The sequence below is a fragment of the Bradyrhizobium sp. CW1 genome (assembly GCF_023100665.1).
Classification (GTDB): Bacteria; Pseudomonadota; Alphaproteobacteria; order Rhizobiales; family Xanthobacteraceae; genus Bradyrhizobium; species Bradyrhizobium canariense_D.
Genome location: NZ_CP064684.1, coordinates 3,472,607 through 3,528,308 on the forward strand (window position 1 = coordinate 3,472,607; position 55,702 = coordinate 3,528,308).

General features: G+C 64.7%; 55 protein-coding genes, 1 tRNA gene and 1 pseudogene (2 of these 57 cut by a window edge). 31 read left to right on the forward strand and 26 right to left on the reverse strand.

The features are described from left to right. A protein-coding gene (locus IVB54_RS16990; RefSeq protein WP_204511435.1) for an outer membrane protein crosses the window boundary here: on the forward strand, nt 1–795 show its 3' portion. 27 nt of this gene lie to the left of the window's left edge; 795 of the gene's 822 nt are visible here — the last part of the coding sequence; its start codon lies beyond the left edge, outside the window; the stop codon is at nt 793–795. 70 nt (nt 796–865) lie between these two features. On the opposite strand, the gene IVB54_RS16995 is transcribed toward IVB54_RS16990, so the two are convergent. Next, on the reverse strand, nt 866–1,921 hold the full coding sequence (locus IVB54_RS16995; RefSeq protein WP_204511434.1) for a serine hydrolase: 1,056 nt from the start codon (nt 1,919–1,921) through the stop codon (nt 866–868). 370 nt (nt 1,922–2,291) lie between these two features. Here IVB54_RS16995 and IVB54_RS17000 point away from each other — a divergent pair, with 370 nt between their 5' ends. Then, the gene (locus tag IVB54_RS17000) at nt 2,292–2,708 is read left to right on the forward strand and encodes a metalloregulator ArsR/SmtB family transcription factor (RefSeq protein WP_204511433.1); all 417 of its coding nucleotides are present in this window, start codon (nt 2,292–2,294) and stop codon (nt 2,706–2,708) included. 2 nt (nt 2,709–2,710) lie between these two features. Continuing rightward, entirely contained in the window at nt 2,711–3,202 is a 492-nt protein-coding gene (locus tag IVB54_RS17005) for an SRPBCC family protein (RefSeq protein WP_247777373.1), read from the forward strand. A gap of 120 nt (nt 3,203–3,322) precedes the next feature. Here the strand turns inward: IVB54_RS17005 and IVB54_RS17010 are convergent, their stop codons facing one another. Genes IVB54_RS17010 through IVB54_RS17020 form a run of 3 tightly spaced genes read right to left on the reverse strand, consistent with a single transcriptional unit; the run spans nt 3,323 to nt 6,455 of the window. Beyond that, nucleotides 3,323–4,543 (reverse strand): ABC transporter substrate-binding protein, encoded by a 1,221-nt coding sequence (locus IVB54_RS17010; RefSeq protein ID WP_204511431.1) that lies wholly within the window; start codon nt 4,541–4,543, stop codon nt 3,323–3,325. A 22-nt stretch (nt 4,544–4,565) separates the two neighbouring features. Then, nucleotides 4,566–5,540: a tripartite tricarboxylate transporter substrate binding protein gene (locus tag IVB54_RS17015; protein WP_204511430.1), complete on the reverse strand. Its 975-nt coding sequence runs from the start codon at nt 5,538–5,540 to the stop codon at nt 4,566–4,568. A 36-nt stretch (nt 5,541–5,576) separates the two neighbouring features. After that, the gene (locus IVB54_RS17020) at nt 5,577–6,455 is read right to left on the reverse strand and encodes an IclR family transcriptional regulator (RefSeq protein WP_204511429.1); all 879 of its coding nucleotides are present in this window, start codon (nt 6,453–6,455) and stop codon (nt 5,577–5,579) included. Nucleotides 6,456–6,664: 209 nt separating this feature from the next. Between IVB54_RS17020 and IVB54_RS17025 the strand changes: the two genes are divergently transcribed. Continuing rightward, entirely contained in the window at nt 6,665–7,504 is an 840-nt protein-coding gene (locus IVB54_RS17025) for a hypothetical protein (protein ID WP_247563201.1), read from the forward strand. Nucleotides 7,505–7,508: 4 nt separating this feature from the next. Here the strand turns inward: IVB54_RS17025 and IVB54_RS17030 are convergent, their stop codons facing one another. Next, nucleotides 7,509–8,171: a response regulator transcription factor gene (locus IVB54_RS17030; protein ID WP_085384464.1), complete on the reverse strand. Its 663-nt coding sequence runs from the start codon at nt 8,169–8,171 to the stop codon at nt 7,509–7,511. Then, a complete protein-coding gene (locus IVB54_RS17035; protein WP_247777375.1) occupies nt 8,168–9,553 on the reverse strand; it encodes a HAMP domain-containing sensor histidine kinase in 1,386 nt (461 codons plus the stop codon). Before IVB54_RS17035 ends, IVB54_RS17030 begins: the two co-directional genes overlap by 4 nt. 190 nt (nt 9,554–9,743) lie before the next feature. On the opposite strand from IVB54_RS17035, the gene IVB54_RS17040 reads away from it, so the two are divergent. Then, on the forward strand, nt 9,744–10,616 hold the full coding sequence (locus IVB54_RS17040) for a DUF3280 domain-containing protein (RefSeq protein ID WP_247370547.1): 873 nt from the start codon (nt 9,744–9,746) through the stop codon (nt 10,614–10,616). Between the two features lie 13 nt (nt 10,617–10,629). Here the strand turns inward: IVB54_RS17040 and IVB54_RS17045 are convergent, their stop codons facing one another. Genes IVB54_RS17045 through IVB54_RS17055 form a run of 3 tightly spaced genes read right to left on the reverse strand, consistent with a single transcriptional unit; the run spans nt 10,630 to nt 13,666 of the window. Beyond that, nucleotides 10,630–11,661, reverse strand: coding sequence for an L-idonate 5-dehydrogenase (locus IVB54_RS17045; protein WP_247370549.1), 1,032 nt, complete (start codon nt 11,659–11,661; stop codon nt 10,630–10,632). 26 nt (nt 11,662–11,687) lie between these two features. Next, on the reverse strand, nt 11,688–12,455 hold the full coding sequence (locus tag IVB54_RS17050) for an SDR family oxidoreductase (RefSeq protein ID WP_085384460.1): 768 nt from the start codon (nt 12,453–12,455) through the stop codon (nt 11,688–11,690). A gap of 11 nt (nt 12,456–12,466) precedes the next feature. After that, complete coding sequence (locus IVB54_RS17055; protein ID WP_085351339.1) at nt 12,467–13,666, reverse strand: mandelate racemase/muconate lactonizing enzyme family protein; 1,200 nt, start codon at nt 13,664–13,666, stop codon at nt 12,467–12,469. A 179-nt stretch (nt 13,667–13,845) separates the two neighbouring features. On the opposite strand from IVB54_RS17055, the gene IVB54_RS17060 reads away from it, so the two are divergent. Both IVB54_RS17060 and IVB54_RS17065 read left to right on the forward strand, forming a co-directional pair. Further along, the gene (locus tag IVB54_RS17060) at nt 13,846–14,610 is read left to right on the forward strand and encodes a GntR family transcriptional regulator (protein WP_018455240.1); all 765 of its coding nucleotides are present in this window, start codon (nt 13,846–13,848) and stop codon (nt 14,608–14,610) included. Between the two features lie 25 nt (nt 14,611–14,635). Then, a complete protein-coding gene (locus IVB54_RS17065) occupies nt 14,636–16,000 on the forward strand; it encodes an MFS transporter (RefSeq protein WP_085351341.1) in 1,365 nt (454 codons plus the stop codon). A 9-nt stretch (nt 16,001–16,009) separates the two neighbouring features. On the opposite strand, the gene IVB54_RS17070 is transcribed toward IVB54_RS17065, so the two are convergent. Both IVB54_RS17070 and IVB54_RS17075 read right to left on the reverse strand, forming a co-directional pair. Further along, nucleotides 16,010–17,260 (reverse strand): arsenic transporter, encoded by a 1,251-nt coding sequence (locus IVB54_RS17070; RefSeq protein WP_247777376.1) that lies wholly within the window; start codon nt 17,258–17,260, stop codon nt 16,010–16,012. 286 nt (nt 17,261–17,546) lie between these two features. Then, on the reverse strand, nt 17,547–20,024 hold the full coding sequence (locus tag IVB54_RS17075) for a PAS domain S-box protein (RefSeq protein ID WP_085384459.1): 2,478 nt from the start codon (nt 20,022–20,024) through the stop codon (nt 17,547–17,549). Nucleotides 20,025–20,239: 215 nt separating this feature from the next. On the opposite strand from IVB54_RS17075, the gene IVB54_RS17080 reads away from it, so the two are divergent. From IVB54_RS17080 to IVB54_RS17095, 4 genes are all read left to right on the forward strand, one after another. Then, entirely contained in the window at nt 20,240–21,310 is a 1,071-nt protein-coding gene (locus tag IVB54_RS17080; RefSeq protein WP_085384458.1) for a putative zinc-binding peptidase, read from the forward strand. Between the two features lie 183 nt (nt 21,311–21,493). Continuing rightward, nucleotides 21,494–23,509 carry an acetyl/propionyl/methylcrotonyl-CoA carboxylase subunit alpha gene (locus tag IVB54_RS17085; protein ID WP_247777377.1) on the forward strand — a complete coding sequence of 672 codons (2,016 nt, stop codon included), beginning with the start codon at nt 21,494–21,496 and terminating at the stop codon, nt 23,507–23,509. A 163-nt stretch (nt 23,510–23,672) separates the two neighbouring features. Continuing rightward, nucleotides 23,673–24,539: an isocitrate lyase/PEP mutase family protein gene (locus tag IVB54_RS17090; protein ID WP_018455234.1), complete on the forward strand. Its 867-nt coding sequence runs from the start codon at nt 23,673–23,675 to the stop codon at nt 24,537–24,539. Beyond that, nucleotides 24,536–24,835 (forward strand): acylphosphatase, encoded by a 300-nt coding sequence (locus IVB54_RS17095; RefSeq protein ID WP_007603158.1) that lies wholly within the window; start codon nt 24,536–24,538, stop codon nt 24,833–24,835. The genes IVB54_RS17090 and IVB54_RS17095 overlap by 4 nt, the downstream gene beginning before the upstream one ends. 8 nt (nt 24,836–24,843) lie before the next feature. On the opposite strand, the gene IVB54_RS17100 is transcribed toward IVB54_RS17095, so the two are convergent. Next, nucleotides 24,844–26,364: a PAS domain-containing sensor histidine kinase gene (locus tag IVB54_RS17100; RefSeq protein WP_085351344.1), complete on the reverse strand. Its 1,521-nt coding sequence runs from the start codon at nt 26,362–26,364 to the stop codon at nt 24,844–24,846. Nucleotides 26,365–26,511: 147 nt separating this feature from the next. Continuing rightward, nucleotides 26,512–27,366: a LysR substrate-binding domain-containing protein gene (locus tag IVB54_RS17105; RefSeq protein WP_247336146.1), complete on the reverse strand. Its 855-nt coding sequence runs from the start codon at nt 27,364–27,366 to the stop codon at nt 26,512–26,514. 112 nt (nt 27,367–27,478) lie between these two features. On the opposite strand from IVB54_RS17105, the gene IVB54_RS17110 reads away from it, so the two are divergent. Further along, complete coding sequence (locus tag IVB54_RS17110) at nt 27,479–27,901, forward strand: 4-oxalocrotonate tautomerase family protein (RefSeq protein ID WP_018455230.1); 423 nt, start codon at nt 27,479–27,481, stop codon at nt 27,899–27,901. 57 nt (nt 27,902–27,958) lie between these two features. Here the strand turns inward: IVB54_RS17110 and IVB54_RS17115 are convergent. Both IVB54_RS17115 and lipB read right to left on the reverse strand, forming a co-directional pair. Then, nucleotides 27,959–28,665 (reverse strand): annotated as a pseudogene (locus IVB54_RS17115) (DNA helicase). A 184-nt stretch (nt 28,666–28,849) separates the two neighbouring features. After that, entirely contained in the window at nt 28,850–29,587 is a 738-nt protein-coding gene (gene lipB, locus IVB54_RS17120; protein ID WP_247370551.1) for a lipoyl(octanoyl) transferase LipB, read from the reverse strand. Nucleotides 29,588–29,666: 79 nt separating this feature from the next. Here lipB and IVB54_RS17125 point away from each other — a divergent pair, with 79 nt between their 5' ends. Both IVB54_RS17125 and IVB54_RS17130 read left to right on the forward strand, forming a co-directional pair. Further along, complete coding sequence (locus tag IVB54_RS17125; RefSeq protein ID WP_085351347.1) at nt 29,667–29,909, forward strand: FliM/FliN family flagellar motor switch protein; 243 nt, start codon at nt 29,667–29,669, stop codon at nt 29,907–29,909. A 219-nt stretch (nt 29,910–30,128) separates the two neighbouring features. Then, nucleotides 30,129–30,213 (forward strand) — tRNA-Leu (locus IVB54_RS17130). Nucleotides 30,214–30,399: 186 nt separating this feature from the next. Here the strand turns inward: IVB54_RS17130 and fdhD are convergent. Further along, nucleotides 30,400–31,272, reverse strand: a complete 873-nt coding sequence (fdhD, locus tag IVB54_RS17135; RefSeq protein ID WP_345956887.1) for a formate dehydrogenase accessory sulfurtransferase FdhD — start codon at nt 31,270–31,272, stop codon at nt 30,400–30,402. Nucleotides 31,273–31,389: 117 nt separating this feature from the next. On the opposite strand from fdhD, the gene IVB54_RS17140 reads away from it, so the two are divergent. Next, entirely contained in the window at nt 31,390–33,711 is a 2,322-nt protein-coding gene (locus IVB54_RS17140; RefSeq protein ID WP_247777378.1) for an FdhF/YdeP family oxidoreductase, read from the forward strand. A 34-nt stretch (nt 33,712–33,745) separates the two neighbouring features. Then, nucleotides 33,746–34,354, forward strand: coding sequence for an isochorismatase family cysteine hydrolase (locus IVB54_RS17145; protein ID WP_018455224.1), 609 nt, complete (start codon nt 33,746–33,748; stop codon nt 34,352–34,354). A 12-nt stretch (nt 34,355–34,366) separates the two neighbouring features. Here the strand turns inward: IVB54_RS17145 and IVB54_RS17150 are convergent, their stop codons facing one another. The 5 genes from IVB54_RS17150 to IVB54_RS17170 form a co-directional block, all read right to left on the reverse strand. Continuing rightward, on the reverse strand, nt 34,367–35,527 hold the full coding sequence (locus IVB54_RS17150; protein WP_247370554.1) for a DUF305 domain-containing protein: 1,161 nt from the start codon (nt 35,525–35,527) through the stop codon (nt 34,367–34,369). Next, the gene (locus tag IVB54_RS17155) at nt 35,524–35,703 is read right to left on the reverse strand and encodes a CsbD family protein (protein WP_085351350.1); all 180 of its coding nucleotides are present in this window, start codon (nt 35,701–35,703) and stop codon (nt 35,524–35,526) included. The genes IVB54_RS17150 and IVB54_RS17155 overlap by 4 nt, the downstream gene beginning before the upstream one ends. Nucleotides 35,704–35,846: 143 nt before the next feature. Continuing rightward, nucleotides 35,847–37,451 carry an alpha-amylase family glycosyl hydrolase gene (locus IVB54_RS17160; protein ID WP_247777381.1) on the reverse strand — a complete coding sequence of 535 codons (1,605 nt, stop codon included), beginning with the start codon at nt 37,449–37,451 and terminating at the stop codon, nt 35,847–35,849. A 27-nt stretch (nt 37,452–37,478) separates the two neighbouring features. Further along, nucleotides 37,479–38,021 (reverse strand): hypothetical protein, encoded by a 543-nt coding sequence (locus IVB54_RS17165; protein ID WP_018455219.1) that lies wholly within the window; start codon nt 38,019–38,021, stop codon nt 37,479–37,481. Nucleotides 38,022–38,033: 12 nt separating this feature from the next. Beyond that, nucleotides 38,034–39,209: a zinc-dependent alcohol dehydrogenase gene (locus IVB54_RS17170; RefSeq protein ID WP_085351352.1), complete on the reverse strand. Its 1,176-nt coding sequence runs from the start codon at nt 39,207–39,209 to the stop codon at nt 38,034–38,036. Between the two features lie 171 nt (nt 39,210–39,380). Here IVB54_RS17170 and IVB54_RS17175 point away from each other — a divergent pair, with 171 nt between their 5' ends. Further along, nucleotides 39,381–40,163: an SDR family NAD(P)-dependent oxidoreductase gene (locus IVB54_RS17175; RefSeq protein WP_247370556.1), complete on the forward strand. Its 783-nt coding sequence runs from the start codon at nt 39,381–39,383 to the stop codon at nt 40,161–40,163. A gap of 331 nt (nt 40,164–40,494) precedes the next feature. Here IVB54_RS17175 and IVB54_RS17180 read toward each other — a convergent pair whose 3' ends face one another. Further along, nucleotides 40,495–40,905, reverse strand: coding sequence for a response regulator (locus IVB54_RS17180; RefSeq protein WP_083926391.1), 411 nt, complete (start codon nt 40,903–40,905; stop codon nt 40,495–40,497). Nucleotides 40,906–40,994: 89 nt separating this feature from the next. On the opposite strand from IVB54_RS17180, the gene IVB54_RS17185 reads away from it, so the two are divergent. From IVB54_RS17185 to IVB54_RS17205, 5 genes are all read left to right on the forward strand, one after another. Continuing rightward, nucleotides 40,995–42,002, forward strand: a complete 1,008-nt coding sequence (locus IVB54_RS17185; protein ID WP_247777382.1) for a chemotaxis protein CheB — start codon at nt 40,995–40,997, stop codon at nt 42,000–42,002. 8 nt (nt 42,003–42,010) lie between these two features. Further along, on the forward strand, nt 42,011–42,277 hold the full coding sequence (locus IVB54_RS17190) for a hypothetical protein (protein ID WP_018455213.1): 267 nt from the start codon (nt 42,011–42,013) through the stop codon (nt 42,275–42,277). 170 nt (nt 42,278–42,447) lie between these two features. Further along, nucleotides 42,448–45,615, forward strand: coding sequence for a CheR family methyltransferase (locus IVB54_RS17195; protein ID WP_247392984.1), 3,168 nt, complete (start codon nt 42,448–42,450; stop codon nt 45,613–45,615). Then, nucleotides 45,615–46,361, forward strand: coding sequence for a Crp/Fnr family transcriptional regulator (locus IVB54_RS17200; RefSeq protein WP_018455211.1), 747 nt, complete (start codon nt 45,615–45,617; stop codon nt 46,359–46,361). Before IVB54_RS17195 ends, IVB54_RS17200 begins: the two co-directional genes overlap by 1 nt. Nucleotides 46,362–46,499: 138 nt before the next feature. Continuing rightward, a complete protein-coding gene (locus IVB54_RS17205; protein WP_018455210.1) occupies nt 46,500–46,712 on the forward strand; it encodes a hypothetical protein in 213 nt (70 codons plus the stop codon). Nucleotides 46,713–46,759: 47 nt separating this feature from the next. On the opposite strand, the gene IVB54_RS17210 is transcribed toward IVB54_RS17205, so the two are convergent. Then, nucleotides 46,760–47,044 (reverse strand): hypothetical protein, encoded by a 285-nt coding sequence (locus IVB54_RS17210; RefSeq protein ID WP_018455209.1) that lies wholly within the window; start codon nt 47,042–47,044, stop codon nt 46,760–46,762. Between the two features lie 309 nt (nt 47,045–47,353). On the opposite strand from IVB54_RS17210, the gene IVB54_RS17215 reads away from it, so the two are divergent. From IVB54_RS17215 to IVB54_RS17245, 7 genes are all read left to right on the forward strand, one after another. Further along, a complete protein-coding gene (locus tag IVB54_RS17215) occupies nt 47,354–47,560 on the forward strand; it encodes a hypothetical protein (protein ID WP_018455208.1) in 207 nt (68 codons plus the stop codon). Nucleotides 47,561–47,562: 2 nt separating this feature from the next. Further along, on the forward strand, nt 47,563–47,763 hold the full coding sequence (locus IVB54_RS17220; RefSeq protein WP_026232903.1) for a hypothetical protein: 201 nt from the start codon (nt 47,563–47,565) through the stop codon (nt 47,761–47,763). Between the two features lie 80 nt (nt 47,764–47,843). After that, nucleotides 47,844–48,920 carry a flavodoxin family protein gene (locus IVB54_RS17225; protein WP_018455206.1) on the forward strand — a complete coding sequence of 359 codons (1,077 nt, stop codon included), beginning with the start codon at nt 47,844–47,846 and terminating at the stop codon, nt 48,918–48,920. Further along, entirely contained in the window at nt 48,917–49,822 is a 906-nt protein-coding gene (locus IVB54_RS17230) for an NAD(P)/FAD-dependent oxidoreductase (RefSeq protein ID WP_247336174.1), read from the forward strand. The genes IVB54_RS17225 and IVB54_RS17230 overlap by 4 nt, the downstream gene beginning before the upstream one ends. A gap of 18 nt (nt 49,823–49,840) precedes the next feature. Continuing rightward, entirely contained in the window at nt 49,841–50,785 is a 945-nt protein-coding gene (locus IVB54_RS17235; protein ID WP_018455204.1) for a cation diffusion facilitator family transporter, read from the forward strand. Nucleotides 50,786–50,886: 101 nt separating this feature from the next. Then, entirely contained in the window at nt 50,887–51,216 is a 330-nt protein-coding gene (locus IVB54_RS17240) for a four-helix bundle copper-binding protein (protein WP_007611368.1), read from the forward strand. A 10-nt stretch (nt 51,217–51,226) separates the two neighbouring features. Then, nucleotides 51,227–51,415 (forward strand): hypothetical protein, encoded by a 189-nt coding sequence (locus IVB54_RS17245; protein WP_018455203.1) that lies wholly within the window; start codon nt 51,227–51,229, stop codon nt 51,413–51,415. Between the two features lie 21 nt (nt 51,416–51,436). On the opposite strand, the gene IVB54_RS17250 is transcribed toward IVB54_RS17245, so the two are convergent. Then, entirely contained in the window at nt 51,437–51,694 is a 258-nt protein-coding gene (locus IVB54_RS17250) for a hypothetical protein (protein ID WP_240543306.1), read from the reverse strand. A 287-nt stretch (nt 51,695–51,981) separates the two neighbouring features. Here IVB54_RS17250 and IVB54_RS17255 point away from each other — a divergent pair, with 287 nt between their 5' ends. Next, nucleotides 51,982–52,356, forward strand: a complete 375-nt coding sequence (locus IVB54_RS17255; RefSeq protein ID WP_018455201.1) for a hypothetical protein — start codon at nt 51,982–51,984, stop codon at nt 52,354–52,356. 3 nt (nt 52,357–52,359) lie between these two features. Here the strand turns inward: IVB54_RS17255 and IVB54_RS17260 are convergent, their stop codons facing one another. Together IVB54_RS17260 and IVB54_RS17265 are read right to left on the reverse strand one after the other, a co-directional pair. Beyond that, nucleotides 52,360–53,679: a polysaccharide deacetylase family protein gene (locus tag IVB54_RS17260; protein ID WP_247392995.1), complete on the reverse strand. Its 1,320-nt coding sequence runs from the start codon at nt 53,677–53,679 to the stop codon at nt 52,360–52,362. 190 nt (nt 53,680–53,869) lie between these two features. Further along, a complete protein-coding gene (locus tag IVB54_RS17265) occupies nt 53,870–54,643 on the reverse strand; it encodes a polysaccharide deacetylase family protein (protein WP_247777384.1) in 774 nt (257 codons plus the stop codon). A 116-nt stretch (nt 54,644–54,759) separates the two neighbouring features. On the opposite strand from IVB54_RS17265, the gene mgtE reads away from it, so the two are divergent. Continuing rightward, nucleotides 54,760–55,702, forward strand: partial view of a magnesium transporter gene (mgtE, locus tag IVB54_RS17270; protein ID WP_018455198.1) — the 5' portion only. The gene runs 479 nt beyond the window's last position; only the first 943 of its 1,422 coding nucleotides appear in the window; it begins with the start codon at nt 54,760–54,762; its stop codon lies beyond the right edge, outside the window.

Sequence of the window (55,702 nt, forward strand, 5' to 3'; positions counted from 1 at the left end):
GCGGTTGTTTTGGGCTCCGCATCCGTGCAGGCGGCCGACCTCGCGGCGCACTACACCAAGGCGCCAATGATGGCGACGGCCTACAACTGGACCGGCTTTTACGTCGGCGGCAATGTCGGCGGGCAATGGGGCAGCGCCGATCCGGCCACCTCGACCGCGTTCGATCCCGCCGGCTATTTCGCGGACACCAGTGTTACCGCGATTGCTGCAGTCGGCGCCCAGCGTGTCAACAGCTCCAGCGTCACCGGCGGTCTTACCGCCGGCTATAACTGGCAACTCAACAACGCCGTGCTCGGCCTGGAAGGCGATATCAACTATTTCGGCTTCAAGGGCAGTGCGACGGGTTCGGCGCTCTATCCGTGCTGCGCACCGACCGGCTTCACCGTGTCGTCGTCGGTCTCGGCCGACTGGCTCGCCACCATCCGCGGCCGCATCGGTTTCCTCGCTGCTCCGACCTGGCTGCTCTACGCCACCGGCGGTGCGGCGATCGCCGAGGTGACGGGCAATTTCAACTTCGTGGACACGTTCGCTGCGGCGACGGAGTCGGCCGCGTTCCGCGACACACGCCTCGGCTGGACCGCAGGTGTCGGCACCGAATATGCCTTCGGCGGCGGCTGGTCGCTCAAGGCGGAATATCTCTACGTCGACCTCGGACGCAGCACCGTGACCAGCACCAATCTGTTGGGCGGCGCGTTTCCGACCAACGTCTTCACCCACTCGGTCGATCTCAAATCGAACATCGTGCGCGTCGGCGTGAACTATAAGTTCGGCGGACCCGTCGTTGCCAGGTACTGAGCATTCCCGTTCCGACCTGGCGTGGAAAGCCCCGGCTTAGCCGGCGCTTTCTGTTTTTCGCTAGGCGGATTCAGTGCGATGCCGCCAGATGCGCCAATGCTGGCAGGATCCTGTAGCGCGCGATCTCGTGCGGATATTCGCCCCGATTGGCGAGCAGGACGATCCCGATCCGCTGCGCCGGCACCAGGCCGATATAGCCAGAGGCGTTGTTGAGCCCACCCGGCTTGTCGACGACGGTGACGCCCGGCAGACGCACCGTCTCCCAGGCCATTCCCTGCCCAAACTTGTCGTCGACGCGGAAGATCTCGTGCTGAGTCATCCGCAGGGCCTCGCGCAAGTGAGGCTCGGTCGACTGCCCATCGACGCAGGCCGCAACGAATGCGGCGAGATCCCGCGGCGAAGAAAACATCTGGCCGGTGCCGGGGAAATCAAAATAACTCTGCTGGTTGCCGATGGGGCCGATTGCCATGCCCTGATCCGAGTAGCCCTGGACCGCGAGCTGCATCCAGGCGTCGTGCATGACGGCACGGCTGTCCTCGCCGCGTTCGGGCACGGAGGTCGCATTCATGCCGATCGGCTTGAGGATGTGTTGTTCAAACAGGGTTGCGATCGGAGCGCCGTAACAGCGCTCGAGCACGAGTTGAAGCAGCACGTAGCCGGCGTGGCTGTAGACGCGCTGCTTGCCGGGCACTTCGCCGGCTTGCGGTCTCCAGCTGTTGAACATGTCGATGAGCTGCGCGCGGGAAAACGCGTCGCTCGGCCACGGCGGATGATCGGTCGGCAGCAGCATGCCTGAGGTGTGCGTGACGAGTTCGCCGACAGTGATGCGGCGAACATAGTCGCCGGTGAGCTCCGGGAGATATTTCGCCAGACGATCGTCGAGCCGCAGTTCGCCGCGGAGGGTACCGAGCGCAACCAGCGTCGCCTCAAACGGCTTGCGTAGGGAACCGAGGTTGAACAGCGTGTCCGGCGTGACCGGCCTTCGCGTGGCGCTGTCGGCAAAGCCGTAATTGAAGTACTCGACATGGCTGCCGGCATAAAGTGCAGCGGCGAGACCGCCCGGCTGGTCCGGCGTCGCGGTCGGCGTCAGTTCGTTCGCAACGATGTCGCGCATCTGCGCGATCATGTCGGAATCCGCGGCGGCCCCGCGCGGCCATGCAAGCGCAACGGGAACGAGCGCGGCCCGGGCGAGCGCCCGTCGGGTGAGATACGATGAGGTGACAACAGACGACACGGCTCTGGCGCAAGATTCGATGCGCCCCCAGTCTCTTGTAGTGGGAAGGGCCGATCCTCCCTATTCACGATTGCGCGTGGTGGGTTCCGCGCGAATGGTCCGTTAGCCCGGATGGAGCGAAGCGCAACCCGGAAAGTGCCGCAGCCGAGCGAGCGGCCCCGATTACGCTTCCCTTCATCCAGGCTACCAGTCGGCAAAATTAACTTAGCTAATTGGCTTACAATTGTTGACGCGAGATCATGGCAGCCCTATAGTTAGCCCCATGGCTAACCAACTATCCCGGCTCGATCAGGTTTTCGCGGCCCTTGCCGATCCCACCCGGCGGGCGATCGTGATGCGGCTCTGCGCCGGCGAGGCGTCGGTCGGCGAACTCGCCGATCCCTTCGCGATGGCGCTGCCGAGCTTCATGAAGCACATCCATGTGCTGGAGACGAGCGGTCTCGTCCTGTCGGAGAAATCCGGCCGCGTGCGCACCTGCCGCCTCAGTCCTGACGCGCTCCTCACTGCGGAGGACTGGTTCCAGCACCAGCGTGCGATCTGGGAGGCGCGGCTCGATCGCTTCGAAACCTATGTGATGAAGCTGAAGAAAGAGCGGGCGGCTGCCAAACGGGCGACCAAGTCAAGTAACAAGCCGATCGACAAGACAACCGGCAAGACAACCAGACGGAAAGGTTCCTGACGATGACGAATTCTGCCAATCCCGCGCTGTCGCAATGGTCGCTCGACCGTGAGATCGTGATGTCGCGCGTGATCGACGCGCCGCGCGATCTGGTGTTCAAAGCGTGGTCCGACCCGAAGCATCTGCCGCAATGGTTCGGCCCGAAGGGCTTCAAGGTTGAGACCTTCGAGATCGACGTGCGGGTCGGCGGCGTCTGGCGCTTCAACATGATCGGCCCGGACGGCACGGTCTACCCGAACCGCATGCGCTTTCGCCGCATCGAACGGCCGTCGCTGATGGAGATGGATCACGGTACCGACCAGGACGAGGATCCCGGAATGTTCCGTTTCACCGTCACCTTCGCCGAGCAGAGCAACGGCAAGACGGTTCTGATGATGCGGCAGCTGGCGTCGAGCGCGGCGCAGCGCGACGGCATGATCAACTTCGGTGCCGTCGAATACGGCTACCAGACACTCGACAAGCTCGCGGCCTATGTGAGTGGGATGAAGAGGTAGGGCGAGCAGCCACTTCCTCTCTCATGCGGAGGAGGCCGCGGAGCGGCCGCCTCGAAGCACGAGGACCATTGGTGAAGCCTTCATTCTTCAAGGCGCGCGCCCCTCGGGATGAGGGGCGCTTCATTCCTTCGCGTCGTCCGTGACGATGTCGCCGAGTTTCTGCCAGCGCTGGCCGTCGAACTGCACCATCTGGAACTGCTTGTTGACGCGATAGTCCGTCGGCGTCGTCGTCACCGAGATCCCCGGCAGCGTCAGGTCGAGTGCGATGTTGTTCAGGCTGGCGGCCTGGCGCATCACGTTCTCGCGCGTGAGATCGTCGCCGCATTGCTTCAGCACCTGCACCAGCAGCTGCGCGGTGATATAGCCGTAGACGTTCAGGTTCGAATCCTTGTCGCCCTCCGGGTAGTACTTGGCCATGAAGGCGAGATATCGCTTCATGCCGGGATCGTCCTTCCATTCGGGATCGGCTGAATCCTTGACATAACCGACGCTGACGACGCCCTTGGCGTTGTCGAGTCCGGCAGGTTTCAGCACCGCGCTGACCGAGGAGGCGTTGATGTCGATGATGTGCAGCGGCTTCCAGCCGATCTCGGCCACCTTCTTGATCGCCTGCGCGGCCTGTTTCGGCGTGGTGGCGCTGAACAGCACGTCGGCACCGGCATCCTTCAACCGCAGGATCTGCGAGTCGATGGTCGGCTCGGTGATCTCGTAGGACGTCTCGGCGACGATCATCTTCGCTTTGTCACCGAGACCTGCCTTGAAGCCGGCGAGGTAATCCTTGCCGAGATCGTCGTTCTGATAGAGCACGCCGATCCTGGCGTTCGGATGGTTCTTCAGAAGATATTGCGCGTAGATCCGGCCCTCGACGAGGTAGGACGGATTGAAGCCCATGGTCCAGGGGAAGTTCTTCGGATCGGTGAAACGCGCCGCGCCCGTTGCCGCGAAGAGCTGCGGGACCTTCTTGGCGTTGAGATATTTTTGCACGGCGACATTGGGCGCCGTGCCAATGATCTGGAAGGTCAGCAGCACCTCGTCGCTTTCGACAAGCTTGCGGGTCTGCTCAACCGTCTTCGGAGGCGAATAGGCATCGTCATACTGGATCAGATTGACCTTGCGGCCGTTGACGCCGCCCTGGTCGTTGATCATCTTCATGTAGGCGGCCTGGGTCTTGCCGATGACGGCATAGGCCGAGGCCGGCCCGCTGAGCGGGACGGTCTGGCCGACCTTGATCTCGGTGTCGGATGCGCCGGGATCGTATTTCTTCTGGGCCTGTGCCGCCGGGATCGATAGCGCGAGAACGATCGCGACTGCCGGGACACGGTTGAGAAGTACGTTTTTCATTTCCATTCCCTGTTCGTGACTGTCACTCGCCCTTGAGACCGGCCTCGCGGATCAGCCCGGTCCACTTTTTTGTTTCGTTGTCGATGAACTGACCGAACTCGGCCGCGGTGCCGGCGCGCACTTCGAGGCCCTGGGCGGTCAGCTTGTCCATGACCACCGGCTCGGCCAGCGCGCGCAAGACTTCGGCCTGCAGCTTGTCGACGATGGCCCGCGGCGTCGTCGAAGGCGCCATGAAACCGTACCAGCCGGCCGCGGCCACGTTGGGAAAACCCTGCTCGCGCAGGGTCGGCGCTTGCGGATAGAGCGCGCTGCGTTCGGCCGAGGCGACGCCGAGCACGATGAACTTGCCGCTCTGGATGTAGGGCAGTGCGGTCGGCAGCGCCGTCAGCGTGGCATCGACGCGGCCGGCGAGCAGTTCGGTGTAGGACGCGGCATCGCCACGGAAGGGAATGTTGAGACCCTTGACGCCGGCATCCTTGAACAGGAGTTCGCCGGCAAGATGCGGCTGCGAGCCGGCGCCGGGCGAGGCGAAGGTCAGGCCATCCGGCTTCGATTTGCCGTAGGCGATCAATTCGGGAAGCGTCTTGAACGGCGCATCCGCGCTGATGATCAGGAACAGCGGCGCGATCACAGCCATCGCGACGGGCTGCAGATCCTTGCGCTCATAGGTCAGCTTGCCGAACAGCGCTTCGGCGGTCGCGTAGGGCGCCGCGACATAGAGGAGGGTATAGCCGTCGCCCGGCGCATGCGCGACCGTGTCGTTGGCGATGCGGGTGCCGGCGCCCGGCTTGTTCTCTACGATGAACTGCTGGTGCAGGTTGCGGCCGAACTCTTCGGCCAGCAGCCGCAGCGAGATGTCGTTGGAGCCGCCGGGCCCGTAAGGCGAGATCAGCCGCACCATACGCGACGGCCAGGCGTCCTCAGCGCGTGCGGCGAATGGAAGTCCGGATATCGAAAGAGCGAGGGTGCCCAAAAATGTTCGCCGTGTGATGGTCATGGTGGCCTCCCGATGGCGGAGCGCCGATTGTCTTGTTCATCGCCTGGCGCTCTTCTTGTTCTGCTTTTGTGTTTCGGTCGCCGGTGCCGCCCCAATCATGGTGCGGATGCTGTCGGCAAGAGCGGCAATGCGCGGGCCGATCTCGCCCTCCAGCTGGCCGGGCTGGAGCCGGAATGCGGGGATGCCGCAATTGATCGAAAAGGCCTGCTTCGCCTCACGCGCATGAAACAGCGGCGCGGCGACGGCATGGATCGAGGCGATGTACTCGCCGAAGCAGGTGCAGAAGCCACGGCTGATGCATTGTGCGAGGCCGGCGCGGTATGTCTCGCGGAAGGCCGACCACAGCTCGGTGTCCTCGCTTGCAATGCGCTCTTCGAGCAGCGCGGCATCGGCCTGCGGCAAGGTCGCCGCCGCGGCACGGCCCATCGCCGTCATCACCACGGAAATGGGCATGCCGATGTCGGGGACGTGCGGGCCGACGTCGCCGGAGCGCGCGGTCTCGACATAGATCATGGAGGTCGCATCGAGCAGGCCGATCGAGACCGTGCCGCGCACGCTTTGCGCGAGCTCCTGCATCATGGGCCGCGCGACCTGGCGGAACTGCATGTCGGCGAGCAGCGGATGCGCCATGCGAAGGGCGCGCGCGCCGACGCGATATTTGGCGCGTTCGGAATCGTAGCGGAGGTAGCCGAGCTCGGCGAGCGTATGCGTCAGCCGCGCCACCGTTGGACGCGGAATCCCGGTCAGCGTCGACAGCTCCATGTTGCCGAGCTGCGTCGCTCCCGCCTTGAACGCTTCGAGCACCACGAGACCCTTTGCCAGCGTCGTCGCGAACGCGGCGTCGTCGATGCTGTCCGCCAGCACGGCGGCAGCGGACGAGGAGGCGCGGATCGGTTTGGACGCGGTTTTGGCCATCGAGGATTAAATGAACCCGGTCGGGGCGGTTGTCCAATAGATTCATAAAATAGTATTTTGTGTCCACTATCCGGACACGCCGGCGTTGCCCGTGCGGATAAAATGTGCGCGACGAGCTCCGCCGCACACAGATTCTAGTCGTGATTCCGTGGGTTGGTGTGACAGGATTATTACGACTGAATGTCATATCGATTACAGCGGAGCGATTCATGTTGCAGCAGGCGCGGACAAATCCCCTCGCGTGGTGGTGGGGGTCCCTGACGCTGGTCAGTGCTGCCAACATTCTCGCCTGGTTCATGCTGTACCGCGCGTTCGATCCCACGTCCGCCGGCCGCATCAGTGGCGGCTCCGACATCGGAGTGATGTTCCTGCTCTGCGCCGGCTATGTCTTCGGCTGCGCCTTCCGCTCGTTCCTGCCGCGCGCCGACGTGCAGCGAATCTGTCTGTTCGACACCTGGCTCTCCAGCGTCTTCGTCGGCCGCACGGTCGCGACCGTGGCCGAACTGTGCTTCGCGGCGCAATGGGCGGTCATCCTGCATCAACTCGGGACCATGACGGGCGCCGAGACGGTTGTGAACATCGCGTGGGTGATCGTGCCCATCATCATCATCGCGGAGTGCTTCTCCTGGTATGCGGTGGTGACGACAAACTTCCTTTTCAACGCGATCGAGAACTCGCTGTGGGCGGTGACATTCTTCCTCGCGGGCATCGCGCTGTGCCGGCTGATGCCGGAATTCCAGGGGCCGGTGCGCTGGGCGCTGATTGCCGGCATCGTCGGCATCGCCTGCTTTCTGGCCTTCCTCGTCACCGTCGACGTGCCGATGTATCTCAGCCGCTGGCGGGCAGGGTATGAAGAGGGCAACCGGTTGCTCGGCTTCCTCGAAGGCCTGCATGACGTCTCGACGCGCTGGGTCGTGACCCACGACATCGCGCACTGGAAGGGCGAGCTGACCTGGATGTTCCTGTATTTCACCGCCGCCGTGTGGTCGAGCCTTGCGCTTTGTGCGCTCTACGCGATGGAAGGCTATCTCACGCGCTATCTGGCTTGAGCAATCAGGCCTCGCCGAGATCGACCTCCGTCAAGATGCCCTGGCGCAGCGCCAGCCGGACCAGCTCGATGTCGGATCCGACGCCGAGCTTGTCCTTGATCAGGGAATGCAGGTTCGCCACCGTCTTCGGGCTGACATGGAGCGTCTCGGCGATCTCCTCTGTCGTATTCTCGGCGAGCAGCAGCCGCAGCACTTCGAATTCGCGCGGCGTGAGGACGTCGGCGGCAGAGCTTTCCCCGGCCAGCCGGCTCAGCGCGAGCTCATGGTCGATGTCGGGGCTGATTGCGATCCTGCCGGCGAGCACGTCCATCACGGCGCGCACCAGCGTCTCCGGCGGACTGGTCTTGGTGACGTAGCCCCTGGCGCCGGCGCGGATCGCCTGCACGGCAAAGCCGGCATTCTCGTGCATGGTGAAGACGAGGATCCTCGCGCCCTTGTCCCACTGCCTGATGCGCCTGACCGCCTCGATGCCGCCGATGCCGGGCATGCTCAGATCCATGATGACGAGGTCGGGCGCCTCCGATTTGTAGAGACGATAGGCCTCGGCGCCGTCGGCGGCTTCGGCGATGACGCGAAGTCCCGGCTGCTTCTGGAGCACGGAGCGATAGCCCTCGCGGACGACGGAATGGTCGTCGACCAGCAGAATGGTCGCGCCGGCCGCGCTCATGCGGCGTGCTCCAGCGGCGGCCGATCGGCGGCTGCGAGCGGAATGACGACGCGCAGTGCGGAGCCGCCGTTCGGCTTGGCCTCGAAGCTCAATTGGCCGCGCAAGGCCGCGACGCGCTCGCGCATGCCGAGCAGGCCCATTCCGGATTTCGCGACGGGATCGGTCGCGCGTCCGTCATCGTCGATCGCAAGCGCGATCTCGCTCGCCCCCATCGTCAATTCCAGGCTGACCCGCGTGGCGACGGCATGCTTGGCGGCATTGGTGAGCGCCTCCTGCACGATCCGGTAGAGGCTGGCGCTGATCGTGGCCGGCAGGGTCTCGAATGCGCCGTCGAACCGGATCGAGAAGCGCGTCTCGCCGCGGCTGCGCCCGTTCCAGCCCGCGACCAGGCCTTCGAGGCTGGCGACGAGCCCGAGCTCCTCGACATCCGGCGGCCGCAGCCGGAACAGTGTGCCGCGCAACGTCTCCATCATGCCGGTTGCGGTCCGCGCGATGCCGTCGCATTCGCCAAGCAAGGAAGGGCAGTCCTGCGCGGCGGTCTGGCGGGCGGAGGAGGCGAGCGCCCGGATGGCGGCGAGCGACTGGCCGAACTCGTCATGCAGCTCGCGCGCGAGATGGCGGCGCTCCTCGTCCTGGAGCGCGATCAGCTTCCGCGTCAGCTCGCTGCGTTCGGCAAGTGCGGTCTCGAGGCTTTCGGCGAGATGGTTGAAGCCGTCGCGGATCGGGGAGAGCTCGGCAAGGTCGAACGGCGGCAGCCGCGTGGTGAGGTCGTTGGCGGCAATCCGCTCCAGGCCGGTGCGGATCATGCGGGTGGGGCGCAGCGCGCGTGCCAGCGCGGCGTAGACCAGGGCGCAGAGCAGCGGCAGCGCGATCGCCAGCGCCAGCATCAGGCGGCCGGCCTCGTGCCAGGCCTCCGCCGTCTGCACGGCCGGCTCGACCGAGACCACGGCGTCGCCAAGCTTCGCTCCGCGCACGATCACAGGCCGTGCCGCTTCGCGGCCGGGGTCGAACAGGCTGCGATAGAAGGCCGTGAAGGCTTGCGGCGGCGGGTTTGCCGGGGCGGGCGCGCCGCTGCAGAAGCGCTGGAGGATGTCGCCGCTCGTGCCGCGGAATGCCAGGCACAGGCCGGGCGTCATCACATAGGCCGAAACGGGGTCGAGGTTGGGAAAGTCCGAGCGCGGGCTGGCGACCCACTGGATCTTGCCCTGCTGTAGCTCCAGCGTCTTGGCGACGATGGCGGCGATGTCGTCGAGGCGCGCATGCGCCGCGCGGTCGGCCGTAATCAGGAAATAGGCGGAGATAACGGCGAAGCAGGCGGCCGATATCGCGGCCACGCGCAACGTCAGACGGACTTTGAGATCGAACCTCGGGCGGTTCCACATCGGCGGGCACCTGGTGCGAACGGGTTGTCGCGCCCGCATTAAACGGCAGAACGCACCTAGCGCAAAGCCGTCAGGTGTGAGTGCGGTGCACCGTCGTGAAATTTTCCCGGTCATCGCCGGGACCGGCGCTGCTGCGAGCCCTGATTACGCCGTCCAGATTGTGCGCCGCTCCGTCATACGAGGCACATTTATGCACCTGCGCCGGTTGATCCTCTCAGTCTGTCTCCTTGTCGTCCTTCCGCCGGCTTATGCGCTTGGTGCCGAGACTGCCGTCGGCGTCGCCATGGACGATTTCAGTTATACCGATACGTCAGCGGAGCCTGCCAACCAGACCGCCGCCCACGAGCGACGGCTGGCGGCCTTCATGGCTGCGCTCCGGCAAGATATCGGCGGAGACCGGCGCTACCGGCTGGTGCCCTCGGCCCAGGACGGCGCGGCGTTCAAGGTGATCGGCGGCATCCAGAAGACGAGCACACTGGTGCTATGGGCCAAGGTCGCCGTGATCGACGTTGGCGCCAGGAAGGTCGTGATGGACAAGCTCTACACCTTCCGCGGCGACAATGATGAATCATGGGAGCGTGCCGAGATCTTCGTCTCCCGCGAGATCATGGCCGCGCTCGGCGCACCCGCGCCGATCGCGCTGGCGGTGTTCGAATTCGAGCTCGAGGACAACACCGCGGCGCCGGCCGCCGGTCTCGCGGCCGCAGATGCATCCAATCTGGCCGAAGTGACCGGCAGTGTGCGCGATGCCCTTGGCCAATCCGGCCGCTACCGCCTCGTCGATGTCGGCAGCGCGAACGAGGAGGCGGTAAAGGCACGCGCTTTACGCGACTGCGGCGGCTGCGAAGCGGCGATGGCGCAAGGGCTCGGTGCGGATCAGTCTCTGATCGGGGTGGTGCGGCGGGTCAGCCGCACCGAATACACGCTCGGCTTCCAGGTGCGCGATGCCAGGACCGGCGCGGTGCTGGCACGCGGCGACAGCGGCCTGCGCCTGGGCGCGGACTATTCCTGGAAACGGGGCGCCGTGCGGCTGGTCAGCGACCGGCTGATCGAGAACCAATAGCAGCGCTCATCGATCAGAACGTCAATTGCACCTTCATCGACTGCGAGCGGTCGCTGGCGAGCTCGAACGCTGCGACCGCGTTCTCGAACGGCATGGTCGCCGTGATCAGCGGCTTGACGTCGATCAGGCCTTCGCCCATCAGCCGCACCGCCAGCTCGAATTCGGGATCGAAGCGGAAGGTGCCGCGCAGCTGCAATTCCTTGGCGACGATGGAGTTGATCGGCAGCGTCATTTCGCCGCCCAGGCCGAGCTGCACCAACGTGGCACCCGGCCTGAGCACGTCGAGCGCGGTGCGGAGTGCGGCCTGGTTGCCCGAGGCTTCGAACAGCGTGTCGAACACACCCTTGCCGGTGCGCCACGGATCGAGCGCCGCGGCGTCGGCCGCGACATTGATGGCATGACTGGCCCCGAGCTTCCTGGCGACCGCTAGCGGCGCCTCCGCGACGTCGGTGACCACGATCTCGGCCGCGCCGCCGAAGCGCGAGACCAGGATCATCAGCGCGCCGATCGGGCCGCAGCCGGTGATCAGCACGCGCTTGCCGAGCAGGGGCCCGGCCTGCTTGCCGGCATGCAGGCACACCGCGAGCGGCTCGGCGACCGCGGCTTCCGCCAGCGACAGCTTGTCGGCGATCGCAACGGCCTGCGCCGCATCGACCGTGATGAATTCGCGAAAGCCGCCCTGCACATGGGGAAAGCGCATCGCGCTGCCGAGAAAGCGCATGTCGAGGCACTGGTTGCGCATACCCTCCTGGCAATGCAGGCACCGGCCGCACGGCTTGCTCGGATTGACCGCGACCCGAGTGCCCGGCTTCACGTTCGTGACGCCGTCACCGACGGCTGCGACCACGCCCGCGATCTCGTGCCCCAGCGCCATCGGCTGCTGGATGCGCACGACACCGAAGCCACCGTGATGATAGTAGTGCAGATCGGAGCCGCAGATGCCGCCGTTCGCGATCTTGACGCGGACTTCGCCCGGACCGGGCGCTGCATCTGGATAGCTATCGATCCGCAGATCTTTCGGTGCGTGAATGACGACGGCGTGCATGGTTGGCTCCCTCAGCGTTTCGCGGCTCACATCGCAGCGATCATGCCGCCATCGACATAGATGATCTGGCCGTTGACATAGGTCGAGGCATCCGAGGCCAGGAAGATCGCAGCGCCCACCAGCTCGTCCGGTCGGCCCCAGCGCTTGGAGGGAACGCGGCCCATCAGCCAGTTGTTGAAGTCGGTGTTGTTGACCAGCGCCTCGTTCATGTCGGTCAGCATGTAGCCGGGGCCGATCGCGTTGGCCTGGATGCCGTGCTGGGCCCATTCCACCGCCATCGAGCGGGTCAGGTTCTTGATGCCGCCCTTGGCAGCGGTGTAGGGCGCAATCGTGGGACGCGCGAGCTCGCTGCCGAGCGAGCCGATATTGATGATTTTGCCGTACTTGCGCGGGATCATGCGCTTGGCCGCCTCGCGGCCGATCACGAAGGCGCTGGTGAGGTTGGTCTCGATCACCTTGCGCCACTCGTCGGTGGTGAACTCCACCAGCGGCTTGCGGTGCTGGATGCCGGCATTGTTGACGAGGATGTCGACCGCGATGCCCCTCTTGTCGAAGTCGTTGAAGGCGGCGACGATCGCAGGCTCGTCGGTGACATTGAAAGCGGCGCCTTCGGCCTGGTGGCCGGCGGCGCGAAACTCGGCGACGGCCTGCTCGACACGCTTGGGATCGACGCCGTTGATGATCAGCTTGGCGCCGGCCTTGGCCATGCCCTCGGCAATGGCGCGGCCGAGGCCGCGGGAGGAGCCGGTCACGAGCGCGGTGCGGCCGGAAAGATCGAAGAGGGCGGTGCTCATCTCAAGAATCCTCAGACGTTGGAACGGCGCACGGTCAGATCGGAGCGGTCGAAGACGGCAGGCAGAAGGTCGACGCCGAGGCCGGGGCCTTCCATTGGATAGACAAAACCATCCTTGATCGTGGGCATGGTGGTCACGAGCTCATTGTACCAGCCCTTGTAGAAGGCGCGCACGGATTCCTGGATCAATGTGTTGGGCTGGCTGAACGACATGTGGATGGCAGCGATGAAGCCGATCGGGCCGATGCAGTCGTGCGGTGCGAAGGGCCGGTGATAGGTCTCGGCCATCGCCGCGATCTTGCGGCCCTCGGTGAGGCCGCCGGTCCAGCACAGATCCGCCATCACCACATGCATAGCGTCGCGGTCGAGCATGTCCTTGTAGGGGAAGCGCGAGCCCAGCGTCTCGCTGGCGCAGACCCAGACGTCGGTGCAGCGGGCATATTCGGCCAGCGCCTGCGGCGAGTTCATACGGATCGGGTCTTCGTACCAGGTCGGCTTGTAGGGCTCGAGCGCGCGCGCGATCTGTTTTGCGGTTGGCAGGTTCCACAGCGAGTGAAGCTCGACCATGATCTCCATCTTGTCGCCGACCGTCTTTCGGATCTTCTCGAACGGCTCGATCGCCTGCTTCATCTGCGCGGCGGAGATGTAGAGACCCTTGTTCTCCTGCGCCGCCGGATCGAACGGCCAGATCTTCATCGCGGAGATGCCGCTCTCCAGCAGGTTTTCGGCAAGCGCGTCGGCGCGGTGCATGAAGCCGTCGAGGTCTTCGTAGGGACTTTTGGCAGCGCCAAGATTCCAGTTCGCGACCGGGCTGATATTGGTGGAGCGGACATATTGGGTGCCGGCGCAGGTGTTGTAGATGCGCTGCTTGTCGCGGCAGAGGCCGCCGAGCATCTGGTGGACCGGCTGATTGCAGACCTTGCCGAACAGGTCCCACAGCGCAATGTCGATTGCCGAAGCCGCGCGATATTCGACGCCGGTGGACGACTGCGCCATCGGCAGGTTCAGCATGTCGCGATGGATCGCCTCGATGTGCAGCGGATTGCGGCCGAGCAGGCGGCCGGCAAAGGTGTCGTGGATCTGCGCCTCGACTGCGCCGGCGCCATAAAAGGTTTCACCGAGGCCGATCATGCCCGTGTCGGTGTGGACGCGCACCCAGATGACGTTGGAGAATTCTTCGGTGCGCAGCGTCTCTATCGACGTGATCTTCACGGCAATACTCCTCCCGTCGCAGGCGCGCGCAGCGCCGTCTTGTTGTCATTCCGCACCGCAACATGGTGCGGGCGCATGCGAAGTCTTACGCTCGCTTGTAATATATCACAACATGTTTTAGGGATATCACCAACAAGGCGCCATCCAGCAACGACGGCGCGGGCTGAGGGAGAGACGGCATGGCAACGCGCAAGCGCGCGCTCGAGGTGGTGAGGAACGACGACGGCGAGGGCAAGCCCTTCCGACGCAACCGTCTCAACTTCTTCGAGCTCGCCTACCAGAGGATCGAAGAGCTGCTCGTCCATTGCGAGCTCAAGCCAGGCCAGTTCATGACGATGCTGGAATTGCAGCACATCACCGGCTTCGGCCGTACGCCGGTTCATCACGCCGTCAATCGTCTCTCCGCCGATACGTTGATCATCATCCGACCGCGCCACGGTCTGCGCATTGCGCCGATCGATCTGGCACGCGAGCGCATGCTGCTGGCCTTGCGCCGCGACATGGAGCGCTTCGTGATCCGGCTTGCGGCCGATCGCGCCAGCCTCTCGCACCGCAATCAGGCGCTGCATATCGAGCGCCTTTTGCGCGAGCGCCGCGCCACTCTGACCCTCGACGAGTTCAACAGTATTGACCGCCGCATCGACGCGCTGGTGCTGGAGGCGGCAGGCGAGCCGTTTCTGGTGCACACGCTACGGCCGTTACACACGCTGTACCGGCGCATCGGCTACATCCACCACCGGTTCATGCCGGGACAGGCCGAACTGTCAGGCACGATCGATCGTCACCTCGCCATTCTCGCCGCGGTCGCCGGCCGCCGCGTCGAGGACGCGGTGAAGGCGAGCGATGCACTGATCGACTACATGGGCGAGATGTTCACCGGCATGGAGGTCGGGATCGACCCGCGCCTGCTCGATTGCAGCATCGAGCCGCTGCTTGGCACGTAAGAAAGTTTTGAAGAGAGGACCAAAGATGTCGACGATGGCGATGCCACAACCGACCGCGAGCGAAGCCGCGGTCCGCTACCTCATCACGAACTACAGTCCCAAGGGCAACAAGGTCGGCTGGCTGATGATGGCCTCGATCCTGGTCGAAGCCTGGGATCTCTATTCGATCGCCTTCGTGCTGATCTTCATCAAGGAGCAGTTCAATCCCGATCCGCTGATGCTGGGCCTGGCCGCGGCCGGTACGCAAGGCGGCGCCCTGATCGGTGCGCTGCTCGGCGGCTGGCTCTCCGACAAGATCGGCCGCCGCGTCATGTTCCTGGTGACGATGGTGCTGTTCATCGTGCTGGCGCTGGCGCAGGCCTTCGTGCCCAATGTGTTCTGGCTCGTCGTGATCCGCTTCTTGCTCGGCGTTCCGCTCGGTTCGGACATCTCGACCGGCTACACCTACATCATGGAATCCATGGCCAAGGGTGAGCGCGAAGTCATGGGCAACCGCTGGCAATTCATGTTCGCGGTCGGTGAGGTCCTGACGATCGGCGTCATCGTGATCTTCCTGCTGCTCGACATCAACCACGAAACGCTATGGCGGGTGACGCTCGGCCTCGGCGCGCTGCCGGCGCTGATCATCCTGATCATGCGGCACGACGTGCCGGAGACGGCGGTCTGGCTGGTGCAGAAGGGACGCTACCGCGAGGCCAAGCAGGTCGCGCGCGAGATGTTCAACGACGACCTCGCCATGCTGCCGGACCATGACGTGGAGGTGCCCAAGGTGTCCACCCGCGACTTCCTCGCCGACCTCAAGAAGGATCCGATCCGCTGGCGCGCCACGATCTACGGCTGGATCGCCTGCTTCGCGCAGGCCAGCGAGTTCTCGACCTTCGCGTTCTACCTGCCGGTGCTCTTCGTGATGGTCGGCGTGTCGAGCGTGCTCGGCATCAATCTGGTGACGATGGCGCTGTTCTCCTTCGCTGCCGTGTCGGGCTGGGTCGGTCCGCTGCTGACCCCGAAAATCGGCCACCGCGGCATCTCGATCGCGGGCTTCTCGATCGTGCTGGTCTCGCTGCTGGTCGCGGCCTTCGCGCTCTACACCGACAACAAGATCCTGCTGCCGTTCGCGGCTGCCGCGATGCTGTGGGGCCATTATTGGGATGCCTCCAACTGCATGACGATCCCGACCATGGTCGCCAAGCCGAAATATCGCGGCACCGCCAGCGGCTTCGCCTACATGTTCGTGAAGCTGCCGTCGTTCCTCGCGATCTTCCTGTTCCCGTCGTTGTTCGCGGCGATTGGGCAGGCGAATGCCACGCTGTTCGTCGCGATCTTCCCGCTGATCGGATTGCTTGCCGCAATCTTCATCCTGCCGGAAGTCTACGGCTACGAGAACGACTGATCTCGCAAGTTACCTGATCGCGGCCGCCAGGGCCGCGATCAGGGCCGGCGGCGTCACGAGCAGTCCGAGCTTGAGGAACGGCCAGGCGCCGACTTCGATCTTCTCCCGCCGCAGCGCCACCAGCCACAGGATGGTGGCGAGCGAACCGGTCACCGACAGATTGGGACCGAGATCGACGCCGATCAGGATGGCGCTCACGACCGCCGCGGGCAAGTGATCGCTGGCGGCGACCGAGCCGGCAACGAGACCGACGGGAAGATTATTGGCGATGTTGTCGGCGACCGCGGTGGCGATGCCGACGCTCCAGGCCGCCTTCGTCACGGATTGTCCGACAGCTTCATGCAGCAGCGCGCTGAGCTGCCCGATCACGCCGGTCTTGATCAGCGCTTCCACCATCACGAACAATCCGCCGACCAGCGGCAGCACGCTCCAGGAGACGCCGCGCAGCACGGGGAGCGGCGATTGCCGGTTGAGCAGCAGCACGATTGCGGCTGTCACCACGCCGCAAACGAAGGTCGGCAGGCCCAATTGCTTGTCCAACGCGGAGGCCGTGACCAGCACGACGCCGATCGCCACGATGCCGATCGCCGTCAGCTTGCCGCCGCGGCCGAGCTTGGGATGCGGCACTCTGCGCGCGATCGTCTCTTCCTTCAGGGCGCGGTGCTGGGTCAGGCGCAGCACGACATAAGTCAGCAGGATCGAGGCCGCCGAGGGCAGGGCGAACAGCTGCAGCCATTCGGTGAGCGCAGGCATGTGGGCGCCGAACACGACGAGATTGGCGGGGTTGGAGATCGGCAGCACGAAGCTCGCGGCATTGGCGATGAAGGCGCAGACGAAGAGATAAGGCAGCGGCTTGGCGCCGGCCGCACGCGTCGCGGCATAGACGGCGGGGGTCAGCACGATCGCGGTGGCGTCGTTCGAGAGCAGGACGGTGACGAGCGTGCCGACAATGTAGATCAGCAGGAACAGCCGCTGCGGCGAGCCGCCGGCATGTTCCACGGCGAGCGCTGCGAGATAGTCGAACAGGCCTTCGAGCCGCGCCAGCTCGGCGATCAGCATCATGCCGATCAGGAAAAGATAGACATCCACGCCTTTCTCGATGCCGGTGAGCGCATCCCGCCAGGGCAGCAGACCGAACAGCACGAGCGCACTGGCGCCGATGATGGCCCAGATCGCCTCCGGCAGGCGAAAGGGCCGGATGATGACGCCTCCGGTCGCGACGACGATGATGCTCCAGGCCCAGATGGCGTTAGACGGCACGTTCGATCCTTGAGATGTGTCGGTTCATTCGGCAGCGATAGCGGAAGCCGATGTCGATGTCTTCCCCCCGCGAGCGCGGACGGCTATCTGCGATTGCCGCGTCTCGGCCCGAGTTTCAGTCCACAATGTTGTTCAAAAGCCCGTTGGGTTGGAGCGGCGCGATAGCGCCGTCATTGCGAGGAGCGCAGCGACGAAGCAATCCAGACTGTTTCCGCGGAAAGATTTTGGATTGTTTCGCTGCGCTCGCAACTACGGAGTTTGTGGCAGCTTCGTGCGACCATAACACTCATCGCGCCATCGACGGCTTTGCCGTGATTGCCTTGCGCAAGATGCGCGACAGCGCTTCGACCGAATACGGCTTCTGGATCAGCTCGAAACCGCGATCGGCGTTCTCGGCGAGAACGTTGCTGTAACCAGAGGTGAGCACGACGGGCAGGCCCGGATAGCGTTCGCGGATGATGCCGGCGAGCTCGACGCCGTTCATGCCGGGCATGATGACGTCGGAGAAAACGAGATCGACGGCGAACTCGTTCTCGCCGAGAATGGCGAGCGCCGCATTGGCGTTGGCGGCGCGGCGGACGACATAGCCGAGGTCTTCCAGCAGCTCGGTGGAGAACCGGCCGACCTCGTCGTCGTCTTCCACCACGAGCACGCGATAGCCGCGCCCGGTGGCCGCGGCCTCATAGGTCAGCGCCGCGGCTTCCTGATCTGTCGCGGGGCTGTGCGCCCGCGGCAGATAGATGGTGAAGGTCGCGCCTTCACCATGGGTGCTCGTCACGGCAATGTCGCCCTCGGACTGCTTTGCGAAGCCGAAGGCCTGGCTCAGGCCGAGGCCGGTGCCCTTGCCGACCTCCTTGGTGGTGAAGAACGGCTCGAAGATGGCTTCGATGTTTTCGGGCGCGATGCCGCTGCCGGTGTCGGCAACGGAGATCGCGACATAGTCGCCGCCGCGCGCCGGTTGCGTGCGGAGGTCGGGGATTCCCTGAACTTTCCGGACCGCTATGGTGAGACGGCCTTCGCCGTCCATGGCGTCGCGGGCGTTGATGGCGAGGTTGATTAGCGCGGTCTCGAATTGCGCGATATCGGCGACCGTGAAGCAGTCGCCATCGTGAACCTCCACCGCAATTTCGATGCGGCCGCCGACCAGCGGCCGGACCAGTTGCGCCACGCCTTCAACCTGGCTGCCGACGTTGAAGATCTGCGGTTTCAGCGGCTGCCGGCGCGCAAACGCCAGCAGCTGGGCGGTCAGCTTGGAGGCACGCTCGACGGTGTCCGAGATAGCATCGACATAGCGGCGACGGCGCTCCTCCGGCAGCTCGCGGCGGCGCAGGAAATCGGTGGCCGAGCGGATGATGGTGAGCAGATTGTTGAAGTCGTGCGCGACGCCGCCAGTGAGCTGGCCGATCGCCTCCATCTTCTGCGATTGCCGCAACGCTTCCTCGCCGCGGCGGCGCTCGGTGATGTCGACAGCCTCGGGCACCGCGCCGGTGATGTTGCCGTGGCGGTCGAGCACCGGGCGCATGCCGAACTCGAAATCGCGCTCGCCGATGGGAAGGCGCAGGCGCATCTCCAGCCGCACGGCTTCGCCCTTGAGCACGGTGTCGAAGGCCTCGCGCACCCGCACGCTCATGCCGTCCGTCGTGCTGAACCAGGGCGTCTGCCACAAGGGCTTTCCGATCACGTCCGCAGGGCTCGCCTTGATGGCGTCGAGCACGGTCGTGTTGGCGTAAAGCAGCTCGCCCCTGAGATTGACGAGGCCCTGATATTGGTTGCTGGTCTCCAGGATCGCGCGCAGCCGCGCCTCGTTGGATTCGAGCTCGGCGGTGCGCTCGGCGATGCGTTCTTCCAGCGTCTCGTTGAGCTGCCGGAGCTCGATCTCGGCCTGCTTGGCCACGGTGATGTCATGGGCAACGCCGATAAAGCCGATATGCCTGCCGGTCGGGTCCCAGCGCGGCTGCGATTCCGAACGCAGCCAGCGCCATTCGCCGGCGGCGTTCTTGTAGCGGGCTTCCAGCACGAACGGTTTGAGTGATGCTTCGCCCTGAACGGATTGCTGTAGCACGTGGGGCAGGTCGTCCGGATGCAGCACCTTGCGCCAGTCGAAGGCAATGGCCTGGTCGTAGGGCAGGCCGACGAAATCGACATAGGCCTGGTTGGCGAAGGACCGTGTGCGGTCGAGTTTGGTGACCCAGATCGGCACCGGGGCGCTGTCGGCGATCAGCCGGAAGCGCTCTTCGCTCTCGCGCAGGGTCTCACGCACCAGCATCTGGTCGGTGACGTCGATATGGGCGCCGACGAGGCGAAGGGCGCGGCCGCCACCGTCCCGCTCGATCTTGGCGACGACGCGGATCCAGCGGGTCTCGCCGTCGCTGGGGCGGATGATGCGGTATTCTGCGGTATAGTCCTCACTGGTGCCGGACAGCGCTTCGATGAAGTGCTTCACCGTAGCGTCCCGGTCGCCGGGATGAATGCGATTGATCCAGTCCTCGTGCGACTCGTCGGCAGCTTCCGGCGGCAGGCCGTGAAGCATCAGATATTCCGGCGAACGGCGGTTCTTGAAGCCTTCGCGGAAATCGACTTCGAGACCGCCGACCTTGCCGATGCGCTGGATGCGCGCAAGTTCGGCTTCGCGCTCCTGGAGCGCGCGATAGGCGTTGTCGCGCTCGCGCGCAACATCTTCCAGGTGCTGGCGCAGCTTTTCGGCGGCGATGGTCTCGGGCAAAGGATCGTTCAAGGCGTTGGCCGTTGTGATGCGAGAGCGCACGTGGCGGACCGATATTCACACAGACGTAGCGCGATGGCCATTGCTCAGAGGGAATATGGAAAGAAAGGCGTCGCCGGATGCAGTATGGTGGGCATGAGCGAACGCCAAGTCTGGCTATTTGTTCCGAACATTGGAACGATGAGCCCGCCGCGCGCGTATCCGCGAGGCGCCACAACTGTCATTCCCAAAAGCTCCCTTTCCGAAGAGGCTAAATCTTGAAGCTTTTTGTCTGCCAGGCCTGCGGCAACGTCCTCTATTTCGAGAACCGCACCTGTGAACGCTGCGGCCATCGGGTCGCGTTCCTGCCGGAGAAGGAGACGATGTCGGCGATCGAGCCCGACGGAGAGGTCTGGGCCACGCTCGCCGACAAGGGCAGCGGACGCATGCCGTGCCGTAATGCCGAATATGATTCCTGCAACTGGCTGACGGATGCAGGTGATACCACCGGCTATTGCCGCGCCTGCCGGCATAACGGCGTCGTGCCGGATCTGTCGGATCAGGCGCAACTCGCCGGCTGGCGCGAGCTGGAGATGGCGAAGCACCGGCTGTTCTATTCCCTGATCCGCTGGAAGCTGCCGCTCCAGACCCGGCAGGACAATCCCGAACATGGCCTGATCTTCAATTTCCTCGCCGACGATCCGCAGAGCGGGCAGAAGGTCCTGACCGGCCACGACAACGGCCTGATCACGATCGCGCTGACCGAGGCCGACGACATCGAGCGCGAGCGGCGCAGGCTGGAGATGGGCGAGCCCTACCGGACGCTGCTCGGGCATTTCCGCCACGAGGTCGGGCACTATTTCTGGGACGTGCTGGTGCGCGACGGCGGCATGCTGGACGAATGCCGCGCCGTGTTCGGCGACGATTCCGCCGATTACGGTCAGGCCTTGCAGCGCCACTATGCCGAAGGCGCCCCGCCGGACTGGCAGCAGAACTACGTTTCTGCCTACGCGACCACGCATCCCTGGGAAGATTTCGCCGAGACCTGGGCGCACTATCTTCACATCGTCGACACTCTGGAGATGGCTAGCGAGTTCGGCATGGAGGTGCGGCCCAAGGTGGACCGCGACGGGGAGTTGACGGCGCGCATCCGCTTCAACCCGTACGAAGCGAGGGACGTCGAGGCCATCGTCAACGCATGGCTGCCCTTCACCTTCGCCATGAACAGCGTCAACCGCGCCATGGGCATGCGCGATCTCTATCCGTTCATCCTCTCGCCGGTCGTTGTCGACAAGCTCGGCTTCATTCACGGCGTGGTCCGGAACGTGGGCAAGGCCGGGAAGCCGTAGGCCGTCCGGGGCCTGTCAGGCCCGTTTCGGTCTTGCTTCGGTCTTGCGCTGGTACGCCAGAGGGGCCGGATTTTGACCGTTGCCTCCAGCCTATTTTGATGTACCACGGGAGCCACACGGCCCCTCCCATAGGCTCCAACGGCCAGGGAAGGGTCCCGCCCAAGGTCGAGACTCAAGAAAAGCATGTTCAAACGCATTCTGATCGCCAATCGCGGCGAAATCGCCTGCCGGGTCATCAAGACCGCTCGCCGCATGGGAGTTCAGACGGTCGCGGTCTATTCCGAGGCCGACCGCGACGCTCTCCATGTCGAGATGGCCGACGAGGCCGTGCTGATCGGCCCGCCGGCTGCGGCCGAGAGTTATCTGGTGATCGAGAAGATCGTGGAGGCCTGCCGCAAGACCGGCGCCGAGGCCGTGCATCCCGGTTACGGCTTCCTGTCCGAGCGCGAGGCGTTTCCGCGCGCGCTGGAGGCGGCCGGCATCGTCTTCATCGGCCCCAACCCGGGCGCGATCGCGGCGATGGGCGACAAGATCGAATCCAAAAGGGCTGCCGCGAAGGCAAAAGTCTCGACCGTGCCCGGCTATCTCGGCGTCATCGAGGACGCTACGCACGCGGTCAAGATCGCTGACGAGATCGGCTATCCCGTGATGATCAAGGCCTCCGCCGGCGGCGGCGGCAAGGGCATGCGCATCGCGCATTCGACCTCCGAGGTCGCCGAAGGGTTCAACCTCGCCAAGGCGGAGGCCAAGGCCTCGTTCGGTGACGACCGGGTCTTCATCGAGAAGTTTATCGTAGATCCCCGCCATATCGAGATCCAGCTGCTCGGCGACAAGCACGGCAACGTGATCTATCTCGGCGAGCGCGAATGCTCGATCCAGCGCCGCAACCAGAAGGTCATCGAGGAAGCGCCGTCGCCGCTGCTCGACGAAGCCACCCGCCGCAAGATGGGCGAGCAGGCGGTCGCACTCGCCAAGGCGGTGAATTACGACTCCGCCGGCACCGTCGAGTTCGTCGCGGGGCAGGACAAGAGCTTCTACTTCCTGGAGATGAACACGCGCCTCCAGGTCGAGCATCCTGTCACCGAGCTCGTCACGGGCGTCGACCTCGTCGAGCAGATGCTCCGCGTCGCCGCCGGCGAGAAGCTCGCCATTGCGCAGAAGGACGTCACGCTGACCGGCTGGGCAGTGGAGTCGCGCCTCTACGCGGAGGACCCGTTCCGCAACTTCCTGCCCTCGATCGGGCGTCTGGTGAAATACCGTCCGCCGGCGGAAGCGAGCCAGGACGGTATCACCGTGCGCAACGACACCGGCGTGCAGGAGGGCGGCGAGATCTCGATCCATTACGATCCGATGATCGCCAAGCTCGTCACCCACGCGCCGTCGCGCGCCGCCGCGATCGAGGCGCAGGCCACTGCGCTGGACTCGTTCTATGTGGACGGTATCCGCCACAACATCCCGTTCCTGTCGGCGCTGATGCATCATCCGCGCTGGCGCGAAGGCCGGCTCTCCACCGGCTTCATCGCCGAGGAATTCCCCAAGGGCTTTGCCGTGCGCGTGCCTGAAGGCGAGGTCGCACGGCGGCTCGCTGCGGTCGGCGCCGCCATCGATCACGTGCTCGGCGAGCGCAAGCGGCAGATCTCGGGGCAGATGGGCGGCCGCATCGTGCAGCGCGAGCGTCGCCGTGCGGTCTGGCTCGACCGCCAGGAGATCCTGCTGGAGATCGCGCGCGAGGGCGAGGCGGTCGCGGTGCGTTTCGTCAATGCTGACGGCAAGACCGGCAATGCGCATCTGTTGCTGTCGCCGTGGAAGCCGAGCGATCCTGTCTGGCAGGGCAGCATCGACGGGCATGTCGTCGCGGTGCAGGTGCGCCCGATCGCGAACGGTATCCGCCTCGCGCATCAGGGCGTCGAGGTGCCGGTCTATGTCTGGACCGAAGCGGAAGCTGCCTCGGCGCGGCTGATGCCGGTGACCACGGCTGCCGACACCGGCAAGAAGCTGCTTTGTCCGATGCCCGGTCTCGTGGTCTCGATCGCGGTGACCGAAGGGCAGGAGGTCAAGGCCGGCGAGACGCTCGCGGTGGTCGAAGCCATGAAGATGCAGAACGTTCTGCGCGCCGAGCAGGACGGCACGGTGAAGAAGATCCACGCCAGCGCCGGCGCGACGCTCGCGGTGGATGCGCTGATTTTGGAGTTTGCGTAACGTCATTGCGAGGAGCCACCGGGTCCGCGCGAAGCGCGGCCCGATGACAGGCTCCGCGACGAAGCAATCCAGTCTGTCTCTGCGGATGCATTTCTGGATTGCTTCGCTTCGCTCGCAATGACGGAGTATGCTGCGGCCTCCGTGACCTAACCGAGACATCACCATGGCCTTTCGTTCCCGCCGCGAAAAACTGCGATCGATCCTGTCGGGCGGGACGTGCGTCCATCCCGGCTCGGTCTACGACGCTATCTCGATCCGCATCGCCGAGGATCTCGGTTTCCCGCTCGGCATGTTCGGCGGCTCGGTGGCTTCGCTCGCGGTGCTCGGCGACCCCGACATCACGCTGATCACGCTCACGGAACTTGCCGAGCAGATGCGGCGGATGTCGCGTGCTGCAGCGCTTCCGGTGTTGGTCGATGCCGATCACGGCTATGGCAACGCGCTCAACGTGCGTCGCACGGTGCAGGAGCTGGAAACGGCGGGCGCCGCCGGCCTCACCATCGAGGACACGCTGCTGCCGGCTGGCTTCGGCGAAGCGAAGACGCAGCTGATCTCGCTCGAGGAGGGCGTCGGCAAGATGAAGGCGGCACTCGACGGCCGCGGCGACCCCTCGCTCGTCATCATGGGCCGCACCGGTGCGGCCTCGATCACCTCGATCGAGGATGCGATCCGCCGCGCCAGAGCTTATGAGGCTACCGGCGTCGACGCGCTGTTCTTCACCGGCATCAAGTCGCGCGCCGAGCTCGAGGCCATCGTGTCTGCGACGCGCCTGCCGATCGTGCTCGGCGGCGCGCCGGAGGAGTTGAACGTGCTCGAATACCTCGCTGGCCAGCGCGTGCGCATCGCGCTTCAGGGCCACGCGCCGATCGCGGCCGCAACGCAGGCCGTCTACGAGACGCAGAAGGCGCTACGCGACGGCACTGCGCCGAAGAATCTCAAAGGTCTCCCATCGTCGGACTTGACCAGCCGCGTCACGCGGGAGGCCGACGTCAAGGCGCGGAGCGCCGATGTCCTCGGACTGAAACAATGAGCCGGGCGATCCTCCAGGTCATGATCCGCGGCCGCGTGCAGGGGGTAGGCTACCGGGCCTGGCTCGAGTATCAGGCGACGACGTGCGGTCTCGAAGGCTGGGTCCGCAACCGCCGTGACGGCAGCGTCGAAGCGCTGTTCGCGGGGCCGCCGAAGCACGTCGCGGACATGGTTGCGCTGTGCCGCCACGGCCCGCCGTCCTCGCGCGTCGACAGCGTCACCAGCGAGACGGCCGACGTCGATGAACTGAACTTGCGCCGAGCAGGCGAGGCGTTTTCGGTGTTGCCGACGGTGTAGCTAAAGAATCACCGCGGCAGCTTGGCGATCGCTTCGCTCAATTCGTGGATCTCGTAGGGCTTGCGCAGGATCGGGAAATCGCCGCGCACGCCTGCGGCGACTTCGCTGTAGCCGGTGGCGAGCAGAATCGGCAGGCCGGGGCGGATCTGGCGGAGGTGATGGGCGAGGCTGAGCCCGTCCATCTTGCCGGGCATGACGATATCCGAGAACACGAAGTCGACGCCGTTCTTCTCGATCTCGCTCAAGGCGGCTTCGGCGTCCGCGACCCGGCGCACCTGATAGCCGAGCTGCTCCAGAAGGCCGATGCTGACGGCGGCGACGTCCGGATTGTCCTCGACCAGCAGCACCGTGCCGCTGCCTTGGAACGCCGGTTCTCCCGCCGCCTCACGCGATGGCTCGTCTTCTCCGCGCGGCAGCAGGATGGTGAAGGTCGTGCCCTTGCCGAGCGCGCTCGCGACCCGGACCGTGCCGCCGGCCTGATGGGCGAAGCCGTGCACCTGGGAGAGACCGAGGCCAGTGCCTTTTCCGATCGCCTTGGTCGTGAAGAACGGCTCGAAGATCTTGTCGAGAACGTCGGAGGGAATGCCGAGGCCGGTATCGGTGACGTCGATCGCGATGAATTCGCCCACGAGGGGGTCCTCGTCGAGCACGAGATTGCGCGCTGCGATCGTCACCGTGCCTCCGTCGGGCATCGCGTCGCGGGCATTGATGACAAGGTTGAGCAGCGCGGTCTCGAGCTCGGAAACGTCGGTCCTGATCGGCCAGACGTCGTCGCTGACGTCGAAAGCCAGGCGCACGGAGCTGCCGACGCCGGCATCGAGTACCTCGCGGATCGCCGCGATGCGGTCGGCGAAGTCGATCGCCTGCGGATTGACGCTCTGCCGCCGCGCGAAGGTGAGGAGCTGGTTGGTTAGCGCGGCGCCGCGCCTGGTAGCGGTTTCGATGGCCGAGATCGCGCGCTGAAGCTTGGCTTCGTCGTCGGCCCCTCGTTTCAGCATGTGGAGGCTGCCGCTGATGATCATCAGGAGGTTGTTGAAATCGTGGGCGACCCCGCCGGTGAGCTGGCCGAGCGCGTCGAATTTCTGGGATTCGGCGAGCTGCTTCTGCATCGCCTCGAGCTTGAGCTGGGTATTGCGCCGCTCGGTGATGTCGCGCGTGATCTTGGCGAAGCCGACCAGCTCGCCGGCCTCGTAGATCGGATCGATCACGACGCTGGCCCAGAAGAAGGTGCCGTCCTTGCGGACGCGCCAGCCTTCCTCCTCGTAGCGGCCCTTTTCCCGCGCGATGCCGAGCGCACGGGCGGGCTTGCCGTTGGCGCGGTCGGTCTCGGTGTAGAACCGGGAAAAGTGTTGGCCGAGGATCTCCCCGGGTGAATAGCCCTTGATGCGCTCGCCGCCAATGTTCCAGCTGGTGATTCTCCCGGTGGGATCCAGCATGTAGAGTGCGTAGTCCGCAACTCCTTCAACTAACAGGCGGAAACTGCGTTCGCTTTCGAACAAATCCCTCTGCTGACTAGACTTCTCGACCATTCCCGGACCCTGCCTCAACGGGGGCAAACGCAGTAGGTGGCGGATTGTTCCCGGAGGTTGGAACATTTTTAGGCAACATTGCGCGTCCGTATGCAGGACGCAAGCCAGCAGACGCTCGCCCGCATTCGAGCCGGAAAGCCGTGCGCGTCAGACCGCCGCCACGCTACGGAACGTCGCCGCCACCGCACGCAGCGCCGCCAGCTTTGCGGGATCGCTGACCTTCGAATGGAGCATCACCTTTGAGCTGCCGAGTTTCGGCAGCTTGTGGGCGGGGCCGACGTCGACCAGGCCTGCCGGCGCGATCCGTCGCGCCAGCGGCGCGATTGCAAGTCCGGCGAGCGCGGCTGCAACCACGGCGGTGACGCCTCCGCCGACGAAGCGCTCACGCCATTTCAGGCCGGCCTTGTCGAGCGCGCGCACAGCGATGGCGCGGACGCCGCAGGGCGGGGCGAGCGTCGCGAGCGGCAAAGGCTGCCCCTTTGGCACGGTGAAGCGTCGTGACGCGAACCAGCCGAATTCGTCCTCGGCCAGCGTCTCTCCGCCGCGCCGGCTGCCTTCCTGGCGCACGATCACCGCATCCAGTCGGCCCGCATCATAGGCCTCCTGCATCTCGCGCGAGAAGCCGATGATGACGGCAAGCGTGAGGTTCGACGACATCGCATGCAGGCGTTCGAGCAGGGGTACCAGCTCCGGCCCCGCAGCATGGTCGGAGATGCCGAGCGAGAGCGACTGCGCGACCGAGGCCTCGCCCGATAGCGCGCGGTCATGCGCCGCGATCAGCGCGCGGGCGCGCTCCAGGAACGTCGCGCCGTCTGCCGTGAGCCGGACCGCGCGCGGCGAGCGCTCGACGAGACGTTTTCCCAGCAGCGTCTCCAGCCGTTGCAGCTTGAGGCTGACAGCCGCCTGGGTCGTGCCGAGCGCTTCGGCGGTCCGCGTGAAACTCTGGAGGTCGGCGACCAGCAGGAAGGCCTGGACGGTGGCGATGTCGAGCGTTGCTATCATTACGATTTCTTATCACTGGTATCAACAGAGATAAGATACCAAGATGTCGAGGGCGGGTCTAGCTTCTCACCAACGCCGCGCAACATCTGCGCGACATCCGAGGAGAACGACCATGCCGCTGATCACCGTGTCCTACACCACCCCACGCCAGTCGCCGCCGCTGAAGGCCGACATCGCGAGCGCCGTATCCGAGCTCACCGCAAAAATCCTGCACAAGGACCCTGAGGTCACGGCCATTATCGTGAAGTCGGTGGAGGCGAGCGACTGGTTCGCTGGCGGCAAGTCGCTCGCAGAGCAAAAGCTCGCGAGCTACTGGATCGACATTCACGTCAGCGAAGGCACCAACACCAAGGACGAGAAGGCCGCCTATCTCGCCGCGATGTTCCAGCGCATGGCCGGGATCCTGGGCCCGCTGCATCACGAGACCTATCTGCATGTCGACGAGGTCAAGGGCGACGCCTATGGCTTTGGCGGCCTGACCCAGGAGCGGCGCTACATCGCCGGCAAGCTCGAGGTTTCGCCGGAGAAGGCGTGAGGAGGGAGGCCGCGGGTGAATAACCGCACCCGCGGCCTGAACCGTTGCCAGGGATCGTCAGCTCGCTATGCGAAACTGAACTTCGTCCTTGTTCAGGAAACAGGTCTTGTCGAACAGCTTCAGGTCGAGCGGGTTCGGCAGCCTGACATCGTCCAGGTCAGGGCAGGGTTTGAGCGAGGAATCATAGGAACGGTCGATCTGCGAGATGAAGACGACGATCAATCCCTTGTCGTGCGCGAATGATTTCAACGCGCGCACCTGAACGGTGAGGTCGGGATTTTCCCGCCGCTGGTCCAGCAACTGCAGATAGTCGATCACCACGACCGTGCCGCGCGGTGCTGCGGCATGACGACGTAGTCGGCACTGATGGCGTCGGAGCAATCGACCTCGAAGAGTTTTTCGAACCCCGCCAGATCCACGCCGATCGCCCGAAAGCGATCCAGAACGTCTTTCTCGGTGTATTCGAGCGAGAAGAACGCGGCGCGGTGGCCCGACCGCATCGCCTCTACGGCAAGCCCGAGGCTCATCAGGGTCTTGCCCTGGCCGGGACGCGCGCCCACCAGCACCAGGTCACCCGGTTGGAATTGCGGGAAAAGCCGGTTGGCCGGCGTCGCCGTGGCCGCTTTCGCCGCGAGCAGGCTCCATGCGGAAAAGCCTTGCGTCGCAGCGACGCGGTCGAGCGCATCGTGCAGCGGGATGCCTACCTCGCGGGACAAGCGCTTCGCTTTTCGTTTCAGATGATAAATGGGTGCAGACAGTCTCATCGCAAAAACCTCCCATTGCGAGCTGAAGCGCAACCCCTCCTTATGCCTTGGCGCTCGAACAGTCGGTCCGATGATCAATTCGCCCGGCATGACATCTGCTTTCCCGGCGGAGGGGGGAGGCGTGGGCGACACCGGAATCGAGGGTAGCTGATTCCGGGTTTGCCGAGAATGAGGGAGACCGAAGTTAGGCCGCTGCTTCCGGCATCAGCGCCTGGGTCGGCCCGAACAGCCCCTCGAAGGCTTGCCGAAGCGCCACGTCGACATCGCTCATCGTCAGGAGCTGGCCGAGATCGACCAGCGAGGTGACGCCGTAGCGGGGATCGGCGACGCCGCAGGGCACGATGCCGGCGAAATGTGACAGCTCCGGCTCGACATTGATGGCAATGCCGTGAAACGAGACCCAGCGCTTCAGCCGGACGCCGATCGCGGCGATCTTGTCCTCGTGCTCGGGTCCCTTGTCGGGCCGCTTGACCCAGACGCCGACCCGGTCCTCGCGCCGCTCGCCACGGATGTTGAAGGCGGCGAGCGTCTGCACAATCAGCTCCTCCAGGCTCGCGACATAGGCCCGGACATCCGGCCGGCGGCGCTTCAGGTCAAGCATGACATAGGCCACGCGCTGGCCGGGCCCGTGATAGGTGAGCTGGCCGCCGCGCCCGGTGGCAAAGGTCGGGAATCGGGCATCGAGCAGGTCGGTGGTCTTGCCCGAGGTGCCGGACGTGTAGAGCGGGGGGTGCTCCAGCAGCCAGACCAGCTCCGGGGCTGCACCGGCCGCGATCGCCGCGACGCGCGCCTCCATTTCGGCGACCGCCTCCGGATAGGGCACCGGCGCGTCCGAAATCCGCCATTCCACCGGCTCGCCGGTGGAAGCGGAAAACGGCGTCAAATCGAGCTCTTGGCGGGGGTGTTGGGGCGAATTAACCATTGGCTAACCATAACCGGGTGATGATCCCAGGAGCAAATACCAGTCCCTAGTCCTAGTCCCAAGTTGCGGTGGTGCTGAAGTGCCTACTCTCGACAAAGTCACCGTGGACCTCATGGTCGTCCTCGGGACGACGACCATGCCGATCCATCAGGTATTGCGTCTTTCCCGCGGCGCCATCATCGAGCTGGACGCAACCGAGGCCGACGAGGTCAAGGTTCTGGCCAATAATTTGCCGGTCGCCTCCGGGGTCGTGCTGGTCGACCGCAACCGCATCGCGGTCGAGGTCAAGCAGATGCTGCCACGTGTCCCGGGCACACGGTAGCGGCCCGGGCAGGCGTCGCGGCCCGGGCACGCGTCGCGGCCTGGGCACGCAGTAGCGGCCGGGCAGGCGGAAAAGGCCGATCCCGGCGCAAGGAGCCGGAACTTTCCTGCCAAGCTTGTGGAATTCAGGGCCTTTGGAGGCTTGTACCCCTCTGACGGATTTGTTAGATCGGCGCCGTTGATCCGGTTGGCCTTCAAGCCTCAAGCCGGCATCCCCAAAGCGCTCGTGGCGGAATTGGTAGACGCGCTGCCTTGAGGTGGCAGTGAGTAAAATCGTGGGGGTTCGAGTCCCTCCGAGCGCACCAAGCAAACAGACACGCGAAAGATTGTTTCGCGATTTTCGGTGCCCGCCCTGTTCGCGCTGCGGACCCTGGAACGGGGCCTCCCCAAGTCTTCGATGTTCGATCTCGCGGCCGAGGGTTCGCTCCCTCGGCGCGATCGGGCATGAAGTTGCCTGGCGAAGTTCGCTATGCCCTCACGTCCGGGTTCCCTTAGTTTGCCTGCGGTCGAGACTCCGGCTCGATCTGCGTGGCGGCGGGCTTAAACACCCTCGCCGGATGGCTGAAGATCTCGAATTCGTCGCCCCGCGCTATGCCGACAAGCGTGATCCCGCTGGCTTCGGCCGTTCGGACTGCGAGCGCGGTCGGTGCAGACATGGCAACGACGACGCCGGCGCCGATCGCGGCGGTTTTTTGCACCATCTCGACCGAAATCCGGCTGGTGAGAATGACGGCGCCAGCGCGGCCGGATGCTCCTTCCGTCGCGAGAGCGCCGGCAAGCTTGTCGAGGGCGTTGTGGCGCCCCACGTCCTCGCGCACCGTCATGGTCTTGCCGACTGGCTCGAAAAAACCCGCGGCGTGAGCGGCGCGTGTCTTGTGGTTGAGGATCTGTGACTCGCTGAGGGTTGCGACGGCCGTGCTGATCTGCTCCGCCGTGAGGTTCGCTGGCTGCTCGACGCACTGAACGATCCGCCCGGCTTCCCGCAAGCTGTCGATGCCGCACAGGCCGCAACCCGTCGGCCCGACCAGATGTCGCCGGCGCTCCTTCAGGCGGCGCCCGGCGTTCGTTCGCAGCCATAGCCGCAGTTCGATGCCGTCGCGACCGGGAACGACCGTGAGCTCCTCGATCTCGCCGATGTCCCCGATGATCCCTTCGGTCAGGCTGAATCCCACAGCAAGATCGGTCAGATCGGCGGGAGTTGCCATCACAACGGCGACGGTCGTTCCGTCGTAGACGAGTGCCACGGGACATTCCTCCGCCAGCATCCGCTCATCCCGCGTTCCGCTCGACGTCAGCCGGGGCATTCTCACGGATGCCGTGGGCATGGATGCGCGATCGTGTGCGCCGGATCGAGAGCCGTGCATGGGTGTTCGTCCTACGTCGATTCATCGACGCACGAACCGGAGCAAGGTTCCGAACGCTTGGAACTTGCCATCCCATCTCGGGTTTTGCGTGCAGGGCTTGCGATTGAAGGAAACGCCATGCGGCAAAAGGCAAAGGTCGAGAACTATGATGCGCCGGCAGGCGGCTGGGGCTCGCTCAAAGCCGTTGCCAGTATCCTGACACAGGAAGAGGTCGCCATTCTCGGCAGCGAGATCCTGCTCAAGCAGAACAAGCCGGACGGATTCATGTGCGTGAGCTGCTCCTGGGCCAAGCCGGCCAAGCCGCGTCCGTTCGAGTTCTGCGAAAACGGCGCCAAGGCGACCGCCTGGGAGATTACGCGCAAGACCGTGACACCGGAGTTCTTTGCGCAACATACGCTGGCTGAACTACGAACCTGGTCCGATCATCAGTTGGAGGAGCAGGGGCGCCTGACGACGCCGATGCGTTACGACAGGGCAAGCGACAAATATCTGCCGGTCGACTGGGAGGAGGCCTTTGCGGCTATCGGCGCCGAGCTGAACCGGCTCGATCCCCGTTCGGTCGTGATGTACACGTCTGGACGTGCCTCGCTCGAAACCAGCTACATGTACCAATTATTCGGCCGCATGTACGGCACCAACAATTTCCCCGACAGCTCGAACATGTGCCACGAAACCACGTCGGTGGCGCTGCCGGAGGTGATCGGAGTTCCGGTCGGGACCGTTCTGCTGGAGGATTTCGAGACTACCGGTTGCATCTTCTTCTTCGGCCACAACACGACCACCAATGCGCCGCGCATGCTGCATCCGCTCCAGGAGGCGGCGCAGCGCGGCGTGCCGATCATATCTTTCAATCCGCTGCGCGAGCGCGGCCTGGAGCGTTTCGTCAATCCGCAAAATCCGGTCCAGATGATCGCCGGCGGCACGCGCATCAGCTCGCAATATTATCAGGTGCGGGTCGGCGGTGATGCTGCGGCGATCGTCGGGATTTGCAAATGGGTGATCGAGGCGGACGACCTCGCGCGCAAGAATGAAGCTGCGCGCGTGGTGGATGTCGAATTCATCCAGCAGCACACGGCCGGCTTCGAGGAGTTCGCCGCATTCTGCCGTACACAGGATTGGGACGAGATCGAACGGGCCTCGGGGCTTTCGCGCGGTGCGCTGCGCGAAGCCGCGAACACCTATATGGAAGCCAAGGCTGTGATCGCCAATTACGGCATGGGCATCACCCAGCACAAGCACGGCGTCGAGACGAACAAGATGATCGTCAACCTGCTGCTGCTTCGCGGCAATATCGGCAAGCCGGGCGCGGGCATTTTGCCGATCCGGGGCCACTCCAACGTGCAGGGCCAGCGCACCGTCGGCATCTCCGAGAAGACCAAGCTGGTGCCGCTCGACAAGCTTGCGGAGCTTTACGGTTTCGAGCCGCCGCGATGGGAGGGACTGTCCACCGTCGACGCCTGCCAGGGTATTCTGAAAGGCGACGTTCGCGGCTTCGTCGGCCTCGGCGGCAATTTCCTGCGCGCCGTTCCGGAGCGGTCCCTGATGGAGCCCGCCTGGTCCTGCCTGCGCCTGTCGGTGCAGATCGCGACCAAGCTCAACCGGACCCACCTCGTGCCGGGCGAGGTCACTTATCTGCTGCCGTGCCTCGGCCGGATCGAGATCGACCGGCAGGCCAGCGGCGCACAAGCGGTGTCGATGGAGGATTCCACCACCTGCATTCACGGATCGCGCGGCCAGCGCAAGCCGGTGGCCGACCATCTCCTGTCGGAGCCGGCGATCGTCGCCGCCCTGGCAAAGGCAACGTTGAAGCCCAACCCCAAGATCGATTGGGACGCCTGGGTCGCCGACTATTCGCGGGTTCGGGACGCCATCGAGCGCACCTATCCCGACCAGTTCAAGGACTTCAATGCGCGCATGTTCGAACCCGGCGGTTTTGCGCGGCCGCTCGCGGCGCGCGAGCGGAAGTGGAAGACCCCGAACGGCAAGGCCAACTTCACCGTTCCGAAGTCGGCCTTCGCGCCGCCGCGCGAGACCGACGGCGTCTATGAGCTGATGACACTGCGCGCGGACGGGCAGTTCAATACGACGATCTACGCCGAAGGCGATCGCTTTCGCGGCATCGAGGGCGGCCGCTACGTCGTGTTCATGAATCCCGCCGACATGGAGGGAGACGGGTTGAAAGCAGGAGATACCGTCACGCTGGTGACGGAGGCGGGCGACGGTGTCGAACGCAGCCTGAGCGAACTCCAAATCGTCCCCTATGGCATCCCGCGCAGGAGCATTGCGGCTTATTATCCGGAGTGCAACGTGCTCATTCCGCTCTGGCATTACGTGGAGGGCAGCAAGGTCCCTGCGGCAAAATCCATTCCGGTGCGTCTGTTCAAGGACATCCTTCCAGAGATCGTCGAGGCCGGAGAGGCTCCGATCTCGGCGTCGTGAACGCCGTGGATCACGCCCACAGGAGTGAAGGACGATGAGAGACAGCGCGTCGGACGTGACCGACATCAGCGACGCCGTTCACTTGTGCATCGACATGCAGAACATCTTCGCTCCGGGTGGCCTTTGGGAGACGCCATGGATGGCGCGAGTGTTGCCGACGATCGCCTCGATCGTTTCGCGCCATCAGGCCAGAACGATCTTCACGCGATTCATCACGCCGGAAGATCCGGAAGATCGTCCCGGACAGTGGCAGCGCTATTTTCGTCGCTGGCGCGAAGCGACCCGCAAACATCTGCCGCCATCCGGCCTCGAACTCGTGCCGGCTCTGAGCCGCTTCGTTCCGCCGGCTGCCGTCATCGACAAGCCGGCCTATTCCGCGTTCAGCAATCCTGGCCTCGCGAGCCTGCTGATCGACAAGAACGTCGGCACGGTCGTCATCACCGGGGCGGAGACGGACGTCTGCGTGCTCTCGACGGTCCTGAGCGCCGTCGATCTCGGCTTCAGGGTCGTCATCGTCGAGGATGCGCTGTGCAGCTCGTCCGACGTCGGCCATGATGCGCTGATGACGATGTATCGCACCCGCTTTCACGGCCAGGTCGATCTGATGACCGCCGAGGAATTGGCGGAGTTCTGGCGCGAGTAGGGCACGACCCGCTCAATTGACATTGTCGCCGAGCATGTTGCGGAAGGCGGCGGCGACGGCGGCAATGCCGCTGGCGCCGTGCATCAGCGCGATCTCGCCCTGTTGCTCATGGCGGATGGCGTGGGCCATCACACGCAGGCGCAGATCGCCGCGGCTAAGCCACATCTGGTCGGCCATCCTGACCGCGCCTGCGTGATGCTTGCTCATCGTCTCGACGAACACCGTGTCGAATTGGTCCGCCGGCGCGGCCTTGACCTGTCGCATCTCGGCCTGTGTCAGGAAGCCCGGCATGGCGGCACGTTCGTCCGAGCTGCAATCGGGCATCTCGGTGTCGAACCAGCTCAGCCACCACGTCTCGAAAATCCGGTTCTCGCCGGTCTGGCTTGCGACCATCAGCATCGCCAGCTTTCGCAGATGCGGGTCCTGCGCGCGCTCGGTGGCGATCCGGGCCAGCGCGATGCCCTGGGCGTGATGCGCAGTCATGTGACGGATGTAAGTCTGGTCCGCGTCCCTGTCGCGGCCCGCCCACTGCGGCTCGTAACCATGGCTGCCGAACAAGGCAGCCGCGCCGAGCAGTGCGATCAAAGCCAGCGCGCCGGTGATCCAGGCATTGGTGAAGCGAACGTCGCGCGCGGGTGCTGCTCCCCCCGTCCAGCGCAGCCGGGCAAACAGGGGGTACATCACGGCCGAGGAGCCGTGGACGAGCAGGCCGATCCAGTAGGGCTGCTGCAGCGTGAACAGCGGTTGCCAAAACGGAAACAGGGGCACCAGCACGAACCATTCCATGCTTGACGAGAACACGGCCCAGGGCAGCGCGAGCAGCAGGATCGTGAGCGGCCGCAGGTCAGCGGTCCAGCGCCCGAGCACACCGAAGAACACCAGCGCCCAGGAGAAGTCCGCCCATTGGTGGAAGGCGATCCCGGCAAGGATCGCGCTCCACGACGGCTCTGCGCTGATCGCCCAATCGCGCGCGGGAATGGCGGCGACCGTCATCCAGTCGACCGCGGCATCGCGTCCGATGCGCGCGGCGAAGAGCTGGCTGACGATGGTCGAGAAGGTGCTGCTGATCAGGCCGAGTTCGGCAGCGGCGACCCAGCGCGAGCGTCGCCGTGAGGCGCCTTCATCACCGGTGCGAATTGACTTGGAAATGGCTGACGGCGCGGCAGCGTTCACGTCAGCTGATTGAGTTTCTTCAACGGATTGAGCTCGCTCGGCTTGCTCTGTTCGTCCCGGCCGCGCTCCGCTTGCTCCTTGCCTTCCTCATGGAGATTCTGATCGCCGACGATCTCGCCGACGGCCTGTTTCGCCTTGCCGGCGATCCGCTGACCGAGGCCCTTGGTCTTGCTCATGATCCGCCTCCTGGCTCACGCCGCCACCCCGGCGCTTGAAGGGGGTGAGCGCCGGGGCTGCGGTTTCGTCTATTCAGCCTCCGGCAGGGGGGACGTCGGAGGCGTTGATGAGACTCTCTGACGCGCGGATGGTTCCTCGGCCGTCACCGTGGCTCGAGTTCGATGATCACGCCTTCATTGCCGCGGAGCAGGATGGAGGCGTCCGGCAGCGGCTCGGACGGCAGGTCGAGATGCGTCGACATCAGCAGGCGGCCGCGACCTTGCCAATGCAATTTCCGCGGCTCGGCGGCAATGTTGAGCGCGACCAGAATTTCCTTGCCGCCATCCGTCCGCCTGTAGGCAAGAACGTCGTTCTGCGCGCGTAGGGGCTCGTAGCCGCCGTGGCGCAGGCACGCGCGCTCGCGCCGCAGTCGCATCAGCGCGCGAAACAGCGCCAGGATCGAACGTGGGTCGCGCTGCTGCGCGGCCACGTTGGCCGCGCCGTCGCGCGGCTCGAGCGGCAGCCATGGATCGCCGGTTGTAAAGCCGCCGTTGCTGCTGTCATCCCATCGCATCGGCGCGCGTTCGGGATCGCGGCAAAGGCCATACCCCGGCACGAGCTTCTCGAAGGGATCGTCGACGCGGTCGGGCGGAATGGGAACGCGCTTGCGGCCGATCTCGTCGCCCATGAAGAAGAAGGGCGTTCCCCGCAGCGTCATCAGCAGCATCGCCAGCACGCGCATTTGCGGCTCGCCGATTTGGCTCGCGATCCGTTGCTTGTCGTGACCACCGATCACCCAGACCGGCCATGCATGATCCGGGATGGCGTTGAAATACGCGTCGATCGTTGCTTGCAGGGACAGCGCGTCCCATTGCGAGTCCAGCAGTGCGAAATTGAGGGGCAGATGCAGGCGCGGTCGGTCGTTGCCGTAGAAGTGGCCGATGCGGTCGGTCTTGCCTTGGACTTCACCGCACAACATCCGCCCTGGATAGCCGTCGATCACCTCGCGAATGAATTCGATGCAATCCATCGTCTCCGGCCGGTCGTCGGTAAAGACGGGCGTTTGGCGCTGCGGCGGCGGCTTGCCTTTCGCTTGCGGGTTATGCGGATTGTCGCGCAGCAGCGCGTCCTTGATCAGGACCGCGCTGGCATCGACGCGAAAGCCGTCGACGCCGCGATCGAGCCAGAAGCGCATGACGTCGGCGATCGCGGCGCGCAGTTGCGGGTTGCGCCAGTTCAGATCGGGCTGCTCGACCAGGAAGGAGTGATAGTAATATTGCCGCCGCGCCTCGCACCATTCCCAGCCGCTGCCGCCGAAGCGGCTCAGCCAGTTGTTGGGCGGGCCGCCGTTCTCGGCTGCGTCGGCCCAGATGTACCAATCGGCCTTCGCGCTGTTCCGTGAGCTGCTGCTCTCGATGAACCATGCGTGATCGTTCGCGGTATGATTGGGCACGAGATCGAGGATCACGCGGATATCCGCCGCGTGCAGGGCCTTGAGCAGGCGGTCGAACGCCTCGAGGCTGCCGAACGCAGGATCGATCGAGCAGTAGTCGGAGATGTCGTAGCCGAGGTCGCGAAACGGGCTCTTGTAGACCGGCGTCAGCCACACCGCGTCGACGCCGAGCCATTTCAGATAGTCGATGCGGGATGTCAGGCCGGCGAGATCACCCTTGCCGTCGCCGTCCGAGTCCTGGAACGAGATCAGTGCGATTTCGTAGATGACGGCGGATTCCCACCACGCACCTTCGTTACGGGACGCTTCGCTCATTGTCTTGCATCACCTCGTCGCGCGTTCTCAGGTCCGTTCCGTCGCGGCGTGCGCTGCGATCTGCTTGGCCGCGGTTCGGGCGCTCTCGATGCCCTTGGGAAAGCCGCTGCGGTTCGGATACAGCTTGCGCCGTGCGTCGCGCTGCGGCCGCTGCGGCTTGGTGTCCTGCGCGGCGCGGTAATCGAGCATCGCGATGCCGCCGACCATCAGCAGCGCCAGCGCGATATTGCCCTTTTTGGGATTGTCCGCGGTCAGCCCCGAGAGCAGCGCGGCGGCATCGAGGCCGTCGCCGCCGACGCGGGCCCACAGGCCGGCGTTCTTCTCGACCGAGAGCGTCATGACCCCGGCCAGGATCTCGCGCAGGCCGAAGGTGCGGACCAGCGTCTCATGGCCCTCCATGCCCAGCGTTTCCGTGACGCGCCGCGGCGCGAAGAATTCCACGACGCCGAGACCGATGCTGAACCAGCCGAGCGCACGGGCGAGCTGGTCTTCGGGCCGCTTCAGGCTCGGGCCGCCCTCGACGATTTTCGGGTCGCCCTTGGTGCGAACGATGTTGGAGAAATGAAACATGGGTCTTGCTCCTCAGGGCTTCAGCACGACCTTGACGCAGGAGTCGCGCTTGTCGCGAAACACCTGGTACATCTCGGGGCCTTGGCTAAGCGGGACGGTGTGGGTGATGACGAAGGACGGATCGATCTGACCTTCCTCGATGCGATGGAGCAGGTCGTCGGTCCAGCGGTTGACGTGGGTCTGGCCGGTGCGCATCGTCAGGCCCTTGTTCATGAAGGCGCCCATCGGCAGCATGTCGGAGAATCCGCTGTACACGCCTGCCACCGAAATGATGCCGCCGGGCCGGCAGACATAGATCATCTCGCGCAGCACATGGGGCCGGTCGCTCTCCACCATGACCATCTGCTTGGCGCGGTCGAGCAGCGTGTCGGGCAGGGAAGCCATCACATGCGACTCCATCCCGACGCAATCGATACATTTTTCGGGGCCTCTGCCGTCGGTGAGCTCCTCGAGCCGCTCCAGGACGCTTTCTTTTTCGAAGTTGATGGTGGTGGCGCCGCCGGCTTCGGCCATGCTGAGCCGTTCGGGCAGGCAATCGATCGCGATCACCTGGTTGGCGCCGAGCAGGATGGCGCTGCGGATCGCCATCTGCCCCACGGGACCGCAGCCCCAGATCGCGACCGTGTCGGTCGGCTCGATGTCGCATTGCACGGCGGCCTGCCAGCCGGTCGGGAAGATGTCGCTGAGAAACAGCAACTGCTCGTCGGGAATGCCCGCGGGCACCTTGATGTGCGTGGCGTCAGCGAACGGCACGCGCAAATATTCGGCCTGGCCGCCGGGATAGCCGCCGGTCAGGTGCGTATAGCCGAACAGGCCGGCGCCCGAATGACCAAACGCTTTTTCAGCGAGATGACTCTTGCGATTGGTGGTTTCGCAAACCGAGAAATTGCCACGCTTGCACTGGTCGCATTCGCCGCAAATGATTGTGAAGGGCACGACGATGCGGTCGCCCTTCTTCAGCTTGCCGTCGACGCCCGAGCCGACCTCGACCACTTCGCCCATGGTCTCGTGGCCCATGATGTCCCCGGGCAGCATGCCCGGAATGTAATTGTGAAAGAGGTGCAGGTCCGAGCCGCAGATGGCGCAGCTCGTGACTTTGATGATGGCATCCCGCGCGTCCTGAATTTCCGGATCGGTAACGGTGTCGCAGCGTATGTCTTCCTTGCCGTGCCAAACCAGCGCCTTCATCTCTTTTCTCCCGAGCTACGAGGCAACCAAGTCGAACAACGAACGATGGTTGCTATTCCACAGTGCAAAATCTTTGCGCCGCACCAGCGTGCGTCCCCGATAGGAACGAGCGCGCATTGCGGTGATTGGAGCGTCATCAATCCCCCTCGAGGATTAGCGAAGGATACGCTCATGCCCGCCAATCAACTCGCCGTCGTCACCGGCGCCTCCACCGGCATCGGGCTGGAACTCGCCAGATGCTGTGCCCAAGCAGGTTTCAACCTTGTCATTGCGGCGGACGAGCCCGAGATCGAGAGGGTGGCCGTCGATCTGCGCAGGCTCGGCAGCAGCGTCGAACCGGTGCAGGCCGATCTCGCCACCACCGAAGGCGTCGACAAGCTCTGCGCCGCGGTCGGCGACCGGCCGATCGACGCGCTGCTGGCCAATGCCGGCGTTGGTCTTGGCAAGGCCTTTCTCGACCAGGATTTTGCCAGGATCAAGCACCTCGTCGACACCAACATCACCGGCATGCTGTATCTCATCCATCGCGCCGGCAACGCGATGCTTCGCCGCAATTCGGGGCGCATCCTGATCACGGGCTCGATCGCGGGATTCACGCCGGGCAGTTTTCAGGCGGTCTACAACGCCAGCAAGGCGTTTCTTGATTCATTCTCATTCGCGCTCCGCGAGGAGTTGCGCGACAGCGGCGTCACCGTCACCTGCCTGATGCCTGGCGCCACGGAAACGGAGTTCTTCCGCCGCGCCGACATGATGGATACCAAGGTCGGCACCGAGCCGAAGGACAGTGCCTACGACGTGGCGAAGGCCGGCTTCGACGCCATGTTGCGCGGGGAGTCCGACATCGTGACCGGAATGAAGAACAAGATCCAGACCACGATCGCCAACGTCACGCCGAACGAGATGCTGGCCAAGCAGCATCGCAAGATGGCGGAGCCGGGCACGGCGAAGTCCTAGAACGATACCGTCGCAATCTAAGCTAACCAGTGCGGCGCGGACCGATAAGGAGGACGCCGATTCACATAGCCTAATGCGCAAAGCTCCCCGCGCCGTCAGACTGGTTCGGCTGGAAAAAGGGGGCTGTGATGCCGATGGATCGCGTCGAACAGGCCTTTGTCGCAACGGCAATCACGGGTTTTCTCGTCATGATGGCGGCGATCGTCTGGATGATGATGGGTTGATGACCGGGAGGGCTGCTGATTTGCGGATCGCGTTGCCCTATGCTGCGGTGCTTCTGTGTCTGGCGGTGACCGCCTGGCTCGCTTTCGCGCATCTGTTCTGATCGCCGTCAGGCTCGGCCGTGCGGATCGGCGATCAGCGCCGCCAGCCTCTGTGCCATCGCAGGCATATCGATCGGTTTCTCCAGGATCGGCACGTCGTGGAATTCCGGACTGATCGTGACCTTGTCGTATCCGGTCGTGAAGAGGAAGGGGACGTTCCGTGCCTTCAGTTCGCGCGCGACCGGAAAGATCATCTCGCTGCGGATGTTCACGTCGAGCACGGCGGCATCCAGAACACTGCCGTCGTGCAGGATACGGAGTGCGTCGTTGAGATCGCCCACCGGGCCCGCGATGTCTGCGCCGAGCGCGCGACATGCTCTGCCAATGTCGTCGGCGAGAAAATATTCGTCCTCGACAATGAAGATGCGTCGCCCGCTGAGCGCCGACTCTGGACCTGACGATCGAGGCGACATCGCCATGGTGCCTTCCACCCCTTCGTTGCCGGTTCATAGGAACATAGGGCGGTGACCCGCCTTGGTACAAACGAATACAACCGATAGTGGGTTCCATGAGCAACCGCGACATCATCGTCATAGGTGGCTCGGCCGGCGCGACCGCGCCGCTGAAGCAGATCCTGGGCCGGCTGCCGCCGGATCTGCCCGCGGCGGTGTTCATCGTGCTGCACATCCCGGCGCAGGGCATCGGCATTCTCTCGACGGTGGCCAGCAGCGCCGGTCCGCTCCCGGTCCGGCAGGCCGAAAACGGCATGAAGATCGAGCCAGGCCGGGTTTATCTGGCCGCACCGGACCACCATCTGCTGCTGTCCGAGGATCGCGTATTCCTCGGGCGCGGCCCGCGCGAGAACATGGTCCGGCCGGCCATCGATGCCTTGTTTCGCTCGGCCGCCATCAATTACGGCCCACGTGTGATCGGTGTGCTGCTCAGCGGCCTGTTGTCGGACGGTTCGGCCGGTCTCAACGCCATCAAGCGTTGCGGCGGGATTTCGGTGGTTCAGGACCCCTCGGATGCCATCGCCGATGAAATGCCAAGGAGCGCCCTCGAGGCGACCATCATCGATCTTTGCGTTCCCGGCGCCGGAATGGGCGACGTGCTGTCTGATCTCGCCAGGGAGGCTGCCGGCACCGCACTGCCGATCCCGCCGGAGATCCGGCTCGAGGTCGAGATCGCGGCCGGCGAACGGATCGGCAGTGACCGTCTCGTCTCGATGGCCGATCCGGTTGCGCTGACCTGTCCGGCCTGCGGGGGCGTCCTGTCCGAGATGAAGGAATCGCACCCGATGCGCTTCCGTTGCCAGGTCGGTCACGCCTTCGCCGCCGACGTCCTCGCAAAAGAGCAGGAGGGGCAAGTGGATGAAGCCCTGCGGGTCGCACTGCGCATCATCGAGGAGCGGGCCGAGCTGGTGCAGCGCATGGCCGCCGACGGACGGCGCAACGGCCGGCCGGCGGTGGCCGAGATGTACCAGGCGCGCGCTGCCGAATATCGCGAATATGCCGACATGATCCGGCGCGTTGTGCTAAAGTCGCTCGATCCTCCCATTCGCAAGCGGGAGGCTTGAGGGTCGCGATGGCCATTTCCCTCGCCGAATGGACCGAGCAGCTCGATACCGAGCGCCGCCATCTGATCAAGGCCGATCGGGATATCGAGGAGGGTTCGCGGCGCATCCTCGATCAGGAGGCGCGCATCCGCGAGCTCAGTGCCGGCGGCCACGACGCGGGCCAGGCGGAACGGTTGGTCGAGGCGCTGAAGCAGACCCTCACGGAATGGCTGCGCCATCGCGTCCTGATCGAGCAGCGGATCGCCTATCTTCGGCAGCAAGTCGGTCCGGAGTGATCTGGGGGCGTTGGCAGGCCACCCAAGCTCAATGCCTAATGCCCAATGCTCGCTGTACGGAACGCAGCGTGACGTTTCCGCCTTGCACCTGTTGGGATAATATCAATTCTGCTATTTGCGGCGAGCGGGCGTCCTCTGGTTCCCGTCAATGAATGAGAGCTACCGAGACCATGCATGAAATCGGCGACCAGTCGGTCGAAAGAGAGCGCCAGACCAGGTCTCCGCTGATCATCGGGGTGGGCGCCGCGCCGACAGCTCTGGATAGCGTCGAGCGGTTCTTTTCCAGGCTGACCGTAAGCGCCGACCAGGCCGTCGTGCTCGCATTCCAGCATCATGAGGCCCTCGACGAGCCGCGGCTGCGCCAGATCGTGCGAAATTCCCACGGTGGCAAGATTTCCGACGTCGGCAACGGCCAGACCATCGAGGGTGGCACGATTTATCTGTGCCCGCCGGCGATGATCACGACGATCCAGGACGGTCGCTTCGGCGTCCGCCCGGCCGAGCAGGCGCCCGGCGAGCGGGCGACGATCGACAGCTTCCTGGTGTCGCTGGCGGAAGAACGCGCCGAGCAATCGATCGGCGTGATCCTGTCCGGCATCGGCGGCGATGGCACGTTGGGTACCGCGACACTGAAGGACCACGGCGGCCTTGCCATCGCCGAAAAAGGCGCGAGCGACGACGCGGATCATCTGAAGGACGCCGATACGCCGGCGGCGATCGCCGACTACGTGCTGACCGCCGAAGACATCGCCGAGCACATCCAGGTCTATGCCCGTCATCTGCGGCGGCTGGAGGAGAAGCAGGGGTTCGATGAGGTGCTGGCCGCTGCAGCGACCTCGCTGTCGCGCATCGCCGACATCCTGCGCAGCAAGACCGGCAATGATTTCCACGGCTACAAGCAGAACACCTTCCTGCGTCGCGTGCAGCGGCGGATGCAGGTGGTCCAGATCGGCGACATTTCCGCTTACGTCGATTTCCTGCGCAACGACCAGGACGAGGCGCAGCACCTCTTCAACGACCTCTTGATCGGCGTCACCGAATTCTTCCGCGACAAGCGTGAATTCGAGGTGCTGGAGAACCAGATCGTCCCGAAGCTCTTCGAAGGCAAGGACGCGAGCCAGCAGGTTCGCGTCTGGGTGCTCGGCTGCGCAACCGGCGAGGAGGCCTATTCGATCGCTATCCTCCTGCGCGAGTACATGGCCAAAATGGACTCGCCACCGCAGGTTCAGATCTTCGCGACCGACATCGACGGACGGGCGCTGGCGGCTGCGCGCGTCGGCCGCTATCGCACCAAGATCGAAGCGGAGATGACCGGCGAGCGCCTGGCGCGCTGGTTCGTGCGCGAAGGTGACACCTATTGCGTGGTCAAGGAGCTGCGCGAGATGTGCATCTTCTCGCAGCACAACGTGATCAAGGACGCACCGTTCTCCAAGCTCGATCTCGTCTCCTGCCGCAACCTGCTGATCTACCTCAATGCCGAATTGCAGAACCGGGTGATCCCGTTATTCCACTTCGCCCTTCTGCCGGATCGGTTCCTGTTCCTCGGCAATTCCGAGAACGTCACGCGGCATCCAAAACTGTTCGTACCGGTCGACCGCCGCGCCCGCATCTTCAAGAAGCTCGAGACCGGAACCCGGCTGCCGCCGGAATTTCCGATCACGACCGCCGCGGGGAGGGCAAACCTCGAGATAGCGCCGGCGCGCTCCTTCCGCCCTGATATCGGGCTGGAGCGTCGCGCGCAGCGGATCGCGGAGCGCTATGCGCCCGCCTATGTCATCGCCGACAGCAACTTTCAGGTCCTGCACTTTTCCGGGCGCACCGGACGCTACATCGAGCCGACGGCAGGCGCCGCCACGCTCGATCTGCTCCAACTCGTCCACCGCGATCTCCGCCTGGACCTGCGGGCGGTGCTCAGCCGCGCGGCGGAGACCAACGAGCCCGCCCATGCCGAACAGGTGCAGCTCGGCGCCAACGGCCAGCACATTCCCGTCGACATCACGGTGGAGCCGATCCAGGAGAGCGGCAGCGGCGATCGCAATTTTGTCGTCCTGTTCAAGGACGGCCCGGTGCGCGCCATCGATGCCGGCGCAGGCAAGCCCAATGCGTTGGTGCAGACCGAGCATGTCGAGCGTATCGAAGGCGAGCTGCGGGCGACGCGGGAGCGCCTTCAGGCGACCATCGAAGAGCTCGAAAGCACCAATGAGGAGCTGAAGTCCTCGAACGAGGAATACCAGTCCCTCAACGAGGAGCTCCAGTCCGCGAACGAAGAACTCGAAACCTCGCGCGAGGAATTGCAGTCGGTCAACGAGGAGCTGACCACCGTCAACGGCGAGCTTGCTCACCGCGTCCAGGAATTGACGCGCGCCACCAGTGACCTCCGGAATTTCCTGGAGAGCACGCAGATCGCGACCGTATTCCTCGACAACGAGTTGCGCGTGATGAACTTCACGCCGGCGATCACGCAAATTCTGCATCTCGTAGAAACCGACATTAGCCGGCCCATCGCGCACATCAAGGCGCGCGTCCCGATCGAGGACCTCTATGACGACGTTCGCAGCGTGCTGCGGACGCTTGCCAGCGCCGAGCGCGAGCTGAGGGCGCCGGACAGCGGCACGCGCTACATCGTGCGAATCCTGCCCTATCGCAGCATCGAAAACTTCATCGCCGGGGTCGTGATCACCTTCGTTGACATCACCGCCATGACCCGCGCCGAGGAGCGGCAGCGCCTGCTGCTGGCCGAGCTCCAGCATCGGGTCCGCAACACGCTCGGCGTGGTGCGCTCGATCGCCCGTCGCACGGCCGATACGAGCTCGACGGTCGAGGAGTTTGCCTCTCATCTCGACGGCCGGCTCAACGCTTTCGCCCGTACCCAGGCGCTGGTGACCCGCGATCCCGAGGGCGGCGTCGATCTCGAATACCTCGCCGTCGAGGAGATGCTGGCCTATAATGCCAGGGAGGGCGAGCAGGTACGTGTCAGCGGTCCCCCGGTGCGTTTTCAGTCGAAGGCAGCGGAAACCTTTGCCCTTGCCATTCACGAGCTCGCGACCAACGCACTCAAATACGGCGCCCTGAGCCGGCCGACCGGTCGCATCGAGATTTCCTGGCGCCTCGAGCAGGGCACCGACCCGGCGGAGCTGGTGTTCGAGTGGCGGGAGCGCGGTGGGCCGCCGGTTGCGCCGCCGCCGCACAAAGGATTTGGGACCGAGCTTCTGGAGCGCACACTCGCGTTCGAGTTCAAGGGGCAGACCAGGTTGGCATTCAGTCCCAAGGGATTGGAATGCACGATCACCATTCCCCTCAGCAAGCGGGCGTTTCATACACCGGCGGTGGCCAGCTGATGCCCTTGTCGACGCTAGATCGCAGCCAGGTGGACCCGGTCATTCGCCGGCTGAACGTGCTGAGGCCGCTGTCGACGGAGGCCCGCACCTCGCTCGAATATGCAATGCTCGAGGGAATCCAGCGCGCAGGAGCGGGCGAGGATCTGATCTCGGAGGGCGATCCGGTCGACAGCGTGCGCCTCGTGCTGTCGGGCTGGCTCTGCCGCTACAAGACGCTCGAGGACGGGCGGCGCCAGATCGTCAATTTTCTCTTTCCCGGCGAAAGTTGCGACGCGCACGCGTTCCTGTTGTCGGTGATGGATCATTCCATCGCGGCGATGACGCCGGTCGTCTACACCGAAATCAAGCGCGCGCGGTTCGAGAGTCTGGTGGCGAGCGACCGCGCGCTGGCGGAAGCGTTCTGGTGCGAGACGCTTGTCAACAACGCGATCCAGCGCGAATGGGCCATCAATCTCGGCCGCCGGGTGGCCTTCGAACGCGTGGCCCATCTGTTCTGCGAAATCATCGAGCGGCTGCGTCCTGTCGGCATGGTCGAGGGCAATTCCTGCGTGATGCCGGTGACGCAAATGGATCTTGCGGACGCCACCGGCCTGTCGGTGGTCCATCTCAACCGCACGGTTCAGGAGTTGCGTGCTTCCGGTCTGATCGTGCTGCGCGATCGCACGCTGACCATCACCGATCTCGATGCGCTCAAGGACGCGGCGCTGTTCTCGCCGAGCTATCTGCAACTCTATCGACGGAGCTAAGCGTTTGCTCGGTTGGGGAACGGTCGTACTTGATCCAGGTTAGCGTTCGCGAATGTTTTTTGAGCGGATGGCTGGTTTTGAGTAATTGACGTAACTTACGTAAAGGCAGTTTCGTCCCGAATCCTGTATTGTCGTTCCATGAACGACGTCCTGCTTGCCCGCGCTGAGCGCGCGATCGAAGCAAGCCGCGCCCTCCGGGCGCAGCGCAGAGCGGTCGCGGACCAGCTTGATCACGCCACGCGCCAGGTGCGCCGGGTGGTGATGGAAAGCGCGATGTTGCGCTCGGAGCTCAAGGCCCTCCGCGACGACCGGGAAGGACAGGATCTCCGGCACCGCGCGCCGTCGGAATAGGAGCCGACGACACTAAACGTCTAGCTGCGCCGGGATGGGTGCCTCGCTCAGCGCCGCTTCGCTGCTTTGGATCGCCTGTTGTAAGGCGAGCGGTTGACGGGCTTGAGCGAAATGCCTTCGCGCTGCGCCTTGCTGCGAATGGCCGCGACCGGACGCTGCAGCTTGATGCTCATGACGCCCGTGGGCGTGTTTCCTTTTGCGAGCTGCTTCAGCTTGCTCACGTCCGCAGGTGTCCATCGTTCGCGCGCCCGCCGCTTGTACGCGGGGTTTGCCTTGCGCGGGCCCTTGCGGCCGATCGGTGAACCCGGTTGTTTCCATGCTGCTTTCACCATGATGATCCTCCTTCAAGTCCCTCATCAATAAGCGAATCAGCATTTCGGTTCCGGCGCACTCGAGGCAGTGCCGGCGCGCGAAGGGAATGCGCGCATCCGTCGCTGCTCGGCCGTTTCGTTTCGCACCAGCAAAATCACGCACCGTTAACTTATTGAAATGCCGGAACCTGCGGTTGCGGCCGAAGCTGCCAACACTGCCGGGCTGGGCCGCCCCAACCGGCACGAAACTCTGGCCCCGGCGCCGACCTCCCGCCGGGGCCAATTCCTCCCATCCCAATCCTTCCATCTGAAGGGCTTTGTGAAAGTACAATGACCGCGAAACGCAACCGCAGGAAACAGACCCAATCGCTCCAGGAGCGGTTGGCGGCATTCGCCCAAACCGCTCGCGAGCGTGCGCGCAGCCTGCCGCCCGGCAAGGAGCGCGACATGCTGCTTCAGCGCGCCAAGCAGAACGAGGTGACCTCGAACCTGACGGACTGGCTGAGCGAACCTGTCTACCCGAGACGGGGAGGGTGACGATGCGGAGCATCAAGCACTACCGCGCGTTCCAGATCGATCCGGACGGGCATGTGTTTGGATGCATCAACCTGGTCTGCGACGATGATGAGCAGGCCAAGCGCGAGGCCGCATCGCTCGTGCTGGTGCACCGCATCGAACTGTGGCGGCTGGACCAGCGCATCGCGCAGTTCGATGTGCCGCCGGAAGTTGTCCGCCAGTAGGGCGACGAGAGGAGAGCGAGAAGGAACCGCGCGCTGCGCCCCGGGTTGGTCGAACTGTACCGACCTCGCGAGGAGCCAGCATGACGGAAGCCGACATTCGCAAGGGGATGCCGCCCGTCAAGCTCTCGCGCGAGGCCTTCGAGCGCCGCTACAGGAGCCGGTTCGTCGATCCCGCCTTTGCACCGCTCCAGCGCGAGCTCGACGCCATCGTCGGCGCGGCCTGGGACGCCTACAGCGATTCACGCAAGGCCCCGCTGACGCGAAAGGCGGGCGCGGGATTCTCCGATCCCGATTACGACATCGCCATCGACTGGCTCGATGCGCGCGCGAAGATCCTGGCGGCGCAGCGACGCCATGACGATGCGGACGAGACGCCGCGCATCCTCATCATCAACGGCTCGGCCCGCAGCGAGCACACCTGTCCCGGCGAGATGTCCAAGACCTGGCGTCTGGTCGAACTCGCCGAGCCGGTCTTTGCCGAGCTTGGGTTTGCCGTCGACATCCTGGACCTGTCGCGCCTGGCCTCGGAGTTCGGCAAGACGATCCATCCCTGCAAATCCTGCGTCGGAACCGCGATGCCGCTCTGCCACTGGCCGTGCAGCTGCTATCCAAACTATTCGCTGGGGCAGACCGACGACTGGATGAACGATATCTATCCGCTGTGGGTCGCGGCCCACGGCATCCTGATCGTGACGCCGGTGAACTGGTATCACGTACCCGCCGGACTGAAGGCGATGATGGACCGCATGGTCTGCGCCGACGGCGGCAATCCCGATCCGACCTCGACCCACGGCAAGAAGGCGGCCGAGGCGAAGGCGCTGGAGCTGAAGGGCTGGCCTTATCCGCGCCATCTCGCCGGCCGTCATTTCGGCCTCGTCGTTCACGGCGATGCGGTCGGTGCCGAGGGCGTGCGCCGGGCCTTGTCGGATTGGTTGACCGATATGCAGTTGATCTCGGCGGGCCGCTTCGCCGAGCTCGATGGCTATGTCGGCTACATGGAGCCATACGCCACCTCGCACCGCGACCTCGATGACGACAGGGCATTCCAGACGGAGGTGCAGAACGTCGCGCGCGCACTCGGCAACGCGGTCCGCCTGGCGCGGAGCGGACAGCTTCGCGAGCCCGGTGCGGGCCTGTCGGATCCAAACCCCAAATGATGGCGAATGATCAGCCGTATGATTGCCTGATCGTCGGCGGCGGCCCGGCCGGGCTGATGGCTGCGATCTACCTCGCGCGATTTCGGCGCCGCGTCTGTGTCGTGGACGCAGGCGCGAGCCGGGCGGCGCTGATCCCGCGCAGTCACAATGTGCCGGGCTTCGTCCACGGCCTCTCCGGCACTGACCTGCTCGCGCGCATGTCCGCGCAACTGGGCGAGCTCGCGGTCACGCGCGTTGATGCCGAGGTCACCAGCTTGCGACGACACGATCACGGTTTTCAGGCGATCTGGAACGGCGGCGCGCATACGGCCGCCACCGTCATCCTTGCCTGCGGCATCGTCGACGCCCATCCGCCGTTCGACGAATGGCGCGCGGCCGTCGCGGACGGGCTGTTGCGCTACTGTCCCGTTTGCGACGCCTTCGAGGCGATCGACCGTCGCATCGGCATCGTCGGTCCGCTTCACCGCGCCGCCGGCAAGGCGCTCTTCATGCGCGGCTACTCGCGCGACGTGACGCTGCTGGCAACGGGCGAGGATGACGGGAAGCCCGCGGCAGCGGAGCTCAATGAAGCCGGTGTCGAGATCGTCGTCGCGCCCGGCCTGCGCCTGAGGCGGCGAGACGACGGCGTTGAAGCCGTCTTCGCCGATGGCCGGACGGCGCAATTCGAGATGGTCTACCCGGTGATGGGTGCGGAAGTGCGCTCGCATCTCGCGATGACGCTTGGGGCCGAACACACCGCAGACGGCCATCTGAAAGTCGACGACCATCAGCGCAGCTCGGTCGACGGGCTCTACGGCATCGGCGACGTCGTCACCGACCTGCACCAGATATCGGTCGCGTTCGGCCACGCCGCGCTCGCCGCCTGCACGATCCACAACAGCCTGCCGCGGCGGCTGGCATGAGGAACGGGGTATCGGACATTGGCAACAGAATCATCCTCGAAGACCGCGGTCTATGCGGCGCTCTTCGGCAATGTCCTGGTCGCGGTCACGAAGATCGGCGCCGCCGCGTGGACGGGAAGTTCGGCCATGACGAGCGAAGCGGTGCATTCGCTCGTCGATACGACCAATGAGATCCTGCTGCTCTACGGCTACCGGCGCGCGAGCCGCTCGCCCGACGAATCCCATCCGCTCGGCTATGGGCGCGAGCTGTATTTCTGGAGCTTCATCGTTGCGCTGCTGATCTTCGCCCTGGGCGCCGGTGTCTCGCTGTATCAGGGCATTCTGCATGTCGCCGCACCCGAGCCGATCGAAAGTCCGATCGTCAGCTTCGTGGTGCTCGGGCTGTCGTTCCTGTTTGAAGGCGGTTCCTGGCTGGTTGCCCTGCGGCGCTTCAGCTCCGACGGCCAGCGGTTCGGGTATTACCAGGCTTTCGTTCGCAGCAAGGATCCTCCGGCATTCATGGTGCTGCTCGAGGACAGCGCGGCGCTGGTCGGCATCGCCATTGCCGCGGCGGCCACTGCCGCGGCCGTATGGCTGCGCCAGCCGGTCTGGGACGGGATCGGTTCGATCATGATCGGGATATTGCTGGCGATCGTGTCGATCGGTCTCGCGCGCGAGAGCAAGAGCCTGCTGATCGGCGAGCCCGCCGATCCGGAACTTGCGCGATCGGTCCTCGACATCGCAAGGCGGTCGCCCGGCGTGCTCAGGGCCAACGGCCTGCTGACGGTGCAGCTGTCGCCGGCCGAAATCGTTGCGGCCCTCAGCATCGAATTTGCGGACGACAAGCGCGCCGACGATATCGAGCGATGCGTCGTTTCGATCGAGACCGAGATACGCAAACGCCATCCAAGCGTGGCCGCCTTGTTCATCAAGCCGCAGACCGATGCTCGCTACCGGGCGGTGCGCGCCAGGCGTTACGGCTAGCTTTGCGAGGTTCCCTGGACGTCACAATCGGCACGACGGCAGGAACGATCACAACATCCCCCTGGTTGACCGGTGCAGGGGGCGAGCAATGGAGACACCGGATGGCTCAATCCGAAGACATGACGCGCTGCATCGCGCTCTGCATGAGCTGCTATCAGACCTGCCTCGGCACCGCGATGAACCATTGCCTCGAGACCGGCGGCAAGCACGTCGAGCCCAAGCATTTCCGCCTGATGATGGCGTGCGCCGAAATGTGCCGGACGGCGGCGCATTTCATGCTGATCAATACGCCGCATCACCGGCACACATGCGGCGAATGCGCCGAAATTTGCAGCGAATGCGCCGAGGATTGCGAACGGGTCGGCGGCATGGACGAGTGCGTCGCCATGTGCCGCTCCTGCGCGCAATCCTGCCGTGCGATGGCGGCCTGAGGACAAGCCCATGCTGGAAGAGAAACTCACGGAAGCCATCGTCGAGGAGCTGAAGCGGCAGGCGGCGAACCGGCCGCAATCGCTGAAGGTCGAACGGGCGCACGACGCGAAAGCCTCGGAGGAGCTGATCGTCAACGGCAAGATCGACTTGGCCGCGCTGGTCATGGTGATCGCCGGATCGGTCGCCGGCGGGCCTTAGGTCCGGCCGTCAACGGCGCCCTCAGCCATATTCCTCGCCGATGCCGTATTCCCGGTAGATCTCCAGCGGATCGAGGTCGGGAAAAAGCCGGCATTTGGCCTGGGCGAGATGCAGGGTCACCGCCGCCGGCTCCTTGCCGTTCGCGAGCATCTTGCGGATGTCGTCCATATGCGCGCTCGGCTGGTGCTTGGTGTCGAGCTGCTCCAGCGCGACCAGCGCAGTCGCCAGCGCCTCGGTCAGAACCCAGTCGTCGTGGCCGGTGATTCCCTTCTTCGGCATCGGCAGACCCCACATGTGGCGACCCCAGTCTATCGGGACTTCCGCCAAATCTCCAAGGAGCCGTTGCAGCCAACAGGCGCGCGGACGGCTCGACGGCCGGGGCTCCGGCTTGCATTATGGCCGGGCGTGGCTAAAAGGCGGCATCGCCGGGGCAATAGTATCTTTGTTGAAACAAAGTTGGCGTAGACGGGGCTGCATGGCATTCAGGCCGGCTGTTCCGGTCTGGGCTCCTGATCCCCGCATTTGCAACACGGTCGGTTGCGCCACCCTTCAAGGCTTAAGCCCGCATGGTCTTTTTAAGCTTCGTCTATCGCTTCGTGACCAACTTCGCATTCATGGCGATGGTCTATTTCAGCCTGAATTTCATGGAGAAGTACCAGAACCGGGCGATTATCGCGATCCTGGTGCTGGTCTATACCGGCATGCGCGCAGCTTCGACGCTGCGGGCGTTCTACTTTTACCAGAAGATCGAGAAGCTGGAAGCCGAGACCAAGCGCCTTCAGGCTCCGCTCAATGACGGCACTGGCGGAACGAGTGTGCGCAAGCAGGTCGTGGTTGACGTCGCCCGGCTGCGGCGCGACGGCGAGGTCAAGTCCTATATGGACCTGTTCTTCCTGGCGCTGATCGTATTGCTCTGCGTCGCCAACATCATGCGACAGTAAGCTCTACTGCGCGCGCTTCTTCAGGCTTGCCACACGGGTCGGGCGCGGCGCTGTGCTCTTGGGCGCGGCGCTCTTGGGGGCAGTGCTCTTGGCTGCAGTGCCCTCGGTCTCTGCGGCGTGGTTCGGTGTGCCATGAGCAGCGCGCGCGGTGCGGCGAGCGTGCCACTTGCCGGCTTTGACCTTGGCCGCAGGAGGCGTCTCGGCCGCCATTGCCAGGCGCGTCGCGGCGCGCCGCGACAAGGTCGTCGACAGCAGCACCTCGACCGAGCCTTCCGGGATCGCAAAGAGATCGCGGCCAGGCGCGGGCAGGGTGGCCGCGACATTGGCGAGCGCCATGGTCTTGCGCGGCAGCAGCGGTTGGTGCGCGGCCTGTGCGTTGAGGTCGGCCAGCGAGGGTGCCGGAAGCGTCTTGGTCTGCGCGAACACGAAGTTCGGCACGGCCGGCCAGCGCGCGATCGGTGTGGTCTCGGTCGGCGGATGCAGCAGCCATTCCACCGGCGTTGTCGGCGTCGCCAGCTGCTCGGCGGTCGCGGGCACCACGTGCACGATGCGATAGCCGCGCGCCTTGAGGTCGCGGATGATCTTCGGCAGCGCCGCCACCGTGCGGGCCTGGATGTCGTGCAGCAGCAGGATGCCCTTGCCCTTGGCCTCAAGCCGCTGGATTGCGAGCTGATAGACGCGATCGGGCGACACATGGCGCCAGTCGTCCGCCGGGAAATCGGCGCTCCAGACCTGGATGCCGCGCGAGATCAGAACGTTCTCGACGCCGTCGGCGCGCATCAGGCCGGGAATGCGGAAGAACGGCGCGAGCTTGGACGGATCGGTCATTGCGGCCGATGTCCACTCGATGCCGCCATTGATCTGCGCCTCGGCCTTGTCGAGCGGCATCCGGTCCATTGTGAGCGGATGCGTCATGCTGTGGGTGCCGACGGTATGGCCCGCTGCGACCAGCTTGCGCACGCCTTCCGGGTTCGCCTTGGCCTGTTCGCCAATGATGAAGAAGGTCGCCTTGATGCACTCGTCGGCGAGGATCTGCAGCACCTGGTTGGAATATTTCGGCAACGGACCGTCGTCGAAGGTCAGGACGACTTCATGGTCCTTCAGCGGCAGCGTCTCGCGGTACTGCATGGTGCCGATGCGGGGATGCTCGTGCGGATCGACCACGAGCGTGCGGGAGGTCCCGAGCGCGTCCGGATGGCCGGGGCAGTCGGCCGCAATGGCCGGCGAGCCGATGGTCAGGACACCAAGGAATCCGCCAAGAAAGCTGCCAAGGCAAAGGACGATCCACGATCGCGTCCGAGCAACAACGCTACTTCCGATCATGAACCCGGTCTGCCCTCTTACGCGATTGCCGCCATAGTAGGTCGGAGACATCAGCAAACGGTTCAGGCGCAAGAACCCCGACCCAGAACCCTGCCGCGACAAGTCCCCTTGATACTTGCATGGCGTAGCATGAACGGACTGTTAATAGGGCCCAAATCACCCCATTTTGCACCGGCGTGACATTCCGGCATCAATGCGCGTCGGCACTCTTCTGTGATGCACCCGCCGGCACGACGTGAACCACCCGATAGCGGTTCTCCCCCAGATACCGCAGGAAGGCCGGCATGATCGCAGCCGTACGCGCCTTGGGATCGTGGAACAGGATGATACCCTTGCCGGCGGCGGCGAGCCGCTCGGTGACGAGCTTCATTTCCTGCTCCGGCGTCATCTCGTTCCAGTCGCTGGCCCACAGGTCGGCCCCGAACACCACGATGCCGCGGGACTGGAGCAGGTCAAGCTCGGCTGGCGTCGCCTCGAAATAGGGGAAGCGGAAGAACGGGGTCGCGGGCGTCGTTGTCGAGGTGCCGTGCAGAGCCAGCTCGACGGCCGCGATGCCGCGGTCGATTTCGCTCTTCGCTTTGTCGAACGGAATGCGCGCCATGAACGGGTGCGAGAAGGTGTGGTGACCGATGCTGTGGCCCTCGCGCGCGATGCGCTTGACCATGTCAGGGTGTTCGGAGGCGTGCAGGCCGATCAGGAAGAAGGTCGCGCGCACGCATTCCTGCGCCAGTGCCACCAATACCTTCGACGTCGTCGGCGGATGCGGCCCGTCGTCGAAGGTCAGCACGACCTCGTGATCGGCAAGCTCCAGCGTCTGCGGAAAGCTCTTCAGGCCCACGCGCGGCGCGGTCTTGGCGTCGACGCTCAGAATGCGGGAGGTGCCGAGCGCGTCCTTGCGCGGGCACTCGGCGGCTTCACTCGAGGCGATGCCGGTGAGGGCGGCGAGGGCTGCGCCTGCCGACATCGAGGTCCACCTCAGTCGAAGCATCTTTGTCATTGCGCTCAGAGTTGCCTTGTGGGTATTGCCTGAACCGTCAGCTCAGACCACTCGTTCCAACCTGTCGAACGGCGAGGCGCGCCATGGATGAACATCTGGACGGTGCCGCATCTGCCGCGGAATCGGTACTCGACCACGTGCCGATGCGCAATGAAGACGGCGAAATTCGTCACGAATTCGTCGCGGAAATTACCCATGCGATCGAGGCCGGCGACAGCGCCGCGCTGCGCGCCTGCGTTGCCGAGCTGCACGAGGCCGATCTGGGCGATCTCATTGGGGCTCTCGAGCCCGACGATCGGGTCCGCCTGGTTGAGCTGACGGGGCGCGATTTCGACTTCTCCGCGCTGAACGAGCTCGACGAGGGCGTGCGCGAGGAGATCCTCGAGGAACTGCCGCCGCAGACGGTCGCGGAAGGTGTGCGCGAGCTCGAATCCGATGACGCGGTCGAGCTGCTGGAAACGCTCGATCAGGCCGATCAGGAGGAGATCCTCGAGAAGCTGCCGCTCAAGGAGCGCGTCGTGCTCGAGCGCAGCCTGCTTTATCCGGAGAACTCCGCCGGCCGCCGGATGCAGACCGAGTTCATCGCCGTGCCGCAGGATTTCACCGTGGGGCAGGCGATCGACTACATGCGCGAGACGCCGGATCTGCCAGACCGCTTCTACGAGATCTACGTCGTCGACAAGGAGCAGCACTGGCAGGGCGCGGTCTCGCTCGACGTGCTGCTGCGCGCCCGCCGCCCGGTGGCGCTTGCCGAACTGACCGACGAGGATCGCCGCCGCGTCTCCGTCCTGGAGGACCAGGAGGAGGTGGCGCGCATGTTCGGCAAGTACAATCTCGTCGCAGCCCCGGTGCTCGACACCCAGGACCGCCTCGTCGGCGTCATCACCGTCGACGACGTCGTCGACGTCATCGAGGAAGAGGCGGACGAGGACCTCAAGGCGCTCGGCGGCGTCAACAGCGACGAAGAGCTGTCCGACACCGTGTTCACCATTGCACGCGCGCGGTTCAACTGGCTGCTGGTCAATC

Coding starts and splice junctions, on each gene's coding strand:
- IVB54_RS16995 (WP_204511434.1), bottom strand. CDS start 1,921: ATGATCGCGCAGATGCGCGACATCGTTGCGAACGAACTGACGCCGACC.
- IVB54_RS17000 (WP_204511433.1), top strand. CDS start 2,292: ATGGCTAACCAACTATCCCGGCTCGATCAGGTTTTCGCGGCCCTTGCC.
- IVB54_RS17005 (WP_247777373.1), top strand. CDS start 2,711: ATGACGAATTCTGCCAATCCCGCGCTGTCGCAATGGTCGCTCGACCGT.
- IVB54_RS17010 (WP_204511431.1), bottom strand. CDS start 4,543: ATGAAAAACGTACTTCTCAACCGTGTCCCGGCAGTCGCGATCGTTCTC.
- IVB54_RS17015 (WP_204511430.1), bottom strand. CDS start 5,540: ATGACCATCACACGGCGAACATTTTTGGGCACCCTCGCTCTTTCGATA.
- IVB54_RS17020 (WP_204511429.1), bottom strand. CDS start 6,455: ATGGCCAAAACCGCGTCCAAACCGATCCGCGCCTCCTCGTCCGCTGCC.
- IVB54_RS17025 (WP_247563201.1), top strand. CDS start 6,665: ATGTTGCAGCAGGCGCGGACAAATCCCCTCGCGTGGTGGTGGGGGTCC.
- IVB54_RS17030 (WP_085384464.1), bottom strand. CDS start 8,171: ATGAGCGCGGCCGGCGCGACCATTCTGCTGGTCGACGACCATTCCGTC.
- IVB54_RS17035 (WP_247777375.1), bottom strand. CDS start 9,553: ATGTGGAACCGCCCGAGGTTCGATCTCAAAGTCCGTCTGACGTTGCGC.
- IVB54_RS17040 (WP_247370547.1), top strand. CDS start 9,744: ATGCACCTGCGCCGGTTGATCCTCTCAGTCTGTCTCCTTGTCGTCCTT.
- IVB54_RS17045 (WP_247370549.1), bottom strand. CDS start 11,661: ATGCACGCCGTCGTCATTCACGCACCGAAAGATCTGCGGATCGATAGC.
- IVB54_RS17050 (WP_085384460.1), bottom strand. CDS start 12,455: ATGAGCACCGCCCTCTTCGATCTTTCCGGCCGCACCGCGCTCGTGACC.
- IVB54_RS17060 (WP_018455240.1), top strand. CDS start 13,846: ATGGCAACGCGCAAGCGCGCGCTCGAGGTGGTGAGGAACGACGACGGC.
- IVB54_RS17065 (WP_085351341.1), top strand. CDS start 14,636: ATGTCGACGATGGCGATGCCACAACCGACCGCGAGCGAAGCCGCGGTC.
- IVB54_RS17085 (WP_247777377.1), top strand. CDS start 21,494: ATGTTCAAACGCATTCTGATCGCCAATCGCGGCGAAATCGCCTGCCGG.
- IVB54_RS17090 (WP_018455234.1), top strand. CDS start 23,673: ATGGCCTTTCGTTCCCGCCGCGAAAAACTGCGATCGATCCTGTCGGGC.
- IVB54_RS17095 (WP_007603158.1), top strand. CDS start 24,536: ATGAGCCGGGCGATCCTCCAGGTCATGATCCGCGGCCGCGTGCAGGGG.
- IVB54_RS17100 (WP_085351344.1), bottom strand. CDS start 26,364: ATGGTCGAGAAGTCTAGTCAGCAGAGGGATTTGTTCGAAAGCGAACGC.
- IVB54_RS17105 (WP_247336146.1), bottom strand. CDS start 27,366: ATGATAGCAACGCTCGACATCGCCACCGTCCAGGCCTTCCTGCTGGTC.
- IVB54_RS17110 (WP_018455230.1), top strand. CDS start 27,479: ATGCCGCTGATCACCGTGTCCTACACCACCCCACGCCAGTCGCCGCCG.
- lipB (WP_247370551.1), bottom strand. CDS start 29,587: ATGGTTAATTCGCCCCAACACCCCCGCCAAGAGCTCGATTTGACGCCG.
- fdhD (WP_345956887.1), bottom strand. CDS start 31,272: ATGCACGGCTCTCGATCCGGCGCACACGATCGCGCATCCATGCCCACG.
- IVB54_RS17140 (WP_247777378.1), top strand. CDS start 31,390: ATGCGGCAAAAGGCAAAGGTCGAGAACTATGATGCGCCGGCAGGCGGC.
- IVB54_RS17145 (WP_018455224.1), top strand. CDS start 33,746: ATGAGAGACAGCGCGTCGGACGTGACCGACATCAGCGACGCCGTTCAC.
- IVB54_RS17155 (WP_085351350.1), bottom strand. CDS start 35,703: ATGAGCAAGACCAAGGGCCTCGGTCAGCGGATCGCCGGCAAGGCGAAA.
- IVB54_RS17160 (WP_247777381.1), bottom strand. CDS start 37,451: ATGAGCGAAGCGTCCCGTAACGAAGGTGCGTGGTGGGAATCCGCCGTC.
- IVB54_RS17165 (WP_018455219.1), bottom strand. CDS start 38,021: ATGTTTCATTTCTCCAACATCGTTCGCACCAAGGGCGACCCGAAAATC.
- IVB54_RS17170 (WP_085351352.1), bottom strand. CDS start 39,209: ATGAAGGCGCTGGTTTGGCACGGCAAGGAAGACATACGCTGCGACACC.
- IVB54_RS17175 (WP_247370556.1), top strand. CDS start 39,381: ATGCCCGCCAATCAACTCGCCGTCGTCACCGGCGCCTCCACCGGCATC.
- IVB54_RS17180 (WP_083926391.1), bottom strand. CDS start 40,905: ATGGCGATGTCGCCTCGATCGTCAGGTCCAGAGTCGGCGCTCAGCGGG.
- IVB54_RS17185 (WP_247777382.1), top strand. CDS start 40,995: ATGAGCAACCGCGACATCATCGTCATAGGTGGCTCGGCCGGCGCGACC.
- IVB54_RS17190 (WP_018455213.1), top strand. CDS start 42,011: ATGGCCATTTCCCTCGCCGAATGGACCGAGCAGCTCGATACCGAGCGC.
- IVB54_RS17195 (WP_247392984.1), top strand. CDS start 42,448: ATGCATGAAATCGGCGACCAGTCGGTCGAAAGAGAGCGCCAGACCAGG.
- IVB54_RS17200 (WP_018455211.1), top strand. CDS start 45,615: ATGCCCTTGTCGACGCTAGATCGCAGCCAGGTGGACCCGGTCATTCGC.
- IVB54_RS17205 (WP_018455210.1), top strand. CDS start 46,500: ATGAACGACGTCCTGCTTGCCCGCGCTGAGCGCGCGATCGAAGCAAGC.
- IVB54_RS17210 (WP_018455209.1), bottom strand. CDS start 47,044: ATGGTGAAAGCAGCATGGAAACAACCGGGTTCACCGATCGGCCGCAAG.
- IVB54_RS17215 (WP_018455208.1), top strand. CDS start 47,354: ATGACCGCGAAACGCAACCGCAGGAAACAGACCCAATCGCTCCAGGAG.
- IVB54_RS17220 (WP_026232903.1), top strand. CDS start 47,563: ATGCGGAGCATCAAGCACTACCGCGCGTTCCAGATCGATCCGGACGGG.
- IVB54_RS17225 (WP_018455206.1), top strand. CDS start 47,844: ATGACGGAAGCCGACATTCGCAAGGGGATGCCGCCCGTCAAGCTCTCG.
- IVB54_RS17230 (WP_247336174.1), top strand. CDS start 48,917: ATGATGGCGAATGATCAGCCGTATGATTGCCTGATCGTCGGCGGCGGC.
- IVB54_RS17240 (WP_007611368.1), top strand. CDS start 50,887: ATGGCTCAATCCGAAGACATGACGCGCTGCATCGCGCTCTGCATGAGC.
- IVB54_RS17245 (WP_018455203.1), top strand. CDS start 51,227: ATGCTGGAAGAGAAACTCACGGAAGCCATCGTCGAGGAGCTGAAGCGG.
- IVB54_RS17250 (WP_240543306.1), bottom strand. CDS start 51,694: ATGCCGAAGAAGGGAATCACCGGCCACGACGACTGGGTTCTGACCGAG.
- IVB54_RS17255 (WP_018455201.1), top strand. CDS start 51,982: ATGGTCTTTTTAAGCTTCGTCTATCGCTTCGTGACCAACTTCGCATTC.
- IVB54_RS17260 (WP_247392995.1), bottom strand. CDS start 53,679: ATGATCGGAAGTAGCGTTGTTGCTCGGACGCGATCGTGGATCGTCCTT.
- IVB54_RS17265 (WP_247777384.1), bottom strand. CDS start 54,643: ATGTCGGCAGGCGCAGCCCTCGCCGCCCTCACCGGCATCGCCTCGAGT.